Genomic DNA, 55,710 nt, shown 5'->3' with positions numbered 1-55,710 from the left:
GCGCACACGGCGGCGCCGGCAAACCGAACCTCTCCACCTTCACCCTCGAGGGCCTAGCTTGGGTTGATGGCTCGCTGGCCATCAAGTCCGGTGTGCAGTGGGGCCTGTGGGGCGGCGCGCTGGATCAGCTGGGCACCGAGCGCCACCTCGACTGGATCACGAAGGCCGCCAGCCTGGAGCTTCCGGGCTGTTTCGCCATGACCGAGCGCGGCCACGGCTCCGACGTGCAGTCTCTAGAAACCACCGCGACCTTTGATCCCGAGACCGATGAGTTCATCATCAACACCCCCTCCGATTCCGCGGTGAAAAACTACATCGGCAACGCCGCCAAGGACGGCCGTGCAGCCGTCGTCTTCACCCAGCTCATTACCCCGGACAGCGATGGCCGCTCCCACGGCGTCCACGCCATCATCGTCCCTATCCGCGATGAAGAAAGCAACGAGCTACCAGGCGTCACCCTGGGCGATCATGGCCACAAGGGTGGTTTGGTGGGCGTCGATAATGGCACCCTGCGCTTCGACAACGTCCGCGTGCCGCGCGAGAACCTGCTCAACCGCTTCGCCGATGTGGATGAGAACGGTAAGTACTCCTCCCCCATCGAGTCCAAGAACGCCCGCTTCTTCACCATGCTGGGCACCCTCATCCGCGGCCGCATCGGCGTATCCGGCGCAGCAGGTGCCGCCACCGAGGCCTCCCTGGATATCGCCATCCGCTACGCCAACCGCCGCCGCCAGTTCGAAGGTGCCACCGGCGCGGAAAAGCGCCTCATCGAACACCGTCAGCACCGTCGCCGCCTGCTCATTCCGCTGGCCCGTACTTACGCACTGCACCTGCTCTACAACCAGATTCTGGAGCGCTACCAGGAACAGAACGACCAACAGGAGTCCGGCACCTGGTCTGTCACGGAACCGACCGAGGAGCAGAAGTTTGCCTCCCGCGAGATGGAATCCCTAGCTGCTGCCATCAAATCCGCGCAAACCCAGCACGCTACCCGCACCATCCAGGAATGCCGCGAAGCCTGCGGCGGCGCCGGCTACATGTCAGAGAACCGCCTGACTACCTACCGTGCCGACTCCGATGTCTTCGCCACCTTCGAGGGCGATAACACGGTGCTCATCCAGATGGTGGGCAAGAATCTGCTCACCGCCTATGGTCGTGCGATGAATGACATGAGCCCGTGGGACACCGTGAAATATGCGGCCTCCACCGCCACCGATGTGGTTCGTCGCCGCTACGGCTTCACCACCCGTCTGCAAAGCCTGGTGGACCGCGTGAATCCTTCAGAGGCCTCGCTTTTCGACGCCACCTACCAGGCCAAGCTGATCGACGACCGCGCCCAGTCCATCCTCTTCTCCCTCGTGCGCCGCATCCAGCCAGCCCGAAAAGCCGATAAGGTGCAGGCCGCTGCCATCGTGGACCAGTGCCAGGATCACCTCATCGCCGCCGGCTGGGCCCGTGTGGATACCTTGTTGGTCCAAGCCATGATTGAGGCAGAGGAACGCCTTGAGGACGGTTCGCTGGCACGCCAGGTCTTCGAGCAGCTGCGTCACCTCTTCGTCTTCGACACCTTGGTTCAGCACGCGGGCTGGTACCAGGAGCACAACCTGATTCCGGCCGGCCGCATGAAGGCCGCCCGCGCTGCTATCAACGACCTCGTCGATTCGCTCGCACCATGGTCCGTCGTACTCGTGGATGCCTTCGGCGTTCCGCCTGAGGTACACAACATCCCGATGCTCACCGAGGCCGGTGTGGATCCGCTCCACGTCTAGTCACACCACGCATGTTGAGGGCACTTCCGCCATTTGGCGGGGTGCCCTCCCTGCTTTCAACGACTGTCAGTATCGCGCATCTACCATCCACAGGCATGACCACATCACACTCCATGTTCTCCAGTTCCTTCCCGCCTTCCGAAGACATCTTGGTCTCCGGAACCCTTCGCAACGACATCTCGCTGCATCTGTGCCACGGCCATTCACGCCAAGACATCCACAACGACTTCATCGAGCTTCTCGACGATCCCTCCGAGTGGACCCGCACCCGCAAGGACCCGTTCCCAGAAGATTTCGACGCCATCATCGACGAAGTTGCCGCTGAGTACGCACAGAAGGTCACAGAGAAGTCCGCAGACGCACAGCGCCTCGACGCCCTCCGATACGAGCTTGCGCAGCGCAACCTCGCCTTCAGTTTTGACGAAGGCTGGGACGCCTCCGACGGCGCTGAATGCGGCGCTGAACAGGCAGAAGACGAGGGTGCTGCAGGCTATGTTTATTGCCACATGCAGGACGTCGACCGGCTGATCCACACCGGCGACCTCTTCTTCGGCTTCGGCACCATGAAAACTGACGATGAACTCAGCACGGCCGAAGCCGTGGGCGAAAAACTCATCGAAGCGCTGCGTGCGGTTGGTTTCAACCCCACGTGGGATGGCAACGCTAACGCACGCGTGCTGTGCCAAGGCCTAGTTGTCGAATTTCCCCTCGCGGATGACCTCACCAGCTCCGAATAGGCACCTTCCATAGCGCCCATCAAGCTAGCCCCCTCACATTCGGCTAGCTCGCAACAACCATCCAGATGGCTACCATGTGCACCACCGCCGCGGCAATCGTCGCGGTGTGGAAGTGTTCGTGGTAGCCATACCAGCGTGCGTTGCGCCCTGGCCATTTGAAGCCGTACATCAACGCACCCACTGAATAGACCACGCCGCCGGCAAAGAGAAGCCACACCACGGCCGGCCCCGCGGACTGCCACAGGTTTGGCAGCAGAGGCAGGATGAGCCATCCCAGCACCAGGTAGACCACCACGTCCAGCCAGCGCGGGTGATTAATCCACACCAAGTTCAAGACAACCCCCATGATGGCGCCCACCCAAGCAGCAGTCAGCATCCACAGCGCCTGGGTCGGCTCTAGAACGATGGCACACAGCGGCGTGTACGTCGCGGCAATAAAAACGGAAATGGTGGCATGGTCCGCCCGGCGCCACCATTGCACCGCGCGCATGGATACCCACGGCCAGCGGTGGTACAACGCCGAGACCGTAAAGAGACCCACCACGCCGACGCCGTAGACCGTCACCGCGAGCCCCTGCCACCACGGCAGTGTCATCCACGCAAAGGTAATCAAAACCGTCGATGCAATCAGGGAGGCAACTGCCGCAAAGAAGTGGCCCCAGCCGCGCGTCAGTGGGCGCGGGCCGCGGTCCGCCATCCAGTACGTGCGCTGGATGAGCTGCTCTATCGTGCTGTTTTCCTGCACGGAGCCTTCTTCAACTGGAACTTCTTGCGGGGACGATTTTTGAGCACTGGGGGCGTTCATAGTGGGGGCCTTGTCTTGCCTGAGATGCGGGTCATGCGCATAACGCATTCACTCCCAAAACTTACGTATCCGTAACTATACGGCCGCGCACTGTGGCAGACAAGGGGGCAGCGAAAGTTTCCTCCAGTTTTTCTTCCACTATTTGCAGCACGAGGGCACTGGCCACGTAAACTACCCACATTATGCTTTCCTTTGTCTCACGCTCTCGCCGCGCCGCGGCGCTGTTCGCGGCTGCCATGGTGGCGCTGGGGGCGGCGTCGGCAGGCATCGGCTCTGCCTCCGCCCAGTCCAGCACCATCGGCGAGGTTTCCTCACGCGCGACCAACCCGCAGCCCTGGCTCGGTGACAAGGCCTTCATCACCTCAAAGCGCCACATGGGTGGCAACCACTGGGTGGTGGACGTATGGTCCCCGGCCAACCGCGCGGTGATTTCGAATAACGTCCTACTCCCTGAGGGCGATAAGCCGCGCCCCTCCTTCTACCTGCTGCCCGGCGTAGAGGGCGGCCAAGCGGGCATGAACTGGATGACCCACTCCGATATCCGTCATTGGGCCATGGGCAAGAACGTCAACGTCGTAATGCCGCTCGGCGGTGCCTACTCTCTCTACACCGATTGGAATGCCGAGGACCCCATCCTGGGCGTCAACAAGTGGAACACCTACATGACCGCTGAGTTGCCCCCGCTGATCGACGCCGAATTCCACGGCACCGGCCGCGATGCCATCGGCGGTATTTCTTCCACGGGCGGCGCCGCACTCGACATCGCCGGTCATGCCCCACAGCGCTACAAGGCCGCGGCCTCATACTCCGGCTGCCCGGTACGCTCCGGCGCGATTGGCTTCCCCACCTCCACCGCGATGATCGCCTACGGCGGCGGATCCTCCTTCAATGCCTGGGGCCTGCCGGGCTCCCCGCAATGGTTCGAGCACGACCCCAACGCCAACCCTGGTCGCCTGCGCGATGTCGAAGTCTTCGTGGGCTCGGCCTCCGGCACCCCGGGCCCCATCGATGGGACCAACAACCCCGCCCAGTGGCTCGGCCCCCGCGCGGTAGAGATGGTGGCTAACCAGTGCTCGGAGGAATTCACCCGCAACGCCCGCAACGCTGGGGTGCGCGTGAACCGCTACTTCAGCCCCCAGGGTTCGCACACCTTCAACCTATTCTCCCACCAGATGAAGCTGAGTTGGGACCAGACCATCGCCCGCACTATCGGCGCCTAAGTTTTGACTGGTTGTCGCTTCACTGCAGACGCAAGCCCCCTTCATCACCACGACCACGAAATATACCCACTGTAGGATTTGATTCCACTAACCCTCAGCTAAACAACTAGATCTTCAAGGTTCACGTTTGCCCGAAAAAAGGGATTGACGCATGTCAAGATTCTGCGGTAAAATTTTGGTTAATAGTTCAGCCCGCCCGGTTCCCTTCGGAAACACGGAGTGGGCTGGATCTCTATTTGCGCAGTCTCGCCAACACTGTCATCGTGGCAACACATCCCACCTCTAGATTGGCTTTTCATGTCTTCTACGCTCAAGCCAGCAGCGACCATTGGCGAACACATTCTTCGCCTGCAAAGCCGCGGCATGAAGATCGACAGAGCTTTAGCTGAACAATGGTTTTCACACGTCAGCTACTACCGGCTTTCCGCCTATTGGTATCCGGCTAGACAGTTCACTGAAGACGGAACTAGCCGAATTAGCAGCTTCGTCGATGGTACTGACTTTGCCGACGTCGTCTCCTTATATGAAGCCGATCGGAAACTCCGTACCCTGATTCATGATGGTATGGAGCGAATCGAGGTTGCGATGCGCACCAAGCTCGTCGAGCTACTGTGTACTCGACACCCCAATGATCCTACTTTCTATCTCCGTTCAGACGACTTTCGGCCAAACTTTGACCACGTGTCGTGGCTGAGTACAGCGTACGGTCGGCTTGCGAGAGCGAAGAAGAGCGACGCCGTGAAGCACTACATTGATGAATACGGTGGACAGTATCCCATGTGGGTTGTGGCTGAAGTGCTCGATTTTTCGGACATTTCAAAGCTCTATGCAGGCTTAGGATCCAACGATCAACGGTCAATTTCGGAAGCGCTGAATATAAAGATCAACTTCTCTAGTTTGAATAGGAATCAGAAGCAAAGACTTACGAAGAAACATCCGCTGGCGAGTTGGCTCGAACAGCTAACTGTCATTCGGAATACATGTGCCCACCATGGAAGGCTGTGGAATCGTTCATTTGCTCCGGCTCCAACTGAGGTTATCCGGAACAATGGAAACCTACACATCCTTCCAGAGAATCAAAGTGAGAAGCTATTCGGCGCTTTGATAATCATGGCGCATTTACTGCGGACTGTGTCTCCTGGAACCACGTGGCCTGAAAAAGTAGTGGCCTTGTTAAATGGACACTTCCTCACCAATCCTCTTGTCGAAAAAGCCAGTATCGGTATTCATGGCAACTGGGATGAAGAAACAATTTAAATGACTCGGAAAAGGAAAAGCCCGGCCGAAGCCGGGCTGATGCAGCGTCAACGCTGCTGAGCGGAACTGCGCGTTTTACTCCACGACCGAGTTAGCACCCACCGCGTGACCGAAGAGGTCCGGCAGGGTCGCCGCCCAAGCTTCGCGCAGCTCCGAAACAGCGATGGACTCGCCGCCCAGCTCCAGCTCACCGTTGTCGGTGGTCTGGCCGATGACGACGGCCGGAACGCCGCACTCCTCGGCGCGCTGCAGCAGCATGTCGATGCGGTCAGCGGTCGTTGCCACGAGCACGCGGGAGGCGGACTCAGAGAAGGCAGCCACGAAAGCATCCTCGTGAACCTTGGACAGGTCCAGGCTCAGGCCTACGCCGCTGCGCTTGGCCATCTCGAATGCGGTGACCGCAAGGCCGCCCTCAGAGAGGTCGTGAGCTGCAGTCAAGCCCTCGTTACCTACGAAGAAGTCTGCGAGGCGCTTCTCATTAGCCAGGTCCACCTGCGGCGGCAGACCGTTGAGTCCCTTCTCTGACTCGTGACCTTGTTCACGAGCGCTTACCTGCTGCCAGATGGAACCACCGAACTCATCCTTGGTCTCACCCAGCAGCACGAGGACCTCCGGTTCCTCTACGAGGCCGAGCTCGTTGCCGATGGACGTGTGGACGTCGTCGATAACGCCTAGGACGCCCACGACGGGCGTCGGCAAGATCGGCTCCTCGCCGGTCTGGTTGTAGAAGGAGACGTTGCCGCCGGAGACCGGGATGCCGAGTTCCACGGCGCCGTCGGCAAGCCCATGCACGGACTCGCGGAACTGCCACATCACGTCCGGGTTTTCCGGGGAGCCGTAGTTGAGGCAGTTGGTAATGGCGACCGGGCGTGCACCAGTGACAGCGACGTTGCGGTAGGCCTCCGCCAGCGCCAGGCGGGTGCCCATGTTCGGATCCAGCTTGGTGTAGCGACCAGAGGCATCGGCCGATACCGCGATACCGCGGCCGGTCTCCTCGTCGATGCGCAGCACACCAGCGTTCGCGTGGTGGGACTGCACGGTGTTGCCGCGCACGTAGCGGTCATACTGCTCGGTGATGAAATCACGGGAGCACAGCGCCGGGGAGGCAACAAGCTTCTTCAGCGCCACGGTGAGGTCCTGCTTCTCGACGCCCTGAAACTCCTGCAGCGCATCCTGCCACTCCGGGCGGGCATAGGGGCGGTCGTAGACCGGGGCCTCGTCCGCGATGGTGCCGGCCGGGGCGTCCACGACGACCTCGCCCTGGTGGCGGATAATGAGGTGCTTGCCGGTGGTAACCTCACCGATCTCAGCGCAGGTGACATCCCAATGCGCGCAGATCTCCTTGAACTTCTCCACGTTCTCCGGGGTCACCACGGCACACATGCGCTCCTGGGACTCGGAGGCGAGGATCTCTGCAGCGGTCATATCCTTTGCGCGCAGCGGGACGTTGTCCAGGTTGATCTCCATGCCGCCATCACCGGCGGCGGCCAGCTCGGAGGTGGCGCACGCCAGGCCCGCGCCGCCCAAGTCCTGGATGCCCACGACGATGCCGGACTTGTACAGCTCCAGGCAGCACTCGATGAGGACCTTCTCCGCGAACGGGTCACCCACCTGCACGGCCGGCAGCTTGCGCTCCGCGCCGTCCTCGAAGGTGTCAGAAGCCAGCACGGACACACCACCAATGCCATCGAGGCCGGTGCGCGAGCCGAAGAGCATGACCTTGTTGCCGGTACCGGAGGCAAAAGCGAGCTTGAGGTCCTCCACCTTCAGCGTGCCCACGCACAGCGCGTTGACCAGCGGGTTGCCCGCATAGGACTCATCAAAAACAGTTTCGCCGCCAATGTTGGGCAGGCCCAAGCAGTTACCGTAGTGCGAAATACCGCCAACCACGCCAGGCAAAACGCGCTTGGTGTCGGGGGCATCAGCCGGGCCGAAGCGCAGCTGGTCCATCACGGCAATCGGGCGAGCGCCCATCGCCATGATGTCGCGGACGATGCCGCCGACACCCGTGGCCGCTCCCTGGTGCGGCTCCACGTAGGACGGGTGGTTGTGGCTTTCCACGCGGAAGGTCACCGCGTTGCCGTCTCCGATATCCACCACGCCGGCGTTCTCACCGATGCCGGCTAGGATCTTGGAGCCCATTTCCTCAGTCATGGTCTCACCGAAGTAGCGCAGGTGCGTCTTGGAGGACTTATAAGAACAGTGCTCCGACCACATCACCGAGTACATGGTCAGCTCGGCGTCGGTAGGGCGGCGGCCCAGGATCTCGCGGATGTGCGCGTACTCGTCATCCTTCAGGCCCAAGTCGCGGTAGGGCTGCTCCAGCTCAGGCTGCGCGGCCGCCTGCTCGACGGTGTCGTTGTGTACGGTCATTGTTTCTCCTTATAACCGTCGGCGCGGGTTAAGCGACGACCTTGAGGGCGGACACAAACAAACCCAGACCGTCGGTGGACGGGCCGGTGAGAAGATCGATGGCATGTTCCGGGTGCGGCATCAGACCGACCACGTTGCCGGCCTCGTTGGTAATACCGGCGATGCCGTTGATGGAACCGTTGAAGTTATCGGTATAGCGGAAGACCACGCGGCCATCGCCCTCCAAGCGCTCCACGGTCTCCGCATCCGCCTGGAAGCGGCCCTCGCCGTGCTTAGCCGGAATCAGGATCCGCTGGCCCTGCTCAAACTCGCTGGTCCAGGAGGTCTGCGCGTTCGCCACCTCGAGGTAGGTATCCACACAGTGGAAGTGCAGCCCCTGGTTGCGGGTCAAGGCGCCGGGCAGCAGGCCGGCCTCCGTCAAAATCTGGAAGCCGTTGCAAATGCCGAGCACCGGCATGCCCTTATTCGCTGCTTCCACCACCGCGCGCATGACCGGGGCCAGCGCAGAGATGGCGCCGGAGCGCAGGTAGTCACCGTAGGAAAAGCCGCCGGGAACAACGACGGCGTCCACTCCTCGCAGGTCCTCGTCCGCATGCCACAGGGACACGACGTCGGCGCCGGCGGTGCGGGCGGCGCGGGCCGCGTCGACGTCGTCAAGCGTGCCGGGGAAGGTAATAACGCCGATCTTCATTACTGGATAACCTCGTAGTCCTCGATCACGGTGTTCGCCAGAAGGGTGGACGCAACCTTCTCGAGTTCCTCGGCGCTGACCGAATCATCGACTTCAATTTCAAAGCGCTTGCCCTGGCGCACGTCGCTGACACCAGCAACCCCCAGGCGGCCCAGCGCGCGGACGACGGCCTGACCTTGCGGGTCCAAAATCTCGGCCTTGGGCATGACATTGACAACTACACGAGCCATGAAAATTCTGCCTTACTGTGCGTGAGTATAGGTGCCCCGCCAGTCTATCCCGCCAGCGGGAAAGATTCGGAATCTTTGGGGGTGGTGAATTCAAACCAAACGGCTGAAGAATTCTTGGGGAATCCCGGCTTAACCCCCAGCTCGCGCGTTGTCCTCCGGTATCCCGTGGCGGCGAAGGCAGGTAGAACCAGATGCGTTGTCATTTTCTCGCTGATTAAAGGAACCTCTCATGCGCCTCACACGCATCGGCTCTCTCGCCATCGCTGCATTAGTGTCTACCTGCGTCGTTGTCCCCCAGGCCGGCGCCGCGGTGGATGGCTCCACTGCCGTCATCTCGGAGGTCTATGGTGGCGGCGGCAACAAGAACGCCCCCTTCACCAACGACTTCATCGAGCTCTACAACCCAACGGGTTCCGCCATCGACCTCACCGGATGGTCCGTGGAGTACTTCTCCTCCAAGGGCAACTCCGGTGGAAAGACCGCGCTTAACGGTTCCATCCCGGCTGGCGGCTACTACCTCATCCAGGAAGGTGGCGGCGGCGAAGGCGATCCGCTGCCCACCCCGGATGCAGAGGGCGGTCTCAGCATGTCCGGCTCCAAGGGCTCGGTGAAGCTTTACGACGCCTCCGGGGCCGAGGTGGACCTCGTGGGGTACGGGACGGCGTCGCTCAGCGAGGGCTCCCCTACCTCTTCCTTGAGCAACACCACCTCCGCGCAGCGTGATGACGTCGGCACCGACACCGACGACAACGCCGCCGACTTCTCTGCGGCTGCGCCAACACCGAACTCGGGCGGCGGCGCAACCGCGCCGGAGGACCCGCAGCCGGCCGAGCCGGGTTCCACCGTCACCATCCCGGAGATCCAGGGCACCGGCGCGGAGTCCCCGCTCAAGGGCCAAAACGTCACCACCCAGGGTGTTGTCACCGCCGTGTGGCAGGGTGAGAAGTCCCTCAACGGTTTCACTATCCAGACCCCGGGCACGGGTCAAACTGCGCCGACCGAGGCCTCTGAGGCCGTCTTCGTCTACACCGGCGGCACCGGCTTCTACCCAAAGATTGGGGAATCCGTCGAGGTCACTGGCTCCGTCGATGAGTACTACGGCCAGACCCAAATCGCCCTAGCCCAAGGCTCCGTCCTCGACACCGCACTCGATCCCGTCACCCCGCTGTCCCTCGACGCCCTACCCGAGGGCGACGAGGCCCGCGAAAAGCTCGAGTCCATGCTGCTCAAGCCCGGTGTACACACGGTGACCGACAACTACGGCCTCAACCGCTACGGCGAGTTGGGCCTGGCCCCGGGTACGGAGGCGCTGCGCCAACCTACCGATATCGTCTCCCCGGGTACTCAGGAACAAATGGACATGGAAGCCTCTAACGCGGCGAAGTACGTCATCTTGGATGACGGCTCCACGCGCGACTTCTCCCGCGATGGTGCATCCACGAAGCTGCCCTACATCATGCAAAACGGCTCGGATGTGAAGACCATCCGCACCACCAACCAGGTTGAGTTTGCCGACTCTGGCGTCATCCTGGGCTACGGCCACGAGCAGTGGCGCTTCCAGCCCACCACCATGATTACGGGTGATTCCGCTACCGCGGACCTGCCGATTACGTGGGACCCGGCCCGCCCGGAGGCTCCGCAGGTCGCTGGTGATTACACCGTGGCGGCGTTTAACGTGCTGAACTTCTTCATCAACCTAGGTGAGGACAACGGCGCGAAGTCCTACAAGGACCGCTTTGGCAACGGCGTGGGTTCTGACAGCGGTACCTTCCGTGGCGCGTGGTCTGCCTCCGCATTTGAAGACCAGAAGGGCAAGATCCTCACCGCGCTGGAGGGCCTGGACGCCGATGTCATCGGCCTGTCTGAGATTGAGAACGCCGCGAATACCGTGGGTGGCTCCTACGACGATGCTGTGAAGTACCTCGTAGATGAACTCAACACCCGCGCGGAATCCGAAAAGTGGGATTACGTCAAGGCCCCGGCGAACTCCGCGGCGGACACGGATGTCATCCGCACTGCGATCATCTACAAGAAGGACCGCGTCCAGCCAGTAGGTGAGGCCACCTTGCTGGAGGACGAGCGTTTCAAGGGCACCGCCCGCACCCCGCTCGCCGCCGAGTTCCAGCCCGTCTCCGACAAATGCACTGCTGAGGGCCCGGATTCCTTCGTGGTGGTCACCAACCATTTCAAGTCCAAGGGTTCAGTGGCTAAGGGCGACGAGGACACCGGCGACGGCCAGGGCAACAACCCCAACGTGCGCAATGCCCACGCCCAAGCTGTCCTCGATGGTTTGTCCAAGCAGCCACAGTGGCAGGAGAAGGCCACCTTCGTCATGGGTGACTTAAACGCTTACTCCAAGGAAGACGCCATCTCCGTCTTCCGCAACGCCGGCTACACCATCCCGGTAGAGGAGCTCAATGCACAAGAGGACTGGCAGGACGTGGCCTCCTACCAGTTCTCCGGCCGCCTCGGCTCCCTGGACCACATCCTGGCCAACGAGCACGTCGACGCCCAGGCCGCGCAGACGTGGAACATCAACTCCGATGAGCCCATCGCCATGGAGTACTCCCGCCGCAACTACACCGGCGGGGACGTCTTTGAGTCCGATAACCCGTACCGCTCCTCCGACCACGATCCGGTCAAGGTGGGCTTCAACCTTGCCCAGGTTTCCCGCTCTGCTGTCGATCTTAAGGACTGTGACAAGACCGAGGACCCAGCGCCGTCTGACGACGCCCGCGGCATCAAGTCCGTCACCATTGACGATAACGGACATCTCATCATCACCTACACCGACGGCACCACCGAGGATGCTGGCAAGGTCGTCGGCGCCGATGGCAAGGACGGTAAGGACGGCGCCGACGGTAAAGATGGCCGTGGCATCAAGTCCGTGACGACCAACGACAAGGGCGAGGTGGTCGTCACCTACACCGACGGCACCTCTGAGATTCTCGGTACCCTCGCCGACGCGAAGGGCGACCAGGGCACGCCGGGCCGCGATGGCTTCGATGGCGCACCAGGCCGCGATGGCGCAAACGGTAAAGATGGCAAGGACGGCCGCGGCATTAAGTCCGTGACCACGGATGCCGACGGTAACCTCGTCATCACCTACACCGACGGCACCTCAGAAACCGTCAAGTCCGGCGACAAGCCAGCCGCCCCGGCAGGTGGTTCCTCTGTGAGTGAGCGCTGCTTGCCGACGGTCCTCGGCCTCACCATCCCAGCAGCCCTCGCCATTCCGTTGGCTTTCCTCGGAAGCTTCGGCGCAAAGCTCAACATCCCAGGCCTTGAGCCAGTGAAGAAGCAGATTGAGTCGCTCACTCGCAATTTCCCGCGTGAGGCTCAATACGCCGCTGGTGGCATTGGTCTGCTGGCAGTCCTCGGCATCATTGCTGCTGCCTGTGCCCCAACCGAGTCTGAATAGAGCGCTCTCCTGAGTTTAATGTGTGCGTTTTGTATGTAAGCCTTGGACTCAAGGTCATTTTTCTCCGAGCTTAAGGGACATTTCGCGTGGATTTAGGAGCGCCCGACCCAGCCTTTTCTTACACCTAGGCTGGGGTTCCATTCGTAGTCGATGTGGGCGTCGTATGTGGCTGGTCGCCGTCTGGGTGGCCGCGCCGTTTGAGTTCTTCTTTCGCCCAGGCAGCGCGTGGTGCCTTTTCTCTTTGGCGTCCGAAGTCTTGTTACTTGGCTAACTCCAGTGGCGCTACAGGTTCTTCGGTGTGGGTGTCAAGCCACCGGTCTGAAGGGTCCCAAGTTTTGTCCGTCATGGATAAGCTTTAAAGTCATGCCCGGAGACAACACGTCCATATAGCTCCCGCGGAGAAAACCAACCCCGACTAACCCACCCACGAGGTTGACAACCTATATAGGATCCCCAGCGCAGCCGGCCAGTCGGACCCGATGAAACAAGAGGCTACCCCCTATTTGAGGGGGCACGAGGCAACATCAAACCGCCTGACGGTTGCACGGCCCTTTTCGATGCCTCATAATTCACTGCAAGGTGAAAGGGACTTACCTCAGCTCACCCCACACATCATCATCTCTCCCCTGCAAAGGACACCCATGAAGTTCTCTCTTCGGAAATCTACTATCGCAGCAGTAGTGGCTGCAATAACGTGTCTGTCCCCCACCGTAGCAAATGCTCAAACCCAGGCATTTCACGACTCTGTGGTGGGCGTGTCAGAAACAGGCGAGGAGCTATTCCTGCCAATTGCAACTGATAACGATGACCTCAACTCTGGCACAGAGGCAGTTGGACTTTCCGGATTTCCAAACACGGCGACCTCCCAAGACCGCGATACCACGGTAGGGACTTACTCGATTATCGGTACCGATGATCGGCAAAAGGCGGCTCCCAACCCGGCTATCGTCCAGATCCAGCGAGACGGCTTCAACCATTGTACTGGCTGGATGATTTCACCAGATACTCTCATTACGGCTGCCCACTGCCTTTACGACGTAGATGAGCAGAGATGGACTCCAAAGCTCATTTTCCGTCCATCAGATTGGAGCCAGTGGTCTTATACCTTTGCGTCCCAAAAGTGGGTATCCGCAAAATACCCCACTACCGGGTCCGCCGATCACGACTGGGGAGTTGTAAAGTTTGCAAAGCCGATTTCTTCCAGCTGGTTTGGAATTAAACCGAGCGATACTTCTTCCGCTTTCTCCGGGCAAAAAGCAACTGTCACCGGATTTCCAGGAGAGAAGGGGAATAGCCTGATTCGCGACTACGGACAACTGTGGACAATGAGCGGAATCCTTCAGCCAGGAACCCAAACTCGACTCTGCTATAACTTAGACACCACGGGCGGACAAAGCGGCTCGCCAGTTTATACCACAGACAACGCTGCCATCGGCATTCACACGCATGGCATCAGTCAGCTTGGCTGCCCTGAAAACAGTGCCCTACGTATCAGCCCAAGCATGCTAAATACCTTCAATGACATTAAGGAGATCCAAAACAATGCAACCACAGATCCCGGTTCCAGCTCAGGTTCGAGCTCTCATTAATAACCCCAGTAATCTTCTCGGACTCATTGGTACCGTTCTGGGCATTATTTCCCTAGTTGTTGCAATCACTGTCGGCCAAGGTCTCCCCAACGACGGGCAGACCAAGCCCAATGCAGGAGAATCAACGATTAAAGTTGTAACCTCCAGTGGTAACCCGGCAGGCGAATGTAAGCTTATTGGTCTTTCGCAGGAAAAGGTACACACGACTAATGCCAATGGCGTGTACTTCTACGCGTTGGAACCTGGTTCGCATACCATCAACGCATCTTGTTCGGGGCTTTCCAGCCTTTCTTCCGCGCGAGCGCTCAAGGGTAGTCAGGAAGTAACTGTCAATGACGAGCCGGTAATGGTAAAGGTTGTTGTTAAGTAGATTGGCCCTAACTTTCTTGGTTCTAAAGAGCTAAGAGAAACACGCGTGTGCCCCAGGAGTTTTTTCCCTGGGGCACACGCTTTTCAATGAACCACGCCCAGTTAGAGAGGGAACCGTACCGTCGTACGCGCCCGTATGGGAAGCTGGCGCATTTTATGACCGCAGTAAAACAGCATTTTCAAACAAATGAACGCTTTTAAACCTCTGCCCCAAGAGCACCAAACGCTTATCTGCATGTGTTTGCGCGGGCAGATGGCTGTAAACGCGTAAAGACCCCATCACCTTCAATGCACATCGCGATGATCTGTTTGAAGCTAGCCACAAGAACTGGCTTTTCCAAGTAAAAGTTGACGCAACACCACCGAGCCGTGGAGTCTCCGACTTCCCCATGTTGTACCGAGTACGCGCTAGAAAAGAAAAAGAGGTTGGTGGGCTATTCGGCGTGCGTGAAGACGGAATAGTTCGCAGGTCGAGCGCCTGCAGCCACGGCTCGCTCGGCAGCCTTGAGGAAATCAGCAACTACCTTGCGGTCATCGAGGTTGCGGCCGGAAATCGATAGGCGCACGGTATTGCCGCGCTCAGCGGAGCGTTCCGCGGCACGGATGATGTTGCGACGCCACCACTTGGCCGAACCAAAGCCCTCACCGAATGACAAGTTGCGGGCCTGGTGGAGCTCGCCGGTGCGCAGGTCGTGGATGCCGCGGGTGGAGGCCGCAATGTCGAAGTCGAATTCGGGAAGAACCTCCAAAGTTCCCTCCGACATGCGCCAGCGCGGGGGTGCGAAGATAGTCGGCGCAAAGCCGATCTTGGCCATCTGCCGCGTCGCCCCCTTGAGACGCAGACGCGCCTCGTGTGCATCCAGGTTCGCGAATTCCGCGCGGCGGCCCTGCACTGCTTGATCAAAGCCGTTGAGGATAAGCACTCGGCCGGCCTCCGCTTGTTCGCGCAACCACGATCGCGTCGACTCATCCTTAGCTAGATGCCAATTGCCGTCGATGTGCGGCGCCACGAGCAGAGACACCGGGATATCCGCTTTATCGAACTTCTCCAGCAGGTCAGCGGCCTGCCTTCGGGTGTCGTCGAAGATACTGGAAATCGAAACCAGAAGGTGGCCATGCATAAGAAAAATTATCGCACAGCCACCGCCCCGGCGCGCGCCGAGGGGGATGCCGCACTCCCCCACATGGGCGGCTTAGGACGCCGTATGGTTAATTAGCCACACAGCGCAAGCGGAGCCTAAGACTCAACTCCCGTGGCCTGGTTAATCAGCCACGCGTACTCGAATGCCGACTGCCGCCACTTGGCGTAGCGTCCGGACACACCACCATGGCCAGCGGCCATCTCAGTCTTGAGGAGGAACTCGCCGCCGGTGGCGACGTCGCGAAGCTTGGCTACCCACTTAGCCGGCTCCACGTAGAGCACGCGGGTGTCATTGAGCGAGGTCAACGCCAGAATATTCGGATACTTCTGCGGGGCGATGTTTTCATACGGCGAGTAGGAGGCCATGTAGTCGTAGACCTCCGGGTCGTGGTACGGGTCGCCCCATTCTTCCCACTCCACCACCGTGAGCGGCAGCTCCGGCATGAGAATGGAGGTCAGTGGGTCCACGAAGGGCACGTTGGCTTCGATGGCCTTGAACCTATCCGGTGCCATGTTCGCCACCGCGCCCATGAGCAGGCCACCGGCGGAACCACCTTCCGCCACCAGCTGCGAAGGCGTGGTCACCCGGCGCGCGATAAGGTCATCAGCCACCGCGATGAAATCGGTAAACGTGTTCTTCTTGGCCAGCATCTTGCCGTCGTCGTACCAGTTACGGCCCATCTCACCACCGCCGCGAACGTGCGCCATGGCAAAAATCATGCCGCGGTCCATAAGAGACAGACGGAAAACCGAGAAATACGGGTCCATATTCGCCTCATAGGAGCCGTAGCCATACAGCAACGTCGGGTTCGGCTGCGTGCGGTCCAAGTCCGCGCGGTGCACGATGGACACCGGCACTTCCGTCCCGTCCGGAGCCTTAGACCACACGCGGTAGGCCACGTACTTATCCTTGTCATAGCCGCCCGGAACTTCCTGCTCCTTGAGCAGCGTGTACTCCCCCGTAGCCACGCGGTAGTCAAAGAGCTGGGCCGGCTGGATGAAGGAGGTATAGCTCACGCGCAGCACCGGCGCATCCCACTCCGGGTTGCCGGCTACACCGACGGTGTAGAGCTCCTCGTTGAAGTTGAGCTCGCTTAACGACGTCCACCCCTCTCGCACGTCCATCACCGCCGCACGACCGATGCCGCCGCGGCGATAGCCCACGACGATCTGGTCGCGGTAACAATCCACGCCCTCGATGCGCACGGTGTCATCATGCGGCATGAGCACGGTCAGGTCACGCAAAGAAGGCAGCTCATCAGCAACCGGGCAATACCCCAAGGCAAAGTTGGGGCCGGTGGCGTTGTGCGTGACCACCCAGTAGTCGGTTCCTGCCACCACGGCGTGGTCGACGTCGTAGTCCACGCCCGTTTCGCGCTCCCAGAGGCAGCGGAACTCCCCCTCCGGATTATCCTGCTCGAGCACCCACGCCTCATTCGTCGTCTTCGAGCCGGAGACAATCATGATGTACTTCTCGCTGCGGGTCGTGCCCACGCCGATGCCGAAGCGCGAATCCTCCTCGCGCATGACCACGACGTCCTCCGACTGTGGGGTGCCAACGCGGTGGCGCCACACGGTGTCCGGCCGCCATGCGTCATCCACGGTGGTGTAGAAGATGAATTCCTCCCCAACCCATGTCGCACCGTAGAAGATGCCCTCCAGACGATCCTCCAACAGCTCGCCTGAACGCAGGTCCTTGATGAAAAGCTCAAAGCGCTCATCGCCGGCCACGTCGACCGAATAGGCCAGCAAATCACCGGAATCGCTCACCGAGGACGCGCCTAGGGCGAAGAAGTCGTGGCCTTCGGCGAGCGCGTTGACGTCGAGAAGCACCTGCTCCCCGTCGGGAGCGCCTTCCTCCGGGATGGTCGGCGGGGTCCACGGATCGGAGCCTTCCGCCACCGGGATGCGGCAGCTGTAGCCGTACTCCTTGCCCTCCTCGGTACGGCCGTAGTACCAGTACTTGCCGCGGCGCTGGGGCACGGACATGTCCGTCTGCTTGATGCGGGACTTGACCTCAGTGAAGATGTTCTCCGTCAAGGTGTCCAGGTGTGCGGTGCGCTCTTTGGTGTAGGCGTTTTCGGCCTCCAAGTATTCGCGGGTCTCCGGGGCGTCTTTCGCGCGCAGCCACTCGTAATTATCGATGAAGCTGCGGCCATGGAACTCACGGGTGACCGGGCGTTTCGCTGCGTGTGGTGCGTTCATTCAGCCTCCTTAAAAAGTGGTTCCGGACAGGCGTTCAAAAGCCTCAACATAACGCGCGCGGGTGGCCTGGACAACGTCATCCGGCAGGCGCGGCGGCGTGGACTCCTTGTCCCAGCCGGAGTCGGTGAGCCAATCGCGCACGTACTGCTTATCAAAGGAAGGCTGGACCTTGCCTTCCTCGTAGGTATCGGCCGGCCAGTAGCGCGAGGAGTCCGGGGTGAGGACCTCATCAGCTAAGACCAAAGTGCCGTGCTTATCGACGCCAAACTCGAACTTCGTATCCGCCAAAATAATGCCCTTCTCCTCCGCCAGCGCGGCGGCTTCGGCATAAATGCGCAGGGTGGCTTCGCGCAGCTGCTCAGCTCGCTCGCGACCGAGCTTCTCGACGACGACATCGAAGGAGACGTTCTCATCGTGGTCGCCCTGCTCCGCCTTGGTGGCCGGGGTAAAGATGGGCTCGGGCAGGCGGGAAGCCTCGGTCAGCCCCTCCGGCAACTCGACGCCGCACACGCTGCCAGATGCCTTGTATTCCTTCAGCCCGGAGCCGGTGAGGTAACCGCGGGCGACGCACTCGAAGGGCAGCATGTCGAGCTTCTGCACCACCATGGCGCGGCCGAGTACCTCTTCGGGGATGCGCTCATCATCGAGCGGGCCGGCGAGGTGGTTAGGGAAATCAATGACGTCGAAGAAGAACTTCGAGGTCGCCGTAAGCACACGGCCCTTGTCCGGAATGGCGGGCTCCAGGGCGTGGTCGTAGGCGGAAATGCGGTCGGAGACGACCATGAGCAGGGTATTGTCGTCGATTTCGTAGATATCGCGCACCTTGCCGGAGGCGATGTGGGCATAGGAAGAAAGTTCTGGACGCATGACATACATCCTAGACCCGTCTAGACTGCTTCAAGATACATCCCAAGCATGAGGAGTTAAGCCTGTGCACTCTCGCATGATCTCCCTTTTGACCTCCGCTGCACTGGTGGGCGGTGCCCTGAGCGTGCCGGCGGCGCAGGCTGCCGATATCTCCGTGCGCGAATCTGACCACGGCCAATGGCTGTGCACGATGTCGGCCTCAGCTACGGATCGCGAGCTAGCCCGCGACGTCCGCGCTGGATATATCGCAACGATTAAGACCACCTCGGAGCAGATTCAAGCGCAGTTCCCGAAGTTGGACTTCTCCGCGTATACCTCGCGCGATATCCGCAAGGCTCCGGGCTATGCGGCGACGGTGGCCGCGCTGGGCAAGGCCGGCTACACGGGCGCGGATATGCTCATCATCCTGGTCGGCGCCGCCGCTCCGGAGGCGCTCGTAGCGGATGAGTCGGTGCTGCTGCCGCAGGACGCCGAGTACTCCATCAATGCTGCTGCCGCCCGCGCAAAGAAGGGACCGGCGCCACTACTGTCGACGGGTAGCGATTTCAGCCCCAAGCTGCGCGCCGCTCTGGCAGAAAACCAGGCACAGGAGAAAGAAGCCGTTGACGCCTTCAACGCAGCGCAGGTGCAGTCTTTCGCTGAGTGCGTCGAGGAACTGCGCAGCCGCGGTGCGCAAGAAGGCATCCAGCCGGTGCCGGAGCTGCCCATTCCGGGCAAGACGACGCAGCAGCAAACCTCGTCCACGGGTGCTGCGGTTCTCGGCATCATGGCGGTACTCACCGCGCTGATGATCGGCGGTTACCTTGCTTCCAACGGCAAGTCCCTCGGCGGCTTCGAGCTGCCGGTGCTCCGCATCCCCGGGATGGCCTAAGAGCTGGTGACGGGTGGGGCCGGCCCCCGATGGGAGGTCGTTTCGATCAAATAGGGGCTAGAAAATTGAGCCCGCCCTGAGATCGAGCAACCTTAATTGATCGAAACGTACATGGACCGGGCCAGCGCGGTACGTTTTCGTAAATAGAGCCTCAAAAACTCACGTTTGAGAGGGCTTGTCTGCGAAAACGTACCGCGCCGGGTCGTCCCTTCACAGGGGATCCCCCCGGCCGCGTGAGCTAGAGGATTTCGCCCGGGGTGTAGGCGGCGGCCTGCGGGTGCTGGTCAGCAATCGCCTTGATGCGGCCCAGAATCTGGCTCACCTGCGACTCGGCAGCACCGATGAAGGCGTGCTTATCCGACAGCGCGGCCTCGAGAGCGGCGGCATCGAGCGGCAGGCGCTCGTCGGCAGCCAGGCGCTCAATCAGGTCCTGCTCCCCGCCATTCTCGCGCATGTTGAGTGCTACAGCGACGGCGTTTTCCTTGATGACCTCGTGCGCGGTCTCACGGCCCACGCCTGCGCGCACCGCCGCCATGAGGATGCGGGTGGTGGCGAGGAAGGGCAGGTAGCGCTCTAGCTCACGGTCGATCATCGCCGGGAAAGCACCGAATTCTGCCAGCACGGTGAGGAAGGTTTCGAACATGCCGTCAATGGCAAAGAAAGCATCCGGCAAGGCAACGCGGCGCACCACCGAGCAGAAGACGTCGCCCTCGTTCCACTGCTGGCCGGACAGGTCCGCCACCATCGTCAGGTAGCCGCGCAGAATGACCTGGAAACCGCCGACGCGCTCGCAGGAGCGGGCATTCATCTTGTGCGGCATCGCAGAGGACCCAACCTGGCCCTCCTTGAAGCCTTCAGTCACGGTTTCGTTGCCGGCCATGAGGCGGATGGTCGTCGCCAGTGAGGAGGGCGCAGCACCAAGCTCCACCAGCGCGGAAACAGCATCGAAGTCGAGGGAGCGCGGGTAAACCTGGCCCACCGAGTTGAATACGCGGGAGAAGCCCAGGTGATCCGCAATGCGCGTTTCTAGCGCCGCGAGCTTGTCCTCGGATCCGCCCATGAGGTCAAGCATGTCCTGCGAGGTGCCCATCGGGCCCTTGATGCCGCGCAGCGGGTAACGGCTCAGCAGAGACTCCACGCGCTCGATGCCGAGCAGGAGCTCGTCGGCAGCCGAGGCGAAACGCTTACCCAGGGTCGTGGCCTGGGCGGCGACGTTGTGCGAACGGCCGGCCATCACCAGCGTCTGGTACTGTGCGGCGCGCTCACCGATGCGGGAGACCACCGCGATGGCTTTATCGCGGGTCAGCTCCAAAGAACGCAGTATCTGCAGCTGTTCCACGTTCTCCGTCAGATCACGCGAGGTCATGCCCTTGTGGATGTGCTCGCAGCCGGCCAGAGCGTTGAACTCCTCGATGCGCGCCTTGACGTCGTGGCGCGTCACGCGCTCGCGCTGGGCAATCGAGGCAAGGTCGACGTTCTCAACCTGCGCCTCGTAAGCGGCGATAGCCGCAGCTGGGATGTCGACGCCGAGATCCTTCTGCGCCTTCATCACCGCAATCCACAACTGGCGCTCCAGGATGATCTTGTGTTCTGGGGACCAGATTTCAGCCATCTCGGGGGAGGCGTATCGAGCGGACAGGACGTTGGAAATGTTCTTCTTTTCAGCCACGTCGCTCATTATTCCACGCCTCGCCCCAAAGGAGGCATTATCAGCGGATTAGATGCTGATCTGGCCCTTCTCCGCTGGGAGTGCGATGTCTGTGCGGAAGAAGCTGCCCTCCAGCTCGATGCCGCCGAGAATCTCGTAGGCGGCAGCACGGGCATCGGCGAGGGTGGCGCCGCGACCGAGGACGTTGAGGACGCGCCCACCGTTGGAGACGTAGCCGCCCTCCCCCGTAGTGGTGCCGGCATGGAGGATCCGGGTGGGGTCATCCAGGTCCGGCGAGGTAATCGGATCACCCTTGCGCGGGGAGGCCGGGTAGCCCTCTGCGGCCAGCACCACGGTAACGGCGTAGCCCTCTTCCCACTCCAGCGGCGCAAGTTCCGCCAGCTGTCCAGTGGCGGTGGCATTCAAAACCTCACCCAGCGGAGGCTTCAGCAAAGCGAGCACCGCCTGTGTCTCCGGGTCTCCAAAGCGGGCATTGAATTCCACCACGGCTGGGCCTTCCTTGCCCCACGCCAGGCCGGCGTAGAGCAAGCCAGAGTAGGGAGTGCCACGCTTGACCATTTCCTTGGCCACTGGAACACAGACTTCGTCGACGATGCGCTGGACCCCGTCGGCAGGCAGCCACGGCAGCGGGGTGTAGGCACCCATGCCGCCGGTGTTGGGGCCTTCATCGTTGTCATAGGCGCGCTTGTGGTCCTGTGCCGGGAGCAGCGGGACGACAGTTTCGCCGTCCACCAAGCAGAACAGGGACACTTCGGGGCCGTCGAGGAAGGACTCGAGCAGCACTGGGTTGCCCACGGCATGAACCGCATCGACGTGCGCGCGGGCCGCGTCGCGGGACTCGGTCACCACGACGCCCTTGCCGCCGGCCAAGCCGTCGTCCTTAACCACGAAGTGCGGGCCGAAACGATCGAGGGCGGCCTCGATGTCCTCATCGCTGGTGCCGGGGGCGAGCTGCTCCGCGCGTGCGGTGCGCACGCCGGCGGCCGCCATGACATCCTTGGCAAAGGCCTTGGATCCCTCGATCTGTGCCGCGCTTGCCGACGGCCCGAAGACCGCAATGCCGCGCTCACGCAAAGCGTCCGCCACGCCTTTCACCAGCGGCACCTCCGGCCCGATGACCACCAGATCCGCGTCAATATCAACCGCCAGCTCCGTCATACGCGCAGGATCGTCCACCTGGGAATACTCCGGGTGAATGGTGGCTTGCTTGGCATGTGCCGGGGAACCCGGGGCGATGTGCAAATCGGTAACAGAGGGATCAGATTTAAGGCCAGTGAGCAGGGCGTGTTCGCGGCCGCCCGAGCCAATAACGAGAATGCGCATGCCGTCTATCTTAACTGGCGGTAGCCTAGGGGCCATGTCTTCCGTATTTACAAAGATCATCGAGGGCGAGCTGCCAGCTCGCTTTGTCTACCGCGACGAGAAATGCGTGGCATTTTTGTCCATCGAGCCGCTACGTTATGGCCACACCTTGGTCGTGCCAGTCGAGGAGGTCGATAAGTGGACTGACCTCGATTCTCAGACTTGGGCGCACCTCAACGAGATTGCTCTAGAGATCGGTGGCGCCATTAAGACGGCCTTCGACACCCCGCGTACGGGCTACATCATCGCCGGCTTCGACGTGCCGCATACCCACATCCACCTCTTCCCCACCGAGAAGATGGAAGACTACGACTTCGCCAAGGCCTTCGCTGCCGACGCCACCGACCCCGCCGCCATGGACGAGGCCGCCGCGCGCATCCGCCAGCACCTCGGCACGGATGAGGATGGCCGCCGCAGCAACTAGGCGCTAACTGCCGCTCGTCGGCGCCTTGGGGAGGCGGACGGTAAAGACCGATCCGCTGCCCAGCTCAGAGTCCACGGAGATTGAACCGCCGTGCTGCTCGACGAGTGATTTCACGATGGCCAAGCCCAAGCCCGAGCCACCCGTATCGCGGGTCCGTGAACTATCCGCACGGTAGAAGCGCTCAAAGATATGGGCTGCATCTTCGGGGGAGATGCCCTTGCCGTCATCGGCGACGTCGATAAGCACGTTCTCCTCATCATCCCGCAAAGTCAGCGTCACCGATGCCTCGTCACCACCGTGACGGATACCGTTAGATACCAAGTTGAGCAACACTTGGTGCAGGCGGTCCGCGTCACCGTTGACTATCGGAATCTCGGAGGCTTCATTGTTGACGTTGATCGTGCGGCCAGAAAAGGCCGCGCGTGCCGAAGAGCCCACGGAAAGCACGAGCTCCAGCATGTCTACCTCGCGCATATCGAGGCGCGATCCCTCCGCACGCGTCAGGGCTAGCAAGTCCTCCACCAGCAACGACATGCGCTGCGACTCGGCATCGATCTTGCTGAAGACAAATTCCGGATCTTTAGTCGCCCCCGAACGGTACAGCTCCGTGTAGCCGCGCAGGCTGGTCAGCGGCGTGCGCAGCTCGTGGGAGGCATCGCCGACGAAGCGGCGCATCTGCTGCTCCTTTTCCTGCGCATGGACGACGGAGTTCTGCAACTGTCCCAGCATGACGTTAAGCGCCGCGGCGAGCTGGCCTACCTCGGTATGTAGCGGCCACTCTGGCACGCGCTTGTCCAGGTTGCCGGCCGCGATTTGGGAGGCCGTTTTCTCGACCACGCGCAGCGGCCGCAGCGCCCGGTGGATCAGCCACATACCCACGAGCGCGATAATGAGCATGACCAGCGCCGCGATGATGACCTGGACTATAGCGAGGCCTTTCAGAATGGAGTTTTCCGTCGTCATGTCTTTAGCGACGACCACCACGGAGCCATCCGTCTTGAGCTGCGCCACGGCACGCCATTCGGTTTCGCCTTGAATTGAGCGAACGGTGCTAGGTTCACCACCAACGACCACCGAACGAGCATCCGGCAACGCCGCCGTCGGCCGCGTGGTTACCACGGAGCCATCGGGATAATACGCCAGTGCTACATAGTCCGTCGGGGGTCGGCGGCTCCCGTCCTGCGGCGTGTAGAAAGTCGCGTCGAGATTGCTGGCCCAAGAACTCAGGGCATCATTCAGCTCGGTGTCCACGCGGGTGTAGAGCACGTTGCGCATGATCGACGAGACCGCCAAGGAGGACATAGCCAGGCCCAGGCCCGAAACCAGCACCATCAAGACGAGCAGCCACGTGCGCAAGGGCAGCGCTTTAGGTCGCTGCATGCGCCGGCGCAAGGCGCTATTGAGCACCGGCGTGGATCCGGAATCCGGGTTCGCGGTGGATTCGCTCATAGTGAAAAAGCCTACGAGCGCGGTGTGCGCAGCACATAACCGACACCACGGACGGTGTGGATGAGCGGAGTATCGCCGGTATCAATCTTGCGGCGCAGATAAGAAATGTAGGACTCAACCACGTTGCCATCGCCGCCAAAGTCGTAGTGCCAAACGTTATCCAGAATCTTGGACTTGGACAGCACCACCTCGCGGTTCTGCATGAGGTAGCGCAGCAGGTTGAACTCGGTGGGCGAAAGCTCCACGATCTCCCCTGCCTTGGTGACCTCGTGGGTGTCATCGTTGAGGGTGAGGTCGGCATAGGTCATGGTGGCGTCACCGTTCTGGTCATCCACCGTGCTGCCGCGGCGCAGGATCACGCGCAGGCGGGTGATGACCTCTTCCAAGCTGAAGGGCTTGGTGACGTAATCATCCGCCCCAATGGTCAGGCCATGGATTCGCTGATCCACGCTGTCTTTGGCGGTGAGGTAGAGGACGGGGCCGTCGAGGCCTTCCGCGCGCAGCTTGCCCAGCAACTCAAAACCATCCATGCCCGGCATCATGACGTCCATGATGTAGGCATCAGGGTTGATCTCCCGCGCGATGCGCAGGGCTTCGTTGCCGGAGTTGGCGCTGTGCACGTCGAAACCTTGAAACTTCAGGGAAACAGTAAGTAGTTCAACGATATTGGGCTCGTCATCGACGACAAGTACCTTGACGTCCTTTGAATCATCCATGGTCCCGCTTTGGTCCTTTCTCCGCTGTTCCTATGACTAGGTGGCGTGGGGGTTTCTCATTCAAAGTGAGAAGTATTGCACTACGCCTTCCCAGGGTACTGAGCGGAGTCTGGACGTGCGCTGTGAACAAATCAGTCCCACACGAGATTACCCAGATCCAGCCCTTCTGCCTGGGCTTGTGCTTCAATCAGCTGACGCAAGTAGCCGGCATTACCGCGATAGGTCTCATCGAAGCGCGGATCCTCGCAGTACATGCGAGCCAAGATCACTTGCTTGGACCTCGACACTGGGTACCACTGAGCAATGAGGTCGCGGTGCTTGTCAACGATTTCCTTCGCCCCCTCGCTGCCCGGTTCAAGCCCTGCGTTCGCGGACTCCTCTAGCTCGGCCGCAAAGTTTTCATGATCCACGGAGAATCCTTCCCAATCCTTCTTCCCCATCGATTCCGCAGCGGCCGCACTCGCCGCCCATTCTTTGCTGTCTCCCCACTTCTCGCGGGCTTCTTCCTGCAGTTGGGGCCATGCATCACCCAGATTGCGCACTTTTTGGCTGGGGCTTAGGTTCTTATCCATTTCGGTCTCCTCAATCAGTCTTTCCACTGCGTACAACATCGCATCGACGTCGGCTCGCCGCTTCTGCAGGGCCTCGTGTTGGGCGCGGAGGCGGGGCAGGGTGGCGGACGAGGGGGCGTCGAGAAGCACTGCGATGTCTTTCAGCTCAATCCCGACGCTGCGATAAATCAGGATGTCCATCCCGCGCTGCACATCGTCTTCGGTGTAGAGGCGGTGATCACCCCCGGTGCGCCACTGGGGGCTAAGCAGGCCGATGTCATCCCAGTGCCGCAGGGTGCGGGTGGTGACTTTCAAAATGCCGGCCACATCGCCGATGCTGTAGTCGTTACGCATGTCGTTGAGCCTAAAAGTTCACGTCGCGTTAAGTGCAACTCCATCCACTCGGCAGGTGTTTTTGCCTACGATAATGAAGCATGACGCAAGCCTCGAAGCGCACTGACCGCCTCACCGTGGCTGCTTGGGCCCTGTGGGATTGGGGTTCGGCCGCCTTCAACGCAGTGCTCGTGACGTTTATTTTCTCGGTCTATCTCACCGATTCGGTGGGACAGCAGATTGACTCGCAGTTCACCCCGGCGCAGTGGCTGTCGTGGTCCATGACGGTGGCGGGCCTGGTGATCTTTGCGGTGACCCCCGTGATGGGGCAGCGCTCGGACCGGTTGGGCACGCGGCGGCGCGCGCTGGGTTTCTGGTCGCTGCTGACCTTCCTGGTCATGGCCAGCCTGTTCTTCATCCGCAACGACGCGCCAGTGTATTTCTGGCTCGGCCTCATCGGCCTAGCGGTAGGTTCGGTGACCATCCAATTCGCGGAGGTCAACTACTTTGCCCAACTCAACCAGGTGGCCACCGAGGACAAAGTGGGCCGGGTATCTGGTCTGGGCTGGTCGGCAGGCTATTTCGGTGGCATCGTGCTGCTGCTCATCTGCTACTTCGGCTTCGTCTCCGGCGAGGGCGGCGGCCTAGGACTATCCACGGAGGGCGGCTGGAATATTCGACTCGTGGCGCTGCTTTCGGCGGCGTGGTTTGGACTGTCTGCCATCCCCGTGTTGCTGCGCGTGCCGGAGATTGCCCCGTCGGGTGAAGCGGCGGGCGGTGTGGCGGAGTCTTACCGCGAGCTGTGGCGGACGGTGCACACGCTGTGGCGGGAGGACCGCAATGCCTTTGCCTTCCTCTTCGCTTCTGCCATCTTCCGCGATGGCCTGTCCGCAGTGTTTAGCTTCGGCGCCGTGCTGGGCGTATCCGTCTATGGACTTTCGCCTGGCGACGTCCTCATCTTCGGTGTTGCCGCCAACGTTGCGGCCGCGCTGGGCGCGGTGGCGGGCGGGCTGATCGACGACCACGTGGGCCCCAAAGCCATCATCCTCACCTGCCTGGCCATCTTGACGCTCATGGCCGGCATCATGTTCGTGGCGCAGGGGCCGACGGCCTTCTGGATCTGCGGGCTCATCCTGTGTCTCTGCGTCGGACCGGCCCAGGCCTCCGCCCGCGGCTTCTTGGCGCGTGTGGCCCCGCCGGGGCGCGAAGGCGAGATGTTTGGCCTCTACGCCACGACCGGGCGGGCCGTGGCGTGGTTGACGCCCTTCCTCTTCGGTGTCTTCGTCTCACTGTTGGGCCAGGGCGACCGGGGAGGCGTGCTCGCCATCGGGCTAGTCTTGCTCGTTGGCGCGCTGGTCCTCATCCCAGTCAAAGACCCCGCGAAGGCATAACGCTTTCGCGGGGTGGAACCGCAGGGTGTAGGTCCCTTTTAATGTGCGGCGCTTAACGCCGACACATTAAAAGTCCTGCGGGCGCGGAATGTTGCGCAGGTTGGACTTCGCCATGGAGAGCATCTGGCCCACGCCACCGCCGAAGACGGTGCGGGTTGCCGCCTTAGAGAATCCGAGCAGCTGCTCAAAGGTCAGCGTCGGCGGCAAGGAGAGGGCGTTGGGGTCCGTGACGACGTCGATAAGCGCAGGCCCGTCGTAGGCCAAGGCCTCCTTGATGAGGCGCGGCGCGTCCTTCGGATCCTCGATGCGGAAGTGCTTGATGCCCGCACCCTCCGCAATTTTGGCGTAGTTGACGTGCTCGTGGTCGGTCTCATGCTCCGGCAGGCCCTGGACCAGCATCTCCAGCTTGACCATGCCGAGGGAAGAGTTGTTGAACACGAACATCTTCACCGGCAGGTTGTGCAGCTTCACCGTGAGCAGCTCGCCCATGAGCATGGACAGCCCGCCGTCGCCGGAGAAGGTGATGACCTGGCGGTCCGGGTGCGCCGCCTGCGCACCGATGGCCATCGGCAGGGCGTTGGCCATGGTGCCGTGGCGGAAGGAACCGATCTGCTCGCGCTTACCGTTCGCAGTAATGTAGCGCGCGCCCCACACGTTGCACATACCGGTATCGACGGTGAAGATGGCGTCTTCATCGGCCTGCTGGTCAATGAGGTCGGCGATGTACTCCGGGTGGATCGGCGTGTGCTTCTCGACGCCGGAGGTGTAGGCCTCAACGACGTGATGCAGCTTGTCGTAGTGCTTCTTGAGCATCTTGTCGAGGAAGGAGCGGTCCTTCTTTTCATCGACGTGCGGCAGGATGTTCTCGATGGTGGCGGCGACATCGCCCGTCACCGGGTACTTGATGCGGGTGCGGCGGCCAATGTGGGAGCCATCGATGTCGACCTGGGCCACGTTGGCATCCGGCAGGAAGTCGTTATAGGGGAAGTCCGTGCCCAGCAGGATGAGCAGGTCTGCCTCGTGGGTAGCCTCGTGGGCCGCGCCGTAGCCGAGCAGGCCGGACATGCCGACGTCGAAGGGGTTGTCGTACTGGATGTACATCTTGCCGCCCAGGGCGTGGCCGATGGGAGCCTTGATCTTCTCGGCCAGCGCAAGGACCTGCTCGCGCGCGTCCTTGACGCCAGCACCGACGAAGAGGGCGACGGTCTTGGCCTCGTTGATGGCCTGGGTCAGCGCGGCGGCCTCTGCCGGGTCCGGGTAGACAACCGGACGGCCGGAGGAAATCACGGAGGAGGTGAAGGTGTCCTCTTCCGCCTCTTGAGTGGAGACATCACCCGGGATAACGAGGACGGACACGCCCTTGCCGGCCATGGTGCTCTGAATGGCATGGTGCAAGACCACGCCTCCCTGCTCAGCGGAGTTGACCATCTCGCAGTAGCCGGAGCACTCCTGAAAGATGGCCTCAGGGTGGGTTTCCTGGAAGAACTTCGAGCCGATCTGGCGGGAAGGAATGTGGCTGGCTAGGGCAAGGACCTTGGCGCCGTTGCGGTGGGCGTCGTAAAGCCCCTGAATAAGGTGCGTATTTCCCGGGCCGCAGGAGGCGGCGCACACGGCGAGGTTGCCGGTGGTGAGGGAATCCGCCTCAGCGGCGAATGCCGCGGCCTCTTCGTTGCGGACGTGGACCCACTCGATGGAGGACTGCCGCACCGCGTCCACGATGGGGTTGAGGGAATCACCGACAAGCCCATAGATGCGCTTAACTCCCTGGGCTTCCAAGGTTTCTACGAGTTGCGTGGCGTAATTGCGTGCCATGTTGTACCTCTCTAACTTTTATCGCTAACGGACCCCAGTGTTCTCCCTCCCGGTGGTGTTTCGCCACCATAAAGCTGCCTTCTCACGTCACGCGCACTTTGTGACTTTAACAACAAGTCAACATTCAAGACTTTGAAACTGTAACGACCGTTCGCTATAGTTTCGCAGCATGACAGACGTTCACACGAAAGCCTCCGCAGAGGCCTTAAGCACCTCAGCGACCCGACGGTGGATCTTTTTTAGTGTCATCTCCTTGGGTCTGCTCATGATCGGCTTGGACAACTCGATCCTTTACACTGCCCTGCCGGAGCTCTCCGAGCAGCTGCACGCCACCTCGCTGCAGCAGCTGTGGATCATCAACGCCTACGCGCTCATGCTCGCCGGCCTCCTCCTAGGCACCGGCACGTTAGGTGACAAGATCGGTCACCGCCGCATGTTCGTCATCGGCCTGTGGGTCTTCGGCATCGCTTCGCTGGCCGCCGCACTCGCCCCCGGCGCGTGGGAGCTCGTCGCCGCTCGCGCCTTCCTAGGTCTCGGTGCGTCCATCATGATGCCCGCTACCCTGGCGCTGATTCGCCTGACCTTTGAGGATGAGATTGAGCGCAACACCGCCATCGGCATTTGGGGCTCCATCGCCGTCGTCGGCGCGGCGGCGGGCCCCACGGTAGGCGGCTTCTTGCTCGAGCATTTCTGGTGGGGATCGGTCTTTTTGGTCAACGTGCCCATCGTCATCATCGCGCTCATCCTCACCGCCTTCCTCGCCCCGCCTAATGTGGCGAACCCGGCGAAGCAGTGGGATTTCTTGTCTTCCCTTTACGCGCTGATCACGCTGGCTTCGCTGGTGCTCGTCATCAAGTCTGTCGCCAGCTCCCATCTCAACGCCATGCTTATTGGCGGCGCGCTGGCTGCCTGTCTCATCGGTGCCATCCTCTTCACTCGCCGCCAGCACAAACTGAAGGAGCCGCTTCTCACCTTCGATATCTTCCGCTCGCCCATCTTCAGCGGCGGCGTGTTGGCCGCAGCCGGCGCCATGTTTGGCATGGCAGGGCTGGAAATGACCACCACGCAGAAGCTGCAGTTGGTGGACCTCTACTCCCCGCTGCACGCTGGGCTCATCATTTCCCTCATCGCGATTGCGGCGCTGCCGATGTCCGCGCTGGGCGGGGCTAACCTGCACCGCTGGGGTTTCTTGCCCATCATCGCTGGCGGCTTCCTCGCCATGGCAGCGGGCATTGGCGGCGTGGTGTGGGGCGGCACGCACGAGGTCTTCCCCGCATACCTGGCTGGTCTGTTCATCACTGGCCTCGGCGCGGGGTTCGTGATGTCGGTGTCCTCCACTGCCATCATCGGTGCCGCTCCTGCGTCACGCTCCGGCATGGCCGCGGGTGTGGAGGAAGTGTCCTATGAGTTTGGCACACTGCTGTCGATTGCGGTCACTGGATCAGTGCTGCCAATGCTCTACAAGAGCGGACTGCCCGAGGACATCCAGGACTTAGGCATGGAAGCACTCCACAACCCCGCACTCGCGGAGGCCGCCGGCGCCGCGTATAACGACGCCTACCTAGCCACCGCCGCTGGGCTCGGCGTAGTCATGCTCATTTTTGCCGCGGTCACCGGCTGGTGCTTCCGCAGCAATCCAACCTCAGGAGGTGCCGATGCCCCGCGTTAGTAAAAAGGTCGAGGCGCTCGAAAAAGCGCTCGCCATCATCGAAGAGGATGGCGTTCACGCGCTGACCTACGATTCCCTGGCCACCGCCACAGGCATGAGTAAGTCTGGGCTCATCTACCACTTCCCCACCCGCCACGAGCTGCTCATTGACTGCCACAAGCTCTGCGCGGAGCGCTGGGAGGAAGAGCTCGTCGGTCTCTCCGACGGCAAGACGGCAGACCAGCTGAGCCCGCGCCAGCGCTACCGTGCCGCGCTGGAGTCCATGGGAAAGAATGACCCGCTCATTGAATTGCTCATGTCCATCCACTCACAGTCCCATCCGGACTTCCAGAAGGTGTGGAGGGACGTCGACAGGCGCTGGCTCCCCGATCCTGCCTCGGAGGATGAATCCGTCGTGCTGGCTTCAATCATCGCCGACGGCCTGTGGGTCCACGATCACCTCACCGACCGCCCCCTACCGCCGCAAAGGCGCCGCGCGCTTATCGACGTCGCCTTGGGCCACCTCGCCGAATAGGCCCGAAAAGAGAGAAAGGGCCTTGAAAAAGGCCCTTTTGAGCTGGAGACGAGACTTGAACTCGCAACCTACGCATTACAAGTGCGTTGCGCTACCAATTGCGCCACTCCAGCACCGCGGCTCATCCGCTATGGGGAATCGTACCTGAGCCCACCCCATGGACGGAAAGCCAGGGTGGTTGCACTGCGAAAAAGCGGCCGTCAGGGGCCCGAAAAGCACTGGCAGGTGCATAAATCCGCGGCAGTTACTAAAGTGCTGACTTACCGAACCCAGAAGTGTTGTTGAGGTCTTTCTTTTCCGTGTCTGTTCTTTCTTCCTTGCGCCAGCGCCTGCTATACCGGTCGGCTCCGGTCGCCACCATCGACGCCGCTAAGGCCGCACCGCCGCCCTCCCCGCTCGCCCCTGTTGATCTCACCGATCCGGCCCAGGTCACCGGCGTCATGGAGATCGCCGCGCGCGTCGGCGAAATCCTGATTGCAGCGGGCTCAGCCAATACCGACGTGCAGGCACAGATTCACCTCGTCGCATCCTCCTATGGCCTGCACTACTGCCACGTGTCGATCCTGATGAACACCATCACTATCCACACCGCCATCGGCACAGCGCCGGATCGGCACAACCTCCACGTCTTCCGCGTGGCGCCGAGCATCGCCGTGGATTTCACCAAACTATCCGCCGTTGACAGGCTCATCCGCTCCATCCATTCCGGTGCTACGCCACCGGCAATGGCGGAGAAGATCTTGGATGACATCGATGCGATGAAGAACCCCTATTCCAAGACCACCATCGTCAGCGCGTGGGGTGCCATGGGTGGATTCATCGCCGTGATGCTGGGCGGTGACCTTCTCGTCGGTGTTGTCACCTTCCTCATTTCGGCACTCATCATGGGCACGAATATGTTCCTCGCCGGCTACCGGCTGCCGCCGTTCTATCAGAACCTTGTCGGCGGCCTGCTTGCCGTCATTCCCGCGGCCATCCTCTACAACGTTTTCGCGCGATTTGGCATCCAGATGCTACCCTCCCAAATCATCGGTTCCGGCATCGTCGTGCTGGTGGCGGGACTAACGCTCGTACAGTGCCTCGTGGACGGCATCACCCGCGCACCCGTGACCTCGTCCGCGAAGTTCTTTGAGGCTCTCATGTCCACCGGCGCCATCATCGCCGGCGTGGGCCTGGGTATCCAGGTGGCGTCGTGGTTGGGCTTTAGCCTTCCCCCACTAGCCACGCTCGCCCCGCCCGTCTATCACCAAATCCCACTGCTCGTACTGTGCGGCGGCATCGGCTCCGCCGCCTTTGCGCTGGCGCTGGGAGCCTCCTGGTCCGAGGTCACCATCTCCGGTCTCACGGCCGCCGCCGGTATGGTGTTCTACTACTTCCTCGTCGTCTTCTTGGGCGTCGGGGCCGTCATTGCCTCGGGCATTTCTGCCGCAGCGGTGGGCTTGGCCGGCGGCCTACTCTCCCGTCGCTACATGATGCCGCCACTCATCACTATGATCGTGGGCTATACGCCCATGCTTCCAGGCCTGACGTTGTACCGCGGCATGTACGCCATGCTCAACGAGCAGCTCATCACCGGCCTGACCAACCTGGCCAGCGCCCTCGCCATCGCCGGTGCACTTGCCGCCGGCGTCGTCTTCGGCGAGCGAGTCGCCCGCCGCCTGCGCCGCCCGCAGTACTTCCGCCCCTACACCGCCTTCAAGCGCCTAGGCACGTTCTCCTTCGCGCGCGCCACCCGCCTGGCGCAGCGCGCCCGCATTCCCCGCGTACCCCTGTCTCCCTTCGCCCCGCGCCACAATCTGCCGGCCCCGCCGCCGCAATATGGGCCCAAACCACCGACGCCCGCACAGCAGGCGCGCTTCCAGCAGGGCGATGCCATCACGGACATGTGGCCCGTTACCACGCAATTTCCGGCGCAGCGCCCCACCTACACGGTGCCCGGCAAAGATGACCCGAGCGCCCCAACGAAGTCGCAATAGCGTAGAATAGCCGGTCTGAAAGCTTTCATACTTCATCCCAGGAGGACTCCGTGCCACCAAAGGTCACAGATACCCAGCCCGCGGCTGACCAGACTCACGCAGTAGAGGAGGAGACCGCCCGCTCCGCGCGCCGCGTTGTCGCCACCTATGCGGAGGATTTCCTCGACGGCGTGACCCTCATGTCGATGCTGGGCGTCGAGCCAGAAGGCTTGGTCCACCGCAAGGTGCTGGCCGAGCAAGCCGATGCTGCCCCCAAGAAGAGCAGCAAGAAGGCCACGAAGAAGGCTTCTAAGAAATCCACGAAGAAGGCGACTAAGAAGGCCACGAAGAAAGCCACCAAGAAGACAACTAAGAAGGCCACGAAGAAGGCAACTAAAAAGGCCGCAAAGAAGGCCTAGCTATGTCCGGGCGCACCAATAGCTTCGTCGTCGTTGCCAATCGCCTGCCGGTGGACCTCGAGACCGCCGCCGATGGCACCCGCGAGTGGAAGGCATCCCCCGGCGGCCTCGTCACCGCGCTCTCCCCGGTCTTGGAAGAACACCAGGGCTGCTGGGTGGGATGGCCGGGCGTAGCCGACGAAGCTCCCGAGCCCTTCACCACGGATAACGGTGTCCTCCTTCACCCGGTGCGCCTGACACAGGAGGATTTTGAGGCCTTCTATGAGGGCTTTTCCAACGCCACCCTGTGGCCGCTCTACCACGACCTCATCGTCACCCCCGTCTACAACCGCGACTGGTGGGATGCCTACCGCGAGGTCAACCTGCGTTTTGCCAACGAGGTAGCAGCCGTCGCCGCAGAGAATGCCACGGTGTGGGTGCAGGACTATCAGCTCCAGCTCGTCCCCGGCATCCTGCGCCAGCTACGCCCCGACCTCACCATTGGATTCTTCCTGCACATTCCCTTCCCCTCCCCGGATCTCTTCCGCCAGTTGCCGTGGCGTGAGGAGTTGGTGCGGGGGCTTCTCGACGCCAACCTGATCGGCTTCCACCTCGAATCCAACGCCCGCAATTTCTTGGAGCTGGCCCGCACCCAAGGGCTGGACGTAGAAGGGGAGGTCAGCACCCGCGCGGTCACCGCTCGCATCGTGACCGGTAGCGGGCATTCTGTCGGGGTAGGCGCTTTCCCCATTTCTATTGCGGCGGGTGAATTCGCTGACGGTGGCGATGCGGGGGACGTCGCCCAGCTGCGCGCTGAGCTGGGGAACCCCAAGCACGTCATTTTGGGTGTGGACCGCCTGGATTACACGAAGGGGATCCTGCAGCGCCTCACCGCCTTCGAGGAGCTCCTCGAGACCGGTGCGCTGGACCCACACGAGGTAACCTTCGTCCAGCTGGCTACTCCTTCGCGCGAACGCATCGACCATTACCGCGCCACGCGTTCAAAGGTGGAGGAGGCCGTGGGCCGCATCAATGGCCGCTTTGGGCGCCTCGGCGCGCCGGTGGTGCATTACCAGCACAGTTCCGTACCGAAGGACGTCCTGCGGCGTTATTACCGGCTCGCGGACATCATGCTGGTCACGCCATTTAAGGACGGCATGAACCTAGTGGCCAAGGAATACGTGGCCTCCCACGGCGACGGCACAGGTGCACTCGTGCTCTCCGAGTTTGCGGGCGCGGCAGCAGAGCTTACCCAAGCCAACCTGTGCAACCCCTTCGACATCGAATCCATCAAGCGCGCCCTACTCTCCGCGGTCAAAGCACTGGAGGAATTCCCCGAGACCATGCGCGAGCGCATGATTGCTATGAACGAGCAGGTGTGTCAGCACGATATCGCGCTGTGGTCGCAGTCCTTCCTCGGCGCTTTGGACCAGGAGGAAGCATGATGCGGCGCCGGCTCACCGCTGTGCTCAGTACTGTGCTGCTTGCGCTTGGCCTAGCTGGATGCAGCTCCGCTGAGGAGGAACCTGCCCCGCGCGGCGATGACCGCATCGTGGGCAAGGATTGGCAGGTCATCAACCTCTACACCTCACCGGACGCTCCTTCCTCCCTCCCTGCCGATACTGCACACGTGCCCCATATGAGCTTCGGTGAGCACACCGCGGTGGGCTCAACTGGCTGCGTACCGTTTACCGCTGAGGTGTCCTTCCACAAGGATGACAAAACCTCCACGATCTGGGAGGGCGATATCATGCGGGTGGAGAAAGCCACCTATGAAAGCCCACCGCGAAGCGGCGACTGCGAGGGCTCAATGCAATGGGCTGATTCGCTCATGCGCAACCTCATCGCCGAAGGCCATGAGTTCGACTTTGCGCTTAACCCCAACAACCAACTCGTGTTGACGCTGCGCACCGACAAGGTGGATTCACCGATTATCCGCATGGCCGCGCTATAGCTCCGAAGTTTCAGCGCTAGGGTGGGGAGCATGATTGATGCTCTCGCCGCCGCCGAACATTTAGCGGTTGTTTCCGACTTCGATGGCACCTTGGCCGGCTTCGCGCGCAACGCCTACGCAGTGCGCCCCGAGCAGCGCTCGCTGGATGCTCTCGCTGTCTTGGCGCAGCTACCTAACACCACCGCGGCCGTGCTCTCTGGGCGCCACCTCGACGGTCTGAAACGGGTATGCCCGCTGCGCGAGCCGGTGCTTTTTGGCGGCTCGCATGGGGCCGAATCCTCGTGGGAAGAATCCGCGCTCACCCCGGAGATGGAAGCCCACCTGACCAAGAAGGAAGCGGAAATCAAGGAGATCATCGCCCGCCACCCCGGCGCGGAACTGGAGATCAAACCCTTCCAGCGGGTGCTGCACCTGCGGGCGCTGGAGTTGCAAGACCCAGACGCGGCTGCCGCGGCCTATGCGGAGGGCGCCGCCCTAAGCGCCGATGGTTTCCCCAAGACTGCGGGCAAGTGCGTCGTCGAATTCTCCGCAACGCAGGCCACGAAGGGCACGTGGCTTGAGAAGCTGCGCCAGCGCGTCGGCGCCACGGCAGTGGTCTTTGTAGGGGATGACACCACCGACGAAGACGGCTTCGCTGTACTCAACCAGCCGCCGGACCTCGGCGTCAAGGTCGGCGAGGGAGCAACGCAGGCAGCTTTGCGCGTGCCCGATATCGCGGCGGTGACGGAGTTCCTCGAAGAACTCGCCGCCGCCCGCGCGCAGCACAGCGCTTAAGCCCCAGCCGGGGCCACGGTCCGCCCGGGCTGGAAGGTGGTCTCCAACAACACGCGCGGCACCTCTCCGCGCCCATCGATGAGGCTGGCCAGCATGCGCCCCGCCGCCGCCCCCTTTTCCTTGTTCGGCTGCACGACGGTGCTCAGCCCCAGCGCCAGGGCCGGCGCGATGCCATCGAATCCTGTGACGGAAAGCTGCCCGGGAACCGCGATTCCGTGATCGCGGGCATAAGCCATAACGCCGAGCGCCATCGAATCCGTCGTGCACAACACCGCGGTGAGATCCGGGTGCTTAGTCAGCAGCTCCTCCGCGGCCGCATAGGCCGTGCGCGAATCGTTGATGTGGCGCGTCACCACGGGGATGCTTGCGGGATCGAGGCCCGCGGCTGCAAAGACATCGAGCGCACCCAATACACGTGAGCGCTGCACGTGCATATCCGCCGCGGCCAGGTGTGCGGCCGTCACTTCGCCGTCGAGGCGTTCGCGGTGTAGTCGGATGGCAAGGATACCGATGCGGGTATGGGAGGCGTCGACAAGCGCCTGCGCCGCCGGGGCAATCGCTGCGCGGTCATCGATGCCCACGAAGGGCAAGCCCGAATCCGTGGGCTGATCACACACCACCACCGGCAAGCCACGGCGCTGCACGGCGTCGAGGTAAGCATCACCCGCCGCCACGGAATAGACCACGAAACCGTCGACGGCAGCCGACCCTACGAGTTGCGCCGCCTGGGCGTCGTTGGGCGCGCCGGCGGTATCCGGCCCGGCAGGGATGAGAGTCAACGTCGTGCTCGCCCCCGCCGAGGCCTCCGCCATGCCGGCGAGGAAGTCCACAGAAGCCATGTCCTCGAAGGCATAGGAAAGGTGCTCGGTGAGCAGAACACCCAGTGAACCTTGGCGGCGCGTGCGCAAGCTGCGTGCGGTGGGATCCGGGCCTGTGTATCCACGCTCAGCCGCGGCGGCGAGGATGCGCTCGCGGGTGGCAGGCGCCAGCTGGTCCGGCCGGTTGTACGCGTTGGACACCGTGGTGGGCGAAACCCCAAGTTCGGCCGCTAGGGAGGCCAGCGTCGTGCTGCGTTTGGACATGACGGCAACATTACCCTTTTTCAACTCATTATCATTTGACAACAATTTTCACTAAACGTAGAAATAGGGGCATGACCACTTCCCTCTCACGCCGTGCTTTCCGACGTCCCACCGCTCTCCTCTTCGCAGCCACCCTGGGCGCCGCTTCGCTCACCGCCTGTTCTTCCAGCGGCGATAACGCCGATGGCGGCTCGGATGCCGGTTCCGACAAGGAGACCATTCAGGTCGTCGCCTCGACCTCCATCTGGGCTGATGTGGCCCAGGCGGTCGTCAACACCGCGCAGACCGACGTGAACATCGACGTTCACCCCATCGTGAGCGGCAACAGCGTGGATCCACACCACTTCGAGCCCACCGCCGCGGACATCGCCCGCGCCAACGAGGCTGACGTCATCATCGCCGGTGGCGGCGGTTACGACGCCTGGCTTTACCAGGCCGTCAAGAACCAGGACCAGATCATTCACGCGCTCCCGCTTACCGCTCACGATCATGGTGGCCATGACCATGACAAGCATGATCATGGCGAGGAACACGAGCATGATCATGAAGAAGGGCACGACCATGCGCACGACCATGACGAGCGTGCGCATGACCATGCGCACGAACACGGGCATGACCATGACCACGCTCACGAAGGCGACACCGTGACCATGGACGAGGCCAAGAAGATCGCCGCCGAGCACCCCGAGCAGGTCACCAACATCGATGGCAACGAGCACGTGTGGTACGACGCCGCAGCCATCGAGAAGGTGGCGACCGAAGTGGCCGAGCTCGTTAACGAGACCAACCCAGAGGCTAAGGCCACCGCCGATCCGCTAGTCGAGCGCGTGGAGGGCCTGAAGGCACGCATCGAGAAGCTCCCGCAGCGCAACTACGCGCAGACCGAGCCCATCGCGGACTACATCTTCAAGTACACCGACAGCACCGACGCCACCCCGGAGGGCTACCGCAAGGCCACCGTCGCTGAGGGCGAGCCCACCGCCGCCGATTTGGCCCGCTTCCTTGAGGACATCAAGCAGGACAAGATCGACCTGCTCATCTTTAACCCACAGACCGAAACCGACATGACCAAGCGCATCCGCGCCGCCGCCGAGGATAAGAACATCCCGGTGGTAGAGATTGGTGAAACCCCGCCGGAGGGGACCAACTTCCTCGACTACTACGAGGAAGTCGTCAACGCACTCGAGGCTGTGTAAGTGCTCATCTCTTTTAAGAACGCCGCAGTAGAACCGCTGTGGTCGGACATGAACCTCGCCGTAGACCGCGGCGAGTTCATCGCCGTTTTAGGCCCCAACGGCGTGGGCAAATCCACGCTCCTCGGCACTATCTTGGGTACCCGCCAGCTCACCGCGGGCAGCGTAGATATCAACTGCCGTGTGGGCTTTATCCCGCAGCAAAGGATGTTCCCTCAGGACCTGCCCCTGCGCGCCCGAGACCTCGTGTCGCTGTCCCTGGCGCATGGCACGCTGCGCAACCGACGTCCTGCCCGGGGGCGCGTGGACGAGCTCCTCGCCGAAGTCGGTGCCACCGGCATCGCTGACCGCCGCGTGGGCCAGCTCTCGGGCGGGCAGCAACAGCTCATCCGCCAAGCCCAGGCCCTAGCCAACGACCCAGAGCTCATCCTCGCGGACGAGCCGCTCTTGTCCTTGGACCCGGCGCGGCAGCAGGCGACCGTCGAGAAGCTCAATGCGTGGCGCCACGAGCGCGGCACCTCCGTGCTCTTCGTTACCCACGGCATCAACCCGGTACTAGGCGTGGTGGACAAGGTGCTCTACCTCGCGCCCAATGGCCACATCTTCGGCACGGTCGATGAAGTCATGCGCTCTGAGGTGCTCTCGGAGCTCTATGGCTCCTCCGTGACCGTCCTCAACGTCGATGGGAGGCTCATCGTTGTCTAAGTTCATCGAAGATACCCAGTACCTGCTGGGTGTTGACTTCGTGCAATCCTCGCTCATCGCCTGCGCCCTGCTCGGAATCCTGTCCGGAGTGATGACCTCGCTCATCGTCCTGCGCCAAATGTCCTTCTCCGTGCACGCCACCTCTGAGCTCGCGCTCATGGGCGCGGCCGCAGCTTTGCTCTTCGGCCTCAACATCGGCTTTGGCGCGATTGCTGGCGCCATCGTCGCCGCCATCATCCTGGCGGTGCTGGGACTGAAAGGCCAACAAGACAGCGCTATCGGCGTGGTCATGAGTTTCGGCCTGGGACTCTCGGTTTTGTTCCTGCACCTCTACCCCGGCAACGCCAAAACCGCGATGACGCTACTGACAGGACAAATTGTCGGTGTCTCCTCCGCGTCGGTGTGGCTGCTCGCCGCGACGACCGCCATCATCGTTGCCGTGGTGGCTCTGTTCTGGCGCCCGCTGCTCTTCGCTTCCGCGGATCCCGTCATGGCTCAAGCCGCCGGCGTGCCGGTGAAGTCTCTGGCGGTGTGTTTCGCCATCCTCGTGGGCCTGACGGCCGCACAGTCCGTACAAATCGTCGGTTCCCTGCTCGTCATGGCGCTGCTCATCACCCCGGGCGCAGCGGCGGTACAGATTACCTCCTCCCCGCTGCGCGCGGTGGTGTGGTCCACCATCTTCGCGGAGGTCTCCGCCGTGGGCGGCCTGGTCCTCTCCCTGGCGCCGGGCCTGCCCGTCTCGGTCTTCGTCACGAGCATCTCTTTTGTTATTTACCTGGTCTGCCGCGGCATCGGCTGGGCTCGCAGCCGCAAGGCCGTCCGCGACGACGTCGCCGCCCGCCGCGCCTCCCAGGAACACTTCCGCGCCGCCACCGATCGCGCCGACGCCGAGACACACCACACCTCGACGCACGATGAGCACTGCGCGCATCAGGATTAGGCTAGATGCGTGACTTTGGAACGCCGTAGCCTCGAATTACAAGACCGCACCCGCACGTACCTCGTGTACCGCCCGAATGATGACGTCGATCGCCAGAGAGACCTCCTCCTGTTCTTCCACGGCTCCCTGCAATCCGCGAACGTCATCCGCCGCTTCACTAACGGCACGTTCGATGACCTCGCCACCCGCCACGGCATGCTTGCGGTCTACCCCACCGGCGTGGAACAGCACTTTAACGATGCCCGCGCCACCCTGCCCGTCGCCGCGCGCGAGCTGGGCATCGATGACGTCGCCTTCACGCGCGCCATCCTCGACGAGCTGCGCGCGGAGCAGGAGATTAGCCGCGTGTTCCTCTGCGGCTTCTCCAACGGCGGGCAGATGGTTATCCGCTTGCTCTTCGACGCCCCCGGGCTTGCCGATGCCGCCTGCATCTTCGCCTCCACTCTCGGCGCCGGCGCCAACCATGCGCCCACCAATCCGGACTCGGCGTACCAACCCACCCCGGTCATGTTCGTCCACGGCACGGGCGACCGGCTCGCGCCCTATACGGGCGGAACGGCGGGCATTGACCCGAAGCGCACCCGCGGTGCCGTCACCGGCGCGCAGGAGAACGCCGCACGCTTCGCGGAGCTCAACCATGCCGCCGGCCCAGAGCGCACCCACCTTTTCCCCGACACCGTTGTCGACCGCTGGGAGCCGGCAGACGCCACCGGCGCGCCGGTCGAGCTCGTGAGCGTCGAGGGCATGGGCCACGTCATCCCGTCGGGCAACGAGCTGGACCCACGCCTGGGTAAAAACACGGATTCCTTCATCGCTGCCGAGCTCGTGGAGGAATTCTTCGGGCTCTAGACTGCACGTGCGCCCCATCGTGTCTCACTCCACTCAGCCCCAACCTCGGGTCGAGGCCGTTCGTAGGTGAGCGTCGAGAAGCAATAATTGTGGATTACCGACCAGTGCTTTGGCGATTCCTAGACGCTGTTTCATACCGAGCGAAGCATGCTCGCAGGAAACACTGTGGTGCAATGAAAGGCCTACAAGGGATAAAAGATCCTTCAGTTCATCATTCAGTGAACCTTGTTGTAGTGGTCGGCAATGTCGTTGACGATCGCGTAGAGGTCGCGTTCCATCGCGTAGGTTTTCTTTTCTCGCGTACTGACTAATCACACTTGCGACCCGTTGTTATCTAGAGAATTATTACGTCCCAGCATGATGTTGCACACGTCTGTGCATGTATCTACTCTCGATGTCACGGTTTGCTGGCGAAGATTCTTCAAGTTACCCGCAGCTGAATCTGTACAAGGTGAAAACGGCAGGCAAAGGACCGAGTTGTCCTCGTCTCTAAACCGTGGAACCCCAATCCTCCAGAACCTTGTATTCGGCACACGCACGCAATCTGAATGTTCAAGATGTGAAGTACTGGCCAGCAACCAAGAAGTAAAGATCGCCATCCAGCTTTCTCGGCCCTGAATCTAGCATCCGGAGGCGTAGAGAAACTCACGCAACGACTGAAACGCCAGCGTCTGTGTCACGTCGCGCAGCTCAAGGAAGAACCCATCTTCTGTAATTTCAACAATCCGCGCACCGGGGATGGCTGCCACAATCGGCGAGTGCGTCACCACGATGAACTGCGCACCCGCCTCCGCGGCGCGATGGATTTCCGCCATGAGCGTCATCTGCCGCACGAGCGAAAGCCCAGATTCCGGCTCGTCGAGGATGTAGAGCCCGCGCCCATCAAAGGAACGCTGCACGACGTCCATGACGGACTCGCCATGCGACATCGCGGTCGAACCAACGTTGTAGTGCGCCTCCGCTCGCAGGAAGTAGCCGTCCTTGGGCGCGGTACCTAGCCGCAGGCTCGCCCACCTCCGGAGGGGATTGATGGGACCGGCGGAGCGCTGCACACCCCATATCCCACCGCGCTCAGGAAAGCCGTACTCGAAGGCAATGCCCTCGGCGAGCGTCGACTTTCCTACCCCGTTGTCCCCGGTCAGCACGGTCACCGGCGCACGCAGGTCCAGTCCTTGGCGTCGCAGCGCCACGAAACCAGGAACGGAGGACACCCACTCAGGTCCGTGGCCGCCGTCCAGCGCGGCATAGGCGTCGACATAGAAGTCTCTCATTCGCCCTCCCCAATAAGAAACGCGGCGGTCCCCAATGGATCGGCAAGGAACTCGCGCGCGGCGTGGACAGCTTCCGTCGCTTCGGGAGCGACGGGCGCAATCCCCTTGTCGCCGAACGCGTAGACGGTCGCGCCTTGCATGCTGAGGAAGACTGGCGAGTGCGTCGCGAGGATGACCTGCGCGCCCTGGGCGGCGAGGCGCTCGAGCTGCGTGACAACCTCGACCTGCCGGGGATAGGACAAGCCGTCTTCCGGCTCGTCGAGAATGATCATTCCGTCAGAATGGAAGCGTCTCTCGACGAGGGCGAGCAGACCCTGGCCGTGGCTGAGAAACGGCAGGTCACTGAGCGGATCGGGATTCTCCGGGCTGTGGATCTGGTGGTGATACTCGCTCAAGTTGAGGAAGGTCTCGCCGCGCAAGAAGTACACGTCGCGCGGGTTGTGCGCCCGCGAGCAGATGAGCCACTCGGGATAGTCCTCGTCGCCGGTGGCAAACCGGGCGTGGCGCGAGCCGCCCTCGGGATTGACGCCAAGCCCCACGGCGATGGCCTCGAGCAGCGTGGATTTTCCGGCGCCGTTATCCCCCACGACGACGGTCACGGGCGTAGGCAAACGCAAGGCGCCGCCGGGCAGCGCTGCGATGAGCACGCCCAGGCGGCGCATGTGTTCCGGCACGCCGGGCAGTCCCTCCCCAATAAGCTCCGGGACGGGACGCACACTCGTGAGGAACATGGCGACGAAAGCGTGAGCCTACTTCTGGGCCGCGCGACGCTGGCGGGCGAACTCGGAAAGCACCGCACCTGCCGCCACGGAGGCGTTGAGGGATTCAACCCAGTCGGTCATGGGGATGGACATGATGGCATCGCAGTTCTCGCGGACGAGGCGCGAAATGCCTTTGCCCTCAGAGCCGATGACGATGACAACGGGGTCGGTGCCACCGTTGTAAGTATCGAGGGTGTGCTCGCCTCCCGCATCCAGGCCAACAACCTGGTAGCCGGCCTTCTGGAAGTCCTGGACCGTGCGGGTCACGTTGGTCACGCGAGCCACCGGCAAGCGCGCGGCGGTGCCGGCGGAGGTACGCCAGGCCACCGCGGTGACGGAGGCGGAGCGACGCTCTGGGATGATGACACCATGGCCGCCGAAGGCCGCGACGGAGCGGATGACTGCGCCGAGATTGCGCGGGTCGGTGATGTTATCGAGGATGACGAACATACCCGGTTCCTGAGCATCGCGGGCCCGATCCATCAGGGCATGAACGTCGGCATACTTGTACGGCGGGATCTGCAGGCCAATGCCCTGGTGCATGCCGTTGCCGGTCATGCGATCCATCTCGTGACGCTGGACCTCAAGAATCGGGATGTTGCGGGTATTGCACATGGCCACTGCCTCCGACAGGCGGGCATCATTACGCGTGCCCTGCACGATGTAGAGGGAGGTAGCAGGCACCTTGGCGTGCAGGCACTCGATGACCGGGTTGCGGCCAACGACCATCTCCGCGGTCTCCTTCTGGTGGCGGCCCGAATTGCGGCGCTCGCGTTCCAGCTTCGCCTTGTGCTTGGCGTGGTAGACGCGGTCCTCCGCCTTGGGCGTAGGGCCCTTGCCGGCCAGGCCCTTGCGACGCTGACCACCAGAGCCCTTCGTAGCCCCCTTCTTATTGGACTTGCGGGCGCCCGCGCCGCCGCGGCCATGGGTACGTGCCATAATTCTTCTCCTTTGTTGTCCTCGACTTCTGTGCTGTCCTTGGCCTTTGCCAAGGACGGTTAATCCGCCAAGGACCAGGTGGGGCCGTCGGCGGTGTCGGTGATGGTAATACCCGCAGCTGCAAGGCGGTCGCGCACGGCGTCCGCAGTAGCCCAATCCTTTTCTGCGCGGGCGGTAGTGCGACGCTCCAGTTCGGCACGGACGAGGACGTCCAGTGCTGCATCAGCGCCGCTCTCTTCGCCACTATCTTTCCACTGTTCATCCAAGGGATCAAAGCCAAGAACCGCGGCCATGGCGCGCACCGCCCCGGCGAGGCGCTCGGCTTCCTCCCGGTTGCTTTCACTGAGCGCCTTATTACCCGCGCGCACGGTGGTGTGGATTTCCGCCAGCGCCTTCGGCACAGCGATGTCATCGTTCATCGCCTCTTCGAAAGCCGGGGTCCACTCGCCCTTTTCTACGTTTTCAAACTTGCCCACGAAGTCCTCGATGCGGCGGTAGCCGGCCGCAGCTTCGGTCAGCGCTGCCTCGGAGTATTCGAGGACCGAACGGTAATGCGCGGAGCCCAGGTAGTAGCGCAGCTCCACCGGGCGGACGATCTCCAACATGTTGGCAATGGAGAGCACGTTGCCCAAGGACTTCGACATCTTCTCGCCGGCCATGGTGACCCAGTGGTTGTGCATCCAGTAGTTGGCGAACTTATCGCCCGCCGCATGGGACTGCGCGATCTCATTTTCGTGGTGCGGGAACTGCAAGTCCAAGCCACCGCAATGGATATCGAACTCGCTGCCTAGGTAGTACGTGGACATGACCGAGCACTCCAAGTGCCAGCCCGGTCGGCCACGACCCCACGGGGTGGGCCAGGATGGCTCGCCCGGCTTAGCCGCCTTCCACAGAGCGAAGTCCTGGGGGCTGCGCTTGCCCGCGTTGTCTGTTTCGCCCTGTTCCATTTCCTCGACGCGGTTGCCGGACAGCGAACCGTAGTCCGAGCCTTCCGTGGCATTCCACGCCGCGACGTCGAAGTAGACGGAGCCAACACCGTCTTCGCCAGGCACGGCATAAGCAAAGCCGGCGTCGATAAGCCGCTGCATGTACTCCACCATCTGGGTGACAAAGCCCGTCGCGCGCGGCTCCACGGAAGGGGGCAGAACTCCCAGGGTGTTGTAGGCCTTGGTGAACTCGCGCTCATAGGTGGATACCCACTCCCACCAGGGGCGGTTATTCTCAGCGGCCTTAGTGAGGATCTTGTCATCGATATCGGTGACGTTGCGCACGAGTGCCACGTCATAGCCTTGCGCGCTAAGCCAGCGGCGCAGGATGTCGAAGGCAACGCCGGAGCGCAGGTGGCCAATATGCGGCTGGGACTGCGGGGTGGCACCGCACAGGTAGATCGACGCGTGGCCGGGGCGAACCGGCTCGAACTCACGTTGGCTGCGGGTGGCGGTATCAAAAATGCGCAAAGTACTCACCTGGCCTAGTCTAATTGACTCATCCAGCCGGCAAGTTCAGGACGCCTTAGGCGCGCCAGACTACGGCAGTCGCCACGGCAGCACGGCCCTCCTTGCGTCCGGTGAAACCAAGGTGATCCGTCGTCGTGGCCGAAACGGACACAGGGGCACCAAGGATTTCGCTCAGCACGGACTCGGCTTCTTTGCGCCGCGGGCCCATCTTGGGGCTCTGACCAACCAGTTGTGCCGCAGCGTTGCCGATAATGAAACCTTCCTTCTCCAGCAGCTCGCGGCACTCGCGCAACAACTGTGCTCCGGAGACTCCGTCGTACTCTGGCCGGCCCACGCCAACGAAGGAGCCGAGGTCGCCGAGGCTGGAGGCGGAAAGCAGAGCGTCGACAAGCGCGTGGCTCACCACGTCCCCATCGGAGTGGCCCTCGCAGCCATCCACGTCCTCAAAGAGAAGGCCTGCAATCCAGCAGGGTTTTCCGGGCTCGATCTGATGGGCATCGGTGGCGATTCCCACGCGCGGGATGATGGGGTTAGTCACTAGGCACCTCGAAGATGGTCGGTTCGGCCTCATCCGTCACGGCCTTCGCCAGGACGAGGTCGATGGGAGTGGTGATTTTAAACGCGAAGGTATCTCCCTGCACGGTCTCCACGCGCTCGCCGTGCCATTCCATGAGGCTGGCGTCATCCGTGGCGACAAAGTCAGGGTCCTGCGCCCAATAGTCTAGGTTGGCGCGGCGCAGCGCGGCCAGGTTAAAACCCTGCGGCGTCTGCACGGCACGCAGGCGGGAGCGATCCGGAGTAGACAGCACCGTGGTCCCCTCGACTTCTTTGATGGTGTCCGCGACGGGAAGGACCGGGATGACCGCGGTGGCACCGTCGAGCACGCGCTTGGCGACGCGCGCGATCATCCCCGGCGGCGTCAACGCCCGGGCGGCGTCGTGGACCAGCACCACGGCATCCTCATCTGGGATGGCTTGCAGGCCCGCCCAGACGGAATCGGCGCGCTCACCCCCGCCGTGGACGATGCGTACGGGCACATCAGAATCGATGCGGTCGAGGATGCTGGCGGCATAATCCTCCATGGCGGGGCTGACGAGAACGATGACTTCATCGACAAATTCCGAGGTAATCATGGCCTTCACGGAGCGTTCAAGCAGGGTGCTTCCGCGCAGCTCCACGTAGACCTTAGGAATGTCAGCGCCAAGGCGCGTTCCCTGACCGGCCGCCGCGACGAGGGCGATCACGCGGCGGGTATTAGTCTTCGTCGTCGAAGGAGAGGTCATCGAGATCGACGTCATTGTCAATGTCGGTGGTGATGGACTTGTCCTCGACCAAGCCGGCGGCGCGGTGGCGCTCGATGGTGGCGTTGATTTCCTCCATCATGGTGTCCGCCTTCTTGTCATCGACCGGCTTGGCTAGGGAAAGCTCACCGACCAGAATCTGGCGGGCCTTGGCAAGCATGCGCTTCTCACCGGCGGACAGGCCGCGGTCCTGATCGCGGCGCCACAAGTCACGCACGACTTCTGCCACCTTGTTGATATCGCCGGATGCAAGGCGCTCTTGGTTGGCCTTATAGCGGCGGGACCAGTTGCCGGCCTCCTCCACGTCTTCTTCGCGTAAGACGGAGAAGACCTTCTCGAGGCCTTCCTTGCCCACAACATCACGCACGCCCACCATCTCAACGTTCTTGGAGGGCACACGAACCACGAGGTCGGATTGGTTGATCTGGAGGACGAGATACTCGAGCTCCTCGCCGCCCATCTCGCGCGTTTCAATCGCCGTAATCTTGGCGGCGCCGTGGTGGGGGTAGACGACGACCTCTCCGACCTTAAATTCCATTGCCACTCCTTATGAAGCCTTTGAGACGGTGCCCATCGTGCGCTCTCGGCGTACTCTCAGTGGGCCGCATATACAGGGTATCTACTCTAGCACGCAGTTTTCCGGCACTGCTCCCCCACCCAGGCCCGTAGAGCAGCTCGCTTTACACCACGATGACGGCCAACATAAAGCGCGGCTACCCCCGGTTTACCCAAGAGGTTTGTCGGAAACTGTGTGCTTTTACTGCGGAGGTACTAGGCTAAAGCGTTGATAAGCTTTGTGATCGCAATTCAATGGAGGACACTCACAGTGCAGTCCCTGAAGTCCGCCGCTCGCTGCGGTGCCATCATGTCAGTTACCGCCCTCTCCGCGCTGGCCTTGGCGTCCTGCTCGGCCGGTCATGTTGCTCAGACCGCGGAAAAGGTCATTGCTGTCGACGGCGCATCCGCAAGCACCGAAGATGGCAAGGTGGCCGTGCGTGACGTCACCATTCAGGTTGAGCCGGACACCGGTGAGACCTCCCTGAAGTTCGTGGCCGTCAACCAGGGCTACAAGGTCGACGACGTCGTCCTCGAGTCCGTGAGCGTCGACGGCCAGGACGTACCACTGGAAGGCGCAGAGCCGCTTCCTCGCGATCACGCCCTCTACGCTGATTCCCAGACGAACCTGGACCGTCTCCCGAAGGACGGCAAGGACAAGAACATCACCTACGTGGCCACCACCCTAGAGAACGACGGCTTCGCTTTCGGCGGCGCCCGCCCGGTGACCTTCACTTTTAACACCGGCACCATCGAGGTTGACGCCACCGTGTCCGCCTCCCCGCTGCAGTCCGGTGACTTTGACCGCGACCCGCAGTCCACCGAGGGCTACGCCGAGAACAAGTAAGCCTTTTCTTCATAGAAAACCGCCCCAGCCGCCAAAGTTTTCCCGCCCGAATCACGGGCTTCAACTTTGGCAGTTGGGGCGGTCTGCGTTTAACGCTCCTTAGCGAACGCAGAAAACTCTTAAGCTCGCGAGGATGCCGTAGCCATCACAAGCAGAGAGTTAAGAATGCCCAGAGAGGACAGGGCAGCCGGGATGAGAAGAAGGTTCGGTGCCTGCGGGCCGCCGTACTTCACCATCTCATCCATAACCTGGTTGAGCGGTTCCGGGTAGGTAGCGGCGGAAGCGGCCGGGGCGCCAGCTACAGCCAGGGAGGTAGCAGCGGTCAGAGCAACGAGGGTACGACGAATCTTCATGGGGTCTCCTTGAATAGTGAGGTGTGGGGGTAAGTGAACTGGACTAGGACAGCAGGTTCGACAGGAAGCCCAAGGAGGACAGCGCCGCCGGGACGAGGATGAGGTTCTGAGCCTCATAGCCAGCGACGTTGGTGATCTCGGTCAGAACAGTGGCCAGCGGCTCAGGAGCTTGTGCGGCAGAAGCAGCCGGGGTGCCAGCGAGGGCGACGGCGGCAGCAGCGCCAGCGGCGACGAGGGTACGACGAATCTTCATGGAAATACCTTCTTGTTGTGAGAAATCGGACGGGGATAAAGAGGGGGCAGGCACACACAAGATGTAACCTGGCTAACACTGTAGCGCCTCTGTGCATATCGCGCGCGATGAAAAGGGTGCGATCCTGCCCGCGACGTGAATGTCCACACCACTTACTAGAGTGATGGGCATGGCAAAAAAGGTTCGTCCCGTCCACACGTGCTCTGAATGCGGCTTCGTCTCCCCCAAGTGGCTTGGCCGCTGCCCCGAGTGCGGTTCATGGGGAACGTTGCAGGAAACCGCGGCGTCAGAAAGCAGCACCGCGGCCCAGGCCGCTGTGTCTGGACGCCGACCAACCGGCCTGACACCAACGAGCCCAGCGGTTCCGATTACGAAGGTGGGCGCTGCCGCCACGAAGGCCCTCAACACTGGCATCGGGGAGCTCGATCGCGTTCTTGGCCGCGGCATCGTTCCCGGTTCGGTGGTGCTCATGGCGGGTGAGCCGGGAGTCGGAAAATCCACTTTGTTATTGGAGGTCGCCTCCCGCTGGGCGCAACTGGGCCGCACCGCCCTCTATGCCACGGCCGAGGAATCCGCCGGGCAGGTCCGCGCCCGGGCCGAGCGGACCGGGGCCTTGCACGAGACGCTCTACCTCGCGGCCGAATCGAATTTGGATGTCGTCTTTGGTCACGTCGAACAGCTCAAGCCCAGCCTCCTCATCGTGGACTCCGTCCAAACCATGCACGCGGCCGGGGTGGAGGGCGTAGCCGGTGGCGTGGCACAGTCGCGCGCGGTGACCGCAGCCCTGACCACGCTGGCCAAAACCACCGGCATCCCCATCCTCCTCGTCGGACACGTGACCAAGGACGGCAACGTCGCTGGCCCGCGCGTGCTCGAGCACCTCGTGGACGTCGTGTTGAACTTTGAAGGTGACCGTCAATCCTCCCTGCGTCTGCTCCGGGGACTCAAGAACCGCTTCGGCGCCACCGATGAGATGGGCTGCTTTGAGCAAACCGCCGCCGGCATCCGGGAGGTGGCGGACCCTTCCGGTCTCTTCCTCTCCCACCGCGGCAGCACCCCAGACGGTTCAGCGGTGACCGTCGCCATGGATGGCGTGCGCCCCATCCTGGCGGAGGTGCAGGCGCTGACCGTCGACCCCGTGGCGAAGAACCCGCGGCGCGTGGTCACGGGGCTCGATGCCAACCGTGTCCCGATGGTGCTCGCCGTACTGCAGGCCCGCGCCGGTGAACGCACCAACGATAAGGACGCTTACGTGGCCACGGTGGGCGGCATGAAGATCCAAGAGCCGGCGACGGATCTTGCCGTAGCGCTCGCCACGTGGTCTTCCTTGCACGAGCAGCCGCTGCCACCGAAAACGGTGGTCATCGGTGAGGTGGGCCTGGCCGGCGAAGTTCGCCGCGTACCGAACCTGGACCGCCGCTTGGCAGAAGCGTCCCGCTTGGGTTACCGCTACGCCATCGTCCCGCCCGGAAAGGTGGAGGTCGGCGGCGGCATACAGGTGCGCCAAGCCGCAACCCTGAGCGAGGCGATTGCAGCGCTTAAAGCAAGTTGAACGGCAACGCTGGGGAGTAGTTTTCCCCGATGACAGTATGCAGGAAGTAAGCGCCCGGCTCGGCTTCCTCGCGCTCGGTGCACTTGCCCGACTCGGAACGCTTGCGGGACCAATCCGCCTGGAAGTAGCGCGTCTCACCGGACTTGAAAGTCTGCTTGCCGGTTTCCACTGAGGCATAGCAATCGGTATCGGACCACACGCGTTCGTTGGAGCCCATCTTGTAAACCTCGAAACGCAGCTGCTCTTCATCGAGATCGATAGAGCAGTCCTCCGTCGTCGGGTTGAATACCTCCAAGTAGAAGGTTGGCATCTTACCGGCGGGGACGCTGTCCTCGTTGGTCTTGGCCATCACTTTAAGGTCCTGGAGGGAACACGTTGTCTTGGATGGATCAACGGTGAGCTCAGCTGGCTTTTCCTCGGAGGTCGGTTCTTCTTTGTCCGTCTCCCCCGCCTCGGGCTCGGTGGATTCCTCAGACGCGGTGGACTCGGTCGTCTCCACCGCCGAGGTTGCATCCTCCGACGGAGTCAGAGTTCCCGACGCCGCCGCCTGCTGCGACTCGGCTCCCGGGTCCTCCTTCGAACCGCTAAAGAGCGCGGTAGCAGCCCAAATAAGGATGACCACGAGTACCAGAATCGCCACGAGCGCGGCGATGCGGCGACGCAGGTAAATCTCTCGCGGCAGCTGCTTCGGGGTACGGGATGGCTCAGTCACAGCTCTTAGTTTAAGGGGACTAGAGCCCAACCCGGGCCAGCCCGGGGCCGCGTGTCTTGAGCAGCGACTTCTATGCGCTTAGTCCCGCCCAGTGCCCGGGCCAACCGTCGAGCCTAATGAACGCCGTGCAGGACGACGGTCTCCACGCTGGAATCCTCTAGGAGGTAGCGCAGGCCGACGATGCCGAGCGTGCCGGCGTCGAGAAGCTGGCGCGCAGCCGGAACGTCAGAAATGATCTGGGAGACTGTCTGCGCGGTATTCTCGCGCTCAAAATCGGCGAGTTCCTCGCGGCCATCACGCTTGGCCACCATCGAGGCAGCGGCCACACGCTCAATGATCGGACGCTGCAGGCCCGTCGGCAGATCGCCGCCCGCCAGGAAGTCCGCGGCTGCGCCCACCGCACCGCAGGACTGATGCCCCATCACCACGAGCAGGTTGGCCTTGAGATTCTCCAGGGCATAGTCCAGCGACGCCATCACCGCGCTGTCCAGGATGTGACCGGCGGTGCGGATGACGAAGGCATCGCCGAAACCAATGTTGAACACGTGCTCAATAGGCGCGCGGGAATCGGAGCAGGCCAGCACGATGACGCGTGGGTCCTGGCCCTGAGTCAGGCCAGCGCGCAGCTTCGCGTCTTGGTTAACGTCGATGAGGTTACCCGTCACCAGGCGGTGGTTACCTTCCTGGAGGGCTTCCCACACCTTCTGTGGGTTTTGAGGGACATCTACTAAAGGCATGATTCTTACTCTAGTCCCCACCGCCCTACACTGAGATGCCTATGGATACCCAAGCTGTCGTGGAATGGTTCGATGCCCATGAGCGTCCCCTACCGTGGCGCGCGCCGGGTACCTCGGCGTGGGGTGTGCTCTTAAGCGAGGTCATGAGCCAACAAACCCCCGTCGCACGCGTGGCCCCGCAATGGGAGGAGTGGATGCGCCGCTGGCCCACCCCACAGGACCTCGCGGCGGCCTCCAAAGCGGATGTCCTGCGCGCGTGGGGCAAGCTGGGCTACCCGCGCCGCGCGCTGCGCTTATGGGAGTGTGCGAAGGAGATTGGTGAAGGAGCGGTCCCGGGGGACGTCGACAAGCTCTTGGCGCTACCGGGGATCGGTGAGTACACCGCGCGTGCTGTGGCCTGTTTCCATTTTGGCCACAACGTTCCGGTGGTGGATACCAACGTCCGCCGCGTCTACGCCCGCGCCGAGGAGGGGCGCTTCCTTACCCCGACTCCCGCAAAACGCGAATTGACACAGGTAGAAGCCCTGCTTCCGGATGAGAACGGTCCGCGTTTTTCGGCCGCACTCATGGAGCTCGGCGCGCTGGTGTGCACGGCGAAGAACCCCGACTGTGCCGCCTGCCCCATCAAGTCCACGTGCGCTTGGCAGCTCGCGGGCTGTCCGGAGCCCAGCGAAGAAGAGACCGCGCGGGCCAAGAAGCGCGTGCAAAAGTTCACCGGCACGGACCGGCAAGTGCGAGGGCTGCTTCTCGACGTCCTCCGAGGCTCACCCCACCCAGTTACCCAGGCCGACCTGGATGCGGTATGGCCAGACGCGGCACAGCGCTCGCGCGCACAAGCCTCACTGCTCGAGGACGGGTTGATGGATGTCAACGACGAGGGTTTGTTCCACCTGCCGCACTAGGCACATGTGAGAAGTCGATGAGGTGGCCGAAGGTCCAGTCACGGTCGGTCAACAGGCGCGCGAGGATAAGCCCACAGCCGATGGCTGCCACGGCCATCGAGGCGGTAGCGAAGTTGCTCAACGCCTGGTCCATGTTACCCACGTTGAGGTGATAGACAGTGCGGAACATGGAGGTGCCCGGGATCATGATGACGGACGCGGGCACCGTCGTGGTGATGCGCGGTAGGTGTGCGCGTGTGGAGGCCACCGCACCCAAGAGCCCGACGATGAGACCACCTACGAAGGCGCCGACGTAGGCCGTGGCCCCGACGCCGATGAGGAGCAGGCGCACAAGGTTGGCCACCGTTCCCACCGCGGCCGCCACGAGCACCATCCGGCGCGAGGAGTTAAAGAGGAACGCGAATCCAGAAATGCCCAGGAAGCTGGCCGCAGCAGCAGCCAGGTACCACACGGGCGCATAGTCTGGGATTCCCGGTTCCGGAGTGAGCTCCGTGGTCCAGCTGACCAGGGCTACGGTAAAGGTCGCAGCGGTGATCACCGTCAACGCATAAGTCAGGCGGGATAGCCCGGCTTCGAAGTCGAAGCGCGCAAGATCAATGAGCGCGGAGAACAGAGGGAAGCCGGGAATGAGGAAAAGTACGGCGGCCACATAGCCCGAGGAAAACTCCGACGGGTCCGCCACCCCGGCGGCGGCTACGGCCTCGGTGGTGAAGAAGTACACGAGGCTAGCCACCGTCCCGGCCGCCACGATGCAGCCCAGCTGGTGAACGTGCTTGCCGTGCAAGAGCGCGCGGGTGAGCTGGCCGCAGAAAGCAGCAAGAGCCACTAGGAGAACCGCCAGCGGCGTGAAGAAGTTCAAGACCGCGAAAGAGGCGCACGCAATAGCTGCCGCTGCAGCCAAGAGCCAGCGGTTCCACCGCTTGACAACCGTCGACTCGATGGAATCAAGCATCTCCGTGAGCTCTTCCGCCGTAATGCCCGCGTACAGCTTGTGGTGGGTGAGATCCTCCAGCGCCTCAATCCGGGAGGCGTCAACGGCCGGCGAATGCTGCTGGGCCACCACGGTGCGGAACTCACGTCCGCGGTGAAACGTGCACGTTATCTGGGTGACGCCAACGTTGGCGTCGAGCCGATCAAAGCCGAGCGCGCGGGCGGCACGTTTCATGCCGCGCAGCACGCGGTAGCCCGACGTTCCCGCGCCCATGAGCATCATGCCTAAGCGCAAGACGACGTCGGCCTCGTACCCCATACGGACATAGTCGCTGTTGGGGTGAGATGTCATTAGCGCCAGCGTCCCCGGAAGTTCAGGCCGCCGGGCAGGTTGACCCACATGCCGCCGCGGGAGTTAAAGGTCACGGGGCCGACCTTCGTCGACATCGAGGCACCGGAGCCGGAGAGGTTGATCCAGCTATTCTTTCCGGTCTTCTTGCGCTTGCGATAATAAATGCCCATGCGTGCTAGCTTAGCGCGGATGCGAACCACGACGCCGCAGGCTACTCTAAGCTTTGTGCGAATAAAATCCCTGTTAACAGTGCTAACGACTGCTGCAGCCGTGGTTCTGGCATCACCCTCCGCCCACGCGGTGGAGCCGGGCAGCGTCCAATCGGCGTCACCGATAGAACAGCCTGGCGTGAAGGCCACCGCTATCTCTTATTCCTCCACCCTCATGAATGGCGCGCCCACCACCGTAACCGGGATGGTCTACGAGCCCTCTGCACCATGGAACGGACCAGGCGAGCGACCCACCATCGTCTACGCTCCAGGAACTCGCGGGGCGGGCGACCAATGTGCACCGTCGCGAGCCCGCTTCGACACCAACGGCACCCGCCTTGACCAGCGCTATGAAGCTGCGGCCGCGCGCGTCTATAACTACGCGGCCTCCCAAGGAGTGCGCGTGGTAGTCACGGACTACATCGGGCTCGGAACCCCGGGGCACCATTCTTATGTCAACAACGTCGAGGAGGCCCACGCGGTTCTTGACGCCGCCCGCGCCGCGCTCCGGCTCGCCGGTGCTCCCTCCGATTCCCCCGTGGGATTTGTCGGCTATTCCCAAGGCGGCGGTGCAGCTGCCGCTGCAGGCGAATACGCCGCTAGCTACGCCCCCGAGCTCAACGTCAAGGGAACCTTCGCCGGCGCACCACCGGCAGACCTCTTCGAGGTGATGCAGGCGGTCGACGGCTCAGCGCTCGTTCACGTGTTGGGCTACGCCATCAATGGTTTTGCGGAGCGTAGCCCGGAGTTCTCCCGGGAAATCATCGATGAGATGACTCCGCGCGGCCACACATTCCTCGCCGACGCCGCCACTTTTTGTTTGCGCGAATCGATGTCTACCTGGGGAAATATTCGCACCAGTGAGCTGACCGCGAGCGGCGAGTCCTTCACCGAGCTCCTCCGCCGCAAGCCGGTGGCCTCTCGAATGCTGCACGAGCAGCGCCTCGGCCAGCGGGCTCTCAACGCCCCGATGATGGTGGTCAACTCCCCGACCGATGACATCATCCCCTACCAGCAAGCACGCCGCATGGCCCACGACTTCTGTGCTGCCGGCGGGACCGTCTACTTTGAGGACGCCTGGGCGGTCAACGTGAACCCAGGCTCGGGCACCAACCATGCCGCCCCCACGGTCCGCGCGGTTCTGCAGGGCACGAACTACCTCATCGACCGCTTCCGCGACGTCCCCGCACCGTCAAACTGCCAACCTGCCGAATCCTAGAATCGCCCCCTGGCGCCGCCATCCATCTTCATTTAATTGTCAATAAGCGCCGGCGGGGATAGGCTGAGTGCATGG

The 55,710-nt window shown here is 62.2% G+C and carries 54 protein-coding genes, 1 tRNA gene and 1 pseudogene (2 of these 56 running past the window's edge); 26 read left to right on the top strand and 30 right to left on the bottom strand.

The window, feature by feature from the left end; genetic code table 11:
* Both ABZS45_RS12595 and ABZS45_RS12590 read left to right on the top strand, forming a co-directional pair.
* A protein-coding gene (locus tag ABZS45_RS12595; protein WP_412100098.1) for an acyl-CoA dehydrogenase family protein crosses the window boundary here: on the top strand, positions 1 to 1,769 show its 3' portion. It extends 316 nt beyond the left edge of the window; 1,769 of the gene's 2,085 nt are visible here — the last part of the coding sequence; its start codon lies beyond the left edge, outside the window; its stop codon occupies positions 1,767 to 1,769.
* 95 nt (positions 1,770 to 1,864) lie between these two features.
* Positions 1,865 to 2,506 (top strand): DUF6891 domain-containing protein, encoded by a 642-nt coding sequence (locus tag ABZS45_RS12590; RefSeq protein ID WP_412100097.1) that lies wholly within the window; start codon positions 1,865 to 1,867, stop codon positions 2,504 to 2,506.
* A 43-nt stretch (positions 2,507 to 2,549) separates the two neighbouring features.
* Here ABZS45_RS12590 and trhA read toward each other — a convergent pair whose 3' ends face one another.
* On the bottom strand, positions 2,550 to 3,203 hold the full coding sequence (gene trhA, locus ABZS45_RS12585) for a PAQR family membrane homeostasis protein TrhA (protein ID WP_412101176.1): 654 nt from the start codon (positions 3,201 to 3,203) through the stop codon (positions 2,550 to 2,552).
* 290 nt (positions 3,204 to 3,493) lie between these two features.
* On the opposite strand from trhA, the gene ABZS45_RS12580 reads away from it, so the two are divergent.
* Together ABZS45_RS12580 and ABZS45_RS12575 are read left to right on the top strand one after the other, a co-directional pair.
* On the top strand, positions 3,494 to 4,531 hold the full coding sequence (locus ABZS45_RS12580) for an alpha/beta hydrolase (protein ID WP_412100096.1): 1,038 nt from the start codon (positions 3,494 to 3,496) through the stop codon (positions 4,529 to 4,531).
* A gap of 297 nt (positions 4,532 to 4,828) precedes the next feature.
* Positions 4,829 to 5,788, top strand: coding sequence for an Abi family protein (locus ABZS45_RS12575; protein ID WP_070645627.1), 960 nt, complete (start codon positions 4,829 to 4,831; stop codon positions 5,786 to 5,788).
* Positions 5,789 to 5,863: 75 nt separating this feature from the next.
* Here ABZS45_RS12575 and purL read toward each other — a convergent pair whose 3' ends face one another.
* From purL to purS, 3 genes are read right to left on the bottom strand one after another with little or no spacing between them, the layout of a single operon-like run.
* Positions 5,864 to 8,161 carry a phosphoribosylformylglycinamidine synthase subunit PurL gene (gene purL, locus ABZS45_RS12570; RefSeq protein ID WP_412100095.1) on the bottom strand — a complete coding sequence of 766 codons (2,298 nt, stop codon included), beginning with the start codon at positions 8,159 to 8,161 and terminating at the stop codon, positions 5,864 to 5,866.
* 28 nt (positions 8,162 to 8,189) lie between these two features.
* Positions 8,190 to 8,852 carry a phosphoribosylformylglycinamidine synthase subunit PurQ gene (purQ, locus tag ABZS45_RS12565; RefSeq protein ID WP_412100093.1) on the bottom strand — a complete coding sequence of 221 codons (663 nt, stop codon included), beginning with the start codon at positions 8,850 to 8,852 and terminating at the stop codon, positions 8,190 to 8,192.
* Complete coding sequence (gene purS, locus ABZS45_RS12560; protein ID WP_039676532.1) at positions 8,852 to 9,082, bottom strand: phosphoribosylformylglycinamidine synthase subunit PurS; 231 nt, start codon at positions 9,080 to 9,082, stop codon at positions 8,852 to 8,854. Before purS ends, purQ begins: the two co-directional genes overlap by 1 nt.
* A 229-nt stretch (positions 9,083 to 9,311) precedes the next feature.
* Here purS and ABZS45_RS12555 point away from each other — a divergent pair, with 229 nt between their 5' ends.
* Positions 9,312 to 12,503: an ExeM/NucH family extracellular endonuclease gene (locus ABZS45_RS12555; protein WP_412100092.1), complete on the top strand. Its 3,192-nt coding sequence runs from the start codon at positions 9,312 to 9,314 to the stop codon at positions 12,501 to 12,503.
* A 92-nt stretch (positions 12,504 to 12,595) separates the two neighbouring features.
* On the opposite strand, the pseudogene ABZS45_RS12550 reads toward ABZS45_RS12555, so the two are convergent.
* Positions 12,596 to 12,822: pseudogene (locus ABZS45_RS12550) on the bottom strand (IS256 family transposase); the annotation flags it as partial.
* Between the two features lie 322 nt (positions 12,823 to 13,144).
* Between ABZS45_RS12550 and ABZS45_RS12545 the strand changes: the two are divergent.
* Entirely contained in the window at positions 13,145 to 14,092 is a 948-nt protein-coding gene (locus ABZS45_RS12545; RefSeq protein ID WP_175973309.1) for a trypsin-like serine peptidase, read from the top strand.
* A complete protein-coding gene (locus tag ABZS45_RS12540) occupies positions 14,046 to 14,462 on the top strand; it encodes a hypothetical protein (protein WP_412100091.1) in 417 nt (138 codons plus the stop codon). Before ABZS45_RS12545 ends, ABZS45_RS12540 begins: the two co-directional genes overlap by 47 nt.
* A 433-nt stretch (positions 14,463 to 14,895) precedes the next feature.
* Here ABZS45_RS12540 and ABZS45_RS12535 read toward each other — a convergent pair whose 3' ends face one another.
* The 3 genes from ABZS45_RS12535 to ABZS45_RS12525 form a co-directional block, all read right to left on the bottom strand.
* Positions 14,896 to 15,582, bottom strand: coding sequence for a DUF2334 domain-containing protein (locus ABZS45_RS12535; RefSeq protein ID WP_412100090.1), 687 nt, complete (start codon positions 15,580 to 15,582; stop codon positions 14,896 to 14,898).
* A 116-nt stretch (positions 15,583 to 15,698) separates the two neighbouring features.
* Positions 15,699 to 17,807, bottom strand: a complete 2,109-nt coding sequence (locus ABZS45_RS12530) for a S9 family peptidase (protein WP_412100089.1) — start codon at positions 17,805 to 17,807, stop codon at positions 15,699 to 15,701.
* A 9-nt stretch (positions 17,808 to 17,816) separates the two neighbouring features.
* Positions 17,817 to 18,674: a phosphoribosylaminoimidazolesuccinocarboxamide synthase gene (locus tag ABZS45_RS12525; protein WP_412100088.1), complete on the bottom strand. Its 858-nt coding sequence runs from the start codon at positions 18,672 to 18,674 to the stop codon at positions 17,817 to 17,819.
* Between the two features lie 64 nt (positions 18,675 to 18,738).
* Here ABZS45_RS12525 and ABZS45_RS12520 point away from each other — a divergent pair, with 64 nt between their 5' ends.
* Entirely contained in the window at positions 18,739 to 19,545 is an 807-nt protein-coding gene (locus tag ABZS45_RS12520; RefSeq protein ID WP_412100087.1) for a serine/threonine protein kinase, read from the top strand.
* Between the two features lie 238 nt (positions 19,546 to 19,783).
* Here the strand turns inward: ABZS45_RS12520 and purB are convergent, their stop codons facing one another.
* Both purB and purD read right to left on the bottom strand, forming a co-directional pair.
* The gene (purB, locus tag ABZS45_RS12515; RefSeq protein WP_144656874.1) at positions 19,784 to 21,223 is read right to left on the bottom strand and encodes an adenylosuccinate lyase; all 1,440 of its coding nucleotides are present in this window, start codon (positions 21,221 to 21,223) and stop codon (positions 19,784 to 19,786) included.
* 39 nt (positions 21,224 to 21,262) lie between these two features.
* Positions 21,263 to 22,537 carry a phosphoribosylamine--glycine ligase gene (gene purD / locus ABZS45_RS12510; protein ID WP_412100086.1) on the bottom strand — a complete coding sequence of 425 codons (1,275 nt, stop codon included), beginning with the start codon at positions 22,535 to 22,537 and terminating at the stop codon, positions 21,263 to 21,265.
* Positions 22,538 to 22,571: 34 nt separating this feature from the next.
* Between purD and ABZS45_RS12505 the strand changes: the two genes are divergently transcribed.
* Positions 22,572 to 23,000 carry an HIT family protein gene (locus ABZS45_RS12505; protein ID WP_070645602.1) on the top strand — a complete coding sequence of 143 codons (429 nt, stop codon included), beginning with the start codon at positions 22,572 to 22,574 and terminating at the stop codon, positions 22,998 to 23,000.
* A gap of 3 nt (positions 23,001 to 23,003) precedes the next feature.
* Here ABZS45_RS12505 and ABZS45_RS12500 read toward each other — a convergent pair whose 3' ends face one another.
* The 3 genes from ABZS45_RS12500 to ABZS45_RS12490 form a co-directional block, all read right to left on the bottom strand.
* A complete protein-coding gene (locus tag ABZS45_RS12500) occupies positions 23,004 to 24,449 on the bottom strand; it encodes a sensor histidine kinase (protein ID WP_201829125.1) in 1,446 nt (481 codons plus the stop codon).
* Positions 24,450 to 24,460: 11 nt separating this feature from the next.
* Complete coding sequence (locus tag ABZS45_RS12495; protein WP_070446030.1) at positions 24,461 to 25,165, bottom strand: response regulator transcription factor; 705 nt, start codon at positions 25,163 to 25,165, stop codon at positions 24,461 to 24,463.
* Between the two features lie 131 nt (positions 25,166 to 25,296).
* Entirely contained in the window at positions 25,297 to 26,070 is a 774-nt protein-coding gene (locus ABZS45_RS12490; RefSeq protein WP_412100085.1) for a MerR family transcriptional regulator, read from the bottom strand.
* A gap of 80 nt (positions 26,071 to 26,150) precedes the next feature.
* Between ABZS45_RS12490 and ABZS45_RS12485 the strand changes: the two genes are divergently transcribed.
* The gene (locus ABZS45_RS12485; RefSeq protein WP_412100084.1) at positions 26,151 to 27,440 is read left to right on the top strand and encodes an MFS transporter; all 1,290 of its coding nucleotides are present in this window, start codon (positions 26,151 to 26,153) and stop codon (positions 27,438 to 27,440) included.
* Positions 27,441 to 27,506: 66 nt separating this feature from the next.
* On the opposite strand, the gene ABZS45_RS12480 is transcribed toward ABZS45_RS12485, so the two are convergent.
* On the bottom strand, positions 27,507 to 29,252 hold the full coding sequence (locus ABZS45_RS12480; protein WP_070546757.1) for a pyruvate dehydrogenase: 1,746 nt from the start codon (positions 29,250 to 29,252) through the stop codon (positions 27,507 to 27,509).
* Between the two features lie 169 nt (positions 29,253 to 29,421).
* Between ABZS45_RS12480 and ABZS45_RS12475 the strand changes: the two genes are divergently transcribed.
* On the top strand, positions 29,422 to 30,921 hold the full coding sequence (locus ABZS45_RS12475; protein ID WP_049154745.1) for an MFS transporter: 1,500 nt from the start codon (positions 29,422 to 29,424) through the stop codon (positions 30,919 to 30,921).
* A complete protein-coding gene (locus ABZS45_RS12470) occupies positions 30,908 to 31,435 on the top strand; it encodes a TetR/AcrR family transcriptional regulator (RefSeq protein WP_070511059.1) in 528 nt (175 codons plus the stop codon). Before ABZS45_RS12475 ends, ABZS45_RS12470 begins: the two co-directional genes overlap by 14 nt.
* A gap of 40 nt (positions 31,436 to 31,475) precedes the next feature.
* Here the strand turns inward: ABZS45_RS12470 and ABZS45_RS12465 are convergent.
* Positions 31,476 to 31,548, bottom strand: a tRNA-Thr gene (locus tag ABZS45_RS12465).
* 186 nt (positions 31,549 to 31,734) lie between these two features.
* Between ABZS45_RS12465 and thrE the strand changes: the two genes are divergently transcribed.
* From thrE to otsB, 5 genes are read left to right on the top strand one after another with little or no spacing between them, the layout of a single operon-like run.
* Positions 31,735 to 33,411 carry a threonine/serine exporter ThrE gene (gene thrE / locus ABZS45_RS12460; protein WP_412100083.1) on the top strand — a complete coding sequence of 559 codons (1,677 nt, stop codon included), beginning with the start codon at positions 31,735 to 31,737 and terminating at the stop codon, positions 33,409 to 33,411.
* A gap of 50 nt (positions 33,412 to 33,461) precedes the next feature.
* A complete protein-coding gene (locus ABZS45_RS12455) occupies positions 33,462 to 33,809 on the top strand; it encodes a hypothetical protein (RefSeq protein ID WP_412100082.1) in 348 nt (115 codons plus the stop codon).
* 2 nt (positions 33,810 to 33,811) lie between these two features.
* The gene (locus ABZS45_RS12450) at positions 33,812 to 35,233 is read left to right on the top strand and encodes an alpha,alpha-trehalose-phosphate synthase (UDP-forming) (protein ID WP_046649276.1); all 1,422 of its coding nucleotides are present in this window, start codon (positions 33,812 to 33,814) and stop codon (positions 35,231 to 35,233) included.
* Positions 35,230 to 35,742, top strand: coding sequence for a hypothetical protein (locus ABZS45_RS12445; RefSeq protein ID WP_046649275.1), 513 nt, complete (start codon positions 35,230 to 35,232; stop codon positions 35,740 to 35,742). Before ABZS45_RS12450 ends, ABZS45_RS12445 begins: the two co-directional genes overlap by 4 nt.
* Before the next feature lie 30 nt (positions 35,743 to 35,772).
* Positions 35,773 to 36,516 (top strand): trehalose-phosphatase, encoded by a 744-nt coding sequence (otsB, locus tag ABZS45_RS12440; RefSeq protein WP_049154741.1) that lies wholly within the window; start codon positions 35,773 to 35,775, stop codon positions 36,514 to 36,516.
* Here the strand turns inward: otsB and ABZS45_RS12435 are convergent.
* The gene (locus ABZS45_RS12435) at positions 36,513 to 37,598 is read right to left on the bottom strand and encodes a LacI family DNA-binding transcriptional regulator (RefSeq protein ID WP_412100081.1); all 1,086 of its coding nucleotides are present in this window, start codon (positions 37,596 to 37,598) and stop codon (positions 36,513 to 36,515) included. The two genes, otsB and ABZS45_RS12435, sit on opposite strands and share 4 nt — an antisense overlap.
* 71 nt (positions 37,599 to 37,669) lie before the next feature.
* Here ABZS45_RS12435 and ABZS45_RS12430 point away from each other — a divergent pair, with 71 nt between their 5' ends.
* Genes ABZS45_RS12430 through ABZS45_RS12415 form a run of 4 tightly spaced genes read left to right on the top strand, consistent with a single transcriptional unit; the run spans position 37,670 to position 41,285 of the window.
* Positions 37,670 to 38,794, top strand: a complete 1,125-nt coding sequence (locus ABZS45_RS12430; RefSeq protein WP_412100080.1) for a metal ABC transporter solute-binding protein, Zn/Mn family — start codon at positions 37,670 to 37,672, stop codon at positions 38,792 to 38,794.
* Positions 38,795 to 39,496, top strand: a complete 702-nt coding sequence (locus tag ABZS45_RS12425; protein WP_049154738.1) for a metal ABC transporter ATP-binding protein — start codon at positions 38,795 to 38,797, stop codon at positions 39,494 to 39,496.
* On the top strand, positions 39,474 to 40,436 hold the full coding sequence (locus tag ABZS45_RS12420) for a metal ABC transporter permease (protein WP_175973284.1): 963 nt from the start codon (positions 39,474 to 39,476) through the stop codon (positions 40,434 to 40,436). Before ABZS45_RS12425 ends, ABZS45_RS12420 begins: the two co-directional genes overlap by 23 nt.
* Positions 40,437 to 40,445: 9 nt before the next feature.
* Positions 40,446 to 41,285, top strand: a complete 840-nt coding sequence (locus tag ABZS45_RS12415; RefSeq protein ID WP_049154736.1) for an alpha/beta hydrolase family esterase — start codon at positions 40,446 to 40,448, stop codon at positions 41,283 to 41,285.
* A 33-nt stretch (positions 41,286 to 41,318) separates the two neighbouring features.
* Here the strand turns inward: ABZS45_RS12415 and ABZS45_RS12410 are convergent, their stop codons facing one another.
* The 8 genes from ABZS45_RS12410 to ABZS45_RS12375 form a co-directional block, all read right to left on the bottom strand.
* Positions 41,319 to 41,600 carry an ATP-binding cassette domain-containing protein gene (locus tag ABZS45_RS12410; RefSeq protein WP_080550367.1) on the bottom strand — a complete coding sequence of 94 codons (282 nt, stop codon included), beginning with the start codon at positions 41,598 to 41,600 and terminating at the stop codon, positions 41,319 to 41,321.
* A 305-nt stretch (positions 41,601 to 41,905) separates the two neighbouring features.
* Complete coding sequence (locus ABZS45_RS12405; protein WP_010188886.1) at positions 41,906 to 42,556, bottom strand: AAA family ATPase; 651 nt, start codon at positions 42,554 to 42,556, stop codon at positions 41,906 to 41,908.
* On the bottom strand, positions 42,553 to 43,287 hold the full coding sequence (locus ABZS45_RS12400) for an AAA family ATPase (protein WP_070711553.1): 735 nt from the start codon (positions 43,285 to 43,287) through the stop codon (positions 42,553 to 42,555). Before ABZS45_RS12400 ends, ABZS45_RS12405 begins: the two co-directional genes overlap by 4 nt.
* Before the next feature lie 18 nt (positions 43,288 to 43,305).
* Positions 43,306 to 44,256, bottom strand: a complete 951-nt coding sequence (rlmB, locus tag ABZS45_RS12395) for a 23S rRNA (guanosine(2251)-2'-O)-methyltransferase RlmB (protein WP_412100078.1) — start codon at positions 44,254 to 44,256, stop codon at positions 43,306 to 43,308.
* A 59-nt stretch (positions 44,257 to 44,315) separates the two neighbouring features.
* Positions 44,316 to 45,722: a cysteine--tRNA ligase gene (gene cysS, locus ABZS45_RS12390; RefSeq protein ID WP_412100077.1), complete on the bottom strand. Its 1,407-nt coding sequence runs from the start codon at positions 45,720 to 45,722 to the stop codon at positions 44,316 to 44,318.
* Positions 45,723 to 45,768: 46 nt separating this feature from the next.
* Positions 45,769 to 46,251, bottom strand: coding sequence for a 2-C-methyl-D-erythritol 2,4-cyclodiphosphate synthase (gene ispF, locus ABZS45_RS12385; protein WP_412100075.1), 483 nt, complete (start codon positions 46,249 to 46,251; stop codon positions 45,769 to 45,771).
* The gene (gene ispD / locus ABZS45_RS12380; RefSeq protein ID WP_412101175.1) at positions 46,244 to 46,996 is read right to left on the bottom strand and encodes a 2-C-methyl-D-erythritol 4-phosphate cytidylyltransferase; all 753 of its coding nucleotides are present in this window, start codon (positions 46,994 to 46,996) and stop codon (positions 46,244 to 46,246) included. The genes ispF and ispD overlap by 8 nt, the downstream gene beginning before the upstream one ends.
* Positions 46,968 to 47,552, bottom strand: a complete 585-nt coding sequence (locus ABZS45_RS12375) for a CarD family transcriptional regulator (protein ID WP_046649265.1) — start codon at positions 47,550 to 47,552, stop codon at positions 46,968 to 46,970. Before ABZS45_RS12375 ends, ispD begins: the two co-directional genes overlap by 29 nt.
* A gap of 288 nt (positions 47,553 to 47,840) precedes the next feature.
* On the opposite strand from ABZS45_RS12375, the gene ABZS45_RS12370 reads away from it, so the two are divergent.
* The gene (locus ABZS45_RS12370) at positions 47,841 to 48,416 is read left to right on the top strand and encodes a hypothetical protein (protein ID WP_070511090.1); all 576 of its coding nucleotides are present in this window, start codon (positions 47,841 to 47,843) and stop codon (positions 48,414 to 48,416) included.
* A gap of 119 nt (positions 48,417 to 48,535) precedes the next feature.
* Here the strand turns inward: ABZS45_RS12370 and ABZS45_RS12365 are convergent, their stop codons facing one another.
* Positions 48,536 to 48,769 (bottom strand): hypothetical protein, encoded by a 234-nt coding sequence (locus ABZS45_RS12365; protein ID WP_070680095.1) that lies wholly within the window; start codon positions 48,767 to 48,769, stop codon positions 48,536 to 48,538.
* A gap of 43 nt (positions 48,770 to 48,812) precedes the next feature.
* Positions 48,813 to 49,022 (bottom strand): hypothetical protein, encoded by a 210-nt coding sequence (locus ABZS45_RS12360; RefSeq protein ID WP_049154730.1) that lies wholly within the window; start codon positions 49,020 to 49,022, stop codon positions 48,813 to 48,815.
* Between the two features lie 169 nt (positions 49,023 to 49,191).
* Here ABZS45_RS12360 and radA point away from each other — a divergent pair, with 169 nt between their 5' ends.
* Positions 49,192 to 50,574 carry a DNA repair protein RadA gene (gene radA / locus ABZS45_RS12355; RefSeq protein ID WP_412100074.1) on the top strand — a complete coding sequence of 461 codons (1,383 nt, stop codon included), beginning with the start codon at positions 49,192 to 49,194 and terminating at the stop codon, positions 50,572 to 50,574.
* Here the strand turns inward: radA and ABZS45_RS12350 are convergent.
* Together ABZS45_RS12350 and ABZS45_RS12345 are read right to left on the bottom strand one after the other, a co-directional pair.
* Positions 50,561 to 51,286, bottom strand: a complete 726-nt coding sequence (locus ABZS45_RS12350; RefSeq protein WP_070515864.1) for a hypothetical protein — start codon at positions 51,284 to 51,286, stop codon at positions 50,561 to 50,563. The two genes, radA and ABZS45_RS12350, sit on opposite strands and share 14 nt — an antisense overlap.
* 113 nt (positions 51,287 to 51,399) lie before the next feature.
* Positions 51,400 to 52,023 (bottom strand): carbonic anhydrase, encoded by a 624-nt coding sequence (locus ABZS45_RS12345; RefSeq protein ID WP_049154728.1) that lies wholly within the window; start codon positions 52,021 to 52,023, stop codon positions 51,400 to 51,402.
* Positions 52,024 to 52,064: 41 nt separating this feature from the next.
* Between ABZS45_RS12345 and ABZS45_RS12340 the strand changes: the two genes are divergently transcribed.
* Positions 52,065 to 52,925 carry an A/G-specific adenine glycosylase gene (locus ABZS45_RS12340; RefSeq protein WP_412100073.1) on the top strand — a complete coding sequence of 287 codons (861 nt, stop codon included), beginning with the start codon at positions 52,065 to 52,067 and terminating at the stop codon, positions 52,923 to 52,925.
* On the opposite strand, the gene ABZS45_RS12335 is transcribed toward ABZS45_RS12340, so the two are convergent.
* Positions 52,891 to 54,207, bottom strand: coding sequence for a threonine/serine ThrE exporter family protein (locus ABZS45_RS12335; RefSeq protein WP_412100072.1), 1,317 nt, complete (start codon positions 54,205 to 54,207; stop codon positions 52,891 to 52,893). The two genes, ABZS45_RS12340 and ABZS45_RS12335, sit on opposite strands and share 35 nt — an antisense overlap.
* Positions 54,207 to 54,377, bottom strand: a complete 171-nt coding sequence (locus ABZS45_RS12330) for a DUF4236 domain-containing protein (protein WP_080975064.1) — start codon at positions 54,375 to 54,377, stop codon at positions 54,207 to 54,209. Before ABZS45_RS12330 ends, ABZS45_RS12335 begins: the two co-directional genes overlap by 1 nt.
* A gap of 79 nt (positions 54,378 to 54,456) precedes the next feature.
* Between ABZS45_RS12330 and ABZS45_RS12325 the strand changes: the two genes are divergently transcribed.
* Together ABZS45_RS12325 and ABZS45_RS12320 are read left to right on the top strand one after the other, a co-directional pair.
* The gene (locus tag ABZS45_RS12325; RefSeq protein WP_412100071.1) at positions 54,457 to 55,635 is read left to right on the top strand and encodes a lipase family protein; all 1,179 of its coding nucleotides are present in this window, start codon (positions 54,457 to 54,459) and stop codon (positions 55,633 to 55,635) included.
* A 71-nt stretch (positions 55,636 to 55,706) separates the two neighbouring features.
* Positions 55,707 to 55,710, top strand: partial view of a cation diffusion facilitator family transporter gene (locus ABZS45_RS12320; RefSeq protein WP_046647215.1) — the beginning only. 887 nt of this gene lie beyond the right edge of the window; the window shows 4 of its 891 coding nt (coding positions 1-4); it begins with the start codon at positions 55,707 to 55,709; its stop codon lies off the right edge, out of view.

The organism is Corynebacterium aurimucosum (assembly GCF_046895345.1).
Classification (GTDB): Bacteria; Actinomycetota; Actinomycetes; order Mycobacteriales; family Mycobacteriaceae; genus Corynebacterium; species Corynebacterium aurimucosum_G.
This window is presented reverse-complemented; position numbering and strand designations above follow the sequence as displayed.

Excerpts from the sequence above, each read along its gene's own strand:
- ABZS45_RS12545 (WP_175973309.1), top strand. The coding sequence starts at position 13,145 with ATGAAGTTCTCTCTTCGGAAATCTACTATCGCAGCAGTAGTGGCTGCA.
- ABZS45_RS12490 (WP_412100085.1), bottom strand. The coding sequence starts at position 26,070 with ATGCGTAACGACTACAGCATCGGCGATGTGGCCGGCATTTTGAAAGTC.
- ABZS45_RS12555 (WP_412100092.1), top strand. The coding sequence starts at position 9,312 with ATGCGCCTCACACGCATCGGCTCTCTCGCCATCGCTGCATTAGTGTCT.
- ABZS45_RS12470 (WP_070511059.1), top strand. The coding sequence starts at position 30,908 with ATGCCCCGCGTTAGTAAAAAGGTCGAGGCGCTCGAAAAAGCGCTCGCC.
- purB (WP_144656874.1), bottom strand. The coding sequence starts at position 21,223 with ATGAGCGACGTGGCTGAAAAGAAGAACATTTCCAACGTCCTGTCCGCT.
- ispD (WP_412101175.1), bottom strand. The coding sequence starts at position 46,996 with ATGACCTCTCCTTCGACGACGAAGACTAATACCCGCCGCGTGATCGCC.
- ABZS45_RS12540 (WP_412100091.1), top strand. The coding sequence starts at position 14,046 with ATGCAACCACAGATCCCGGTTCCAGCTCAGGTTCGAGCTCTCATTAAT.
- ABZS45_RS12405 (WP_010188886.1), bottom strand. The coding sequence starts at position 42,556 with ATGAGAGACTTCTATGTCGACGCCTATGCCGCGCTGGACGGCGGCCAC.
- ABZS45_RS12475 (WP_049154745.1), top strand. The coding sequence starts at position 29,422 with ATGACAGACGTTCACACGAAAGCCTCCGCAGAGGCCTTAAGCACCTCA.
- purD (WP_412100086.1), bottom strand. The coding sequence starts at position 22,537 with ATGCGCATTCTCGTTATTGGCTCGGGCGGCCGCGAACACGCCCTGCTC.
- ABZS45_RS12335 (WP_412100072.1), bottom strand. The coding sequence starts at position 54,207 with ATGACATCTCACCCCAACAGCGACTATGTCCGTATGGGGTACGAGGCC.
- ABZS45_RS12505 (WP_070645602.1), top strand. The coding sequence starts at position 22,572 with ATGTCTTCCGTATTTACAAAGATCATCGAGGGCGAGCTGCCAGCTCGC.
- otsB (WP_049154741.1), top strand. The coding sequence starts at position 35,773 with ATGATTGATGCTCTCGCCGCCGCCGAACATTTAGCGGTTGTTTCCGAC.
- ABZS45_RS12480 (WP_070546757.1), bottom strand. The coding sequence starts at position 29,252 with ATGGCACGCAATTACGCCACGCAACTCGTAGAAACCTTGGAAGCCCAG.
- ABZS45_RS12365 (WP_070680095.1), bottom strand. The coding sequence starts at position 48,769 with ATGAAGATTCGTCGTACCCTCGTTGCTCTGACCGCTGCTACCTCCCTG.
- ABZS45_RS12575 (WP_070645627.1), top strand. The coding sequence starts at position 4,829 with ATGTCTTCTACGCTCAAGCCAGCAGCGACCATTGGCGAACACATTCTT.
- purL (WP_412100095.1), bottom strand. The coding sequence starts at position 8,161 with ATGACCGTACACAACGACACCGTCGAGCAGGCGGCCGCGCAGCCTGAG.
- ABZS45_RS12495 (WP_070446030.1), bottom strand. The coding sequence starts at position 25,165 with ATGGATGATTCAAAGGACGTCAAGGTACTTGTCGTCGATGACGAGCCC.
- ABZS45_RS12345 (WP_049154728.1), bottom strand. The coding sequence starts at position 52,023 with ATGCCTTTAGTAGATGTCCCTCAAAACCCACAGAAGGTGTGGGAAGCC.
- ABZS45_RS12485 (WP_412100084.1), top strand. The coding sequence starts at position 26,151 with ATGACGCAAGCCTCGAAGCGCACTGACCGCCTCACCGTGGCTGCTTGG.
- ABZS45_RS12420 (WP_175973284.1), top strand. The coding sequence starts at position 39,474 with ATGGGAGGCTCATCGTTGTCTAAGTTCATCGAAGATACCCAGTACCTG.
- ABZS45_RS12580 (WP_412100096.1), top strand. The coding sequence starts at position 3,494 with ATGCTTTCCTTTGTCTCACGCTCTCGCCGCGCCGCGGCGCTGTTCGCG.
- ABZS45_RS12500 (WP_201829125.1), bottom strand. The coding sequence starts at position 24,449 with ATGAGCGAATCCACCGCGAACCCGGATTCCGGATCCACGCCGGTGCTC.
- ABZS45_RS12400 (WP_070711553.1), bottom strand. The coding sequence starts at position 43,287 with ATGTTCCTCACGAGTGTGCGTCCCGTCCCGGAGCTTATTGGGGAGGGA.
- trhA (WP_412101176.1), bottom strand. The coding sequence starts at position 3,203 with ATGGCGGACCGCGGCCCGCGCCCACTGACGCGCGGCTGGGGCCACTTC.
- ABZS45_RS12330 (WP_080975064.1), bottom strand. The coding sequence starts at position 54,377 with ATGGGCATTTATTATCGCAAGCGCAAGAAGACCGGAAAGAATAGCTGG.
- ABZS45_RS12435 (WP_412100081.1), bottom strand. The coding sequence starts at position 37,598 with ATGTCCAAACGCAGCACGACGCTGGCCTCCCTAGCGGCCGAACTTGGG.
- ABZS45_RS12375 (WP_046649265.1), bottom strand. The coding sequence starts at position 47,552 with ATGGAATTTAAGGTCGGAGAGGTCGTCGTCTACCCCCACCACGGCGCC.
- ABZS45_RS12445 (WP_046649275.1), top strand. The coding sequence starts at position 35,230 with ATGATGCGGCGCCGGCTCACCGCTGTGCTCAGTACTGTGCTGCTTGCG.
- ABZS45_RS12590 (WP_412100097.1), top strand. The coding sequence starts at position 1,865 with ATGACCACATCACACTCCATGTTCTCCAGTTCCTTCCCGCCTTCCGAA.
- radA (WP_412100074.1), top strand. The coding sequence starts at position 49,192 with ATGGCAAAAAAGGTTCGTCCCGTCCACACGTGCTCTGAATGCGGCTTC.
- ABZS45_RS12450 (WP_046649276.1), top strand. The coding sequence starts at position 33,812 with ATGTCCGGGCGCACCAATAGCTTCGTCGTCGTTGCCAATCGCCTGCCG.
- purQ (WP_412100093.1), bottom strand. The coding sequence starts at position 8,852 with ATGAAGATCGGCGTTATTACCTTCCCCGGCACGCTTGACGACGTCGAC.
- ABZS45_RS12340 (WP_412100073.1), top strand. The coding sequence starts at position 52,065 with ATGGATACCCAAGCTGTCGTGGAATGGTTCGATGCCCATGAGCGTCCC.
- purS (WP_039676532.1), bottom strand. The coding sequence starts at position 9,082 with ATGGCTCGTGTAGTTGTCAATGTCATGCCCAAGGCCGAGATTTTGGAC.
- ABZS45_RS12535 (WP_412100090.1), bottom strand. The coding sequence starts at position 15,582 with ATGCATGGCCACCTTCTGGTTTCGATTTCCAGTATCTTCGACGACACC.
- ABZS45_RS12530 (WP_412100089.1), bottom strand. The coding sequence starts at position 17,807 with ATGAACGCACCACACGCAGCGAAACGCCCGGTCACCCGTGAGTTCCAT.
- ABZS45_RS12525 (WP_412100088.1), bottom strand. The coding sequence starts at position 18,674 with ATGCGTCCAGAACTTTCTTCCTATGCCCACATCGCCTCCGGCAAGGTG.
- rlmB (WP_412100078.1), bottom strand. The coding sequence starts at position 44,256 with ATGGCACGTACCCATGGCCGCGGCGGCGCGGGCGCCCGCAAGTCCAAT.
- ABZS45_RS12430 (WP_412100080.1), top strand. The coding sequence starts at position 37,670 with ATGACCACTTCCCTCTCACGCCGTGCTTTCCGACGTCCCACCGCTCTC.
- ABZS45_RS12360 (WP_049154730.1), bottom strand. The coding sequence starts at position 49,022 with ATGAAGATTCGTCGTACCCTCGTCGCCGCTGGCGCTGCTGCCGCCGTC.